Source organism: Bacillus sp. ISL-51 (genome assembly GCF_018613535.1).
Lineage (GTDB): Bacteria > Bacillota > Bacilli > Bacillales > Bacillaceae > Bacillus.
In genome coordinates this window covers 1-56,467 of sequence record NZ_JAGGQB010000008.1, presented here as the reverse complement: position 1 = coordinate 56,467, position 56,467 = coordinate 1, and the positions used below count along the sequence as shown (strand labels likewise).

The 56,467-nt window shown below is 46.8% G+C and carries 59 protein-coding genes, 5 pseudogenes and 2 riboswitches (1 of these 66 cut by a window edge); of the genes and pseudogenes, 23 read left to right on the top strand and 41 right to left on the bottom strand.

What is annotated here, in order from left to right; genetic code table 11:
- The 10 genes from metN to J7E26_RS12485 all read right to left on the bottom strand — a co-directional run.
- Positions 1–777, bottom strand: the 5' portion of a protein-coding gene (gene metN, locus J7E26_RS12530; RefSeq protein ID WP_214803246.1) for a methionine ABC transporter ATP-binding protein. The gene continues 249 nt to the left of window position 1, outside the view; 777 of the gene's 1,026 nt are visible here — the first part of the coding sequence; its start codon is at positions 775–777; the stop codon falls past the left edge of the window.
- A 105-nt stretch (positions 778–882) separates the two neighbouring features.
- Positions 883–989: riboswitch (SAM riboswitch) on the bottom strand.
- 115 nt (positions 990–1,104) lie between these two features.
- Positions 1,105–1,455 carry an SCP2 sterol-binding domain-containing protein gene (locus J7E26_RS12525; protein WP_214803244.1) on the bottom strand — a complete coding sequence of 117 codons (351 nt, stop codon included), beginning with the start codon at positions 1,453–1,455 and terminating at the stop codon, positions 1,105–1,107.
- Between the two features lie 95 nt (positions 1,456–1,550).
- A complete protein-coding gene (locus J7E26_RS12520) occupies positions 1,551–1,871 on the bottom strand; it encodes a thioredoxin family protein (protein ID WP_214803241.1) in 321 nt (106 codons plus the stop codon).
- A 12-nt stretch (positions 1,872–1,883) separates the two neighbouring features.
- A complete protein-coding gene (locus J7E26_RS12515) occupies positions 1,884–2,243 on the bottom strand; it encodes a toprim domain-containing protein (RefSeq protein ID WP_214803238.1) in 360 nt (119 codons plus the stop codon).
- A gap of 68 nt (positions 2,244–2,311) precedes the next feature.
- Entirely contained in the window at positions 2,312–2,548 is a 237-nt protein-coding gene (locus J7E26_RS12510; protein ID WP_214803233.1) for a YusG family protein, read from the bottom strand.
- Between the two features lie 54 nt (positions 2,549–2,602).
- The gene (gcvH, locus tag J7E26_RS12505) at positions 2,603–2,986 is read right to left on the bottom strand and encodes a glycine cleavage system protein GcvH (protein WP_214803230.1); all 384 of its coding nucleotides are present in this window, start codon (positions 2,984–2,986) and stop codon (positions 2,603–2,605) included.
- Between the two features lie 61 nt (positions 2,987–3,047).
- The gene (locus J7E26_RS12500) at positions 3,048–3,404 is read right to left on the bottom strand and encodes an arsenate reductase family protein (protein WP_214803227.1); all 357 of its coding nucleotides are present in this window, start codon (positions 3,402–3,404) and stop codon (positions 3,048–3,050) included.
- Between the two features lie 113 nt (positions 3,405–3,517).
- Positions 3,518–5,302: an acyl-CoA dehydrogenase family protein gene (locus tag J7E26_RS12495; protein WP_214803224.1), complete on the bottom strand. Its 1,785-nt coding sequence runs from the start codon at positions 5,300–5,302 to the stop codon at positions 3,518–3,520.
- Positions 5,303–5,317: 15 nt separating this feature from the next.
- Positions 5,318–6,493 (bottom strand): acetyl-CoA C-acetyltransferase, encoded by a 1,176-nt coding sequence (locus J7E26_RS12490; protein WP_214803220.1) that lies wholly within the window; start codon positions 6,491–6,493, stop codon positions 5,318–5,320.
- Positions 6,494–6,503: 10 nt separating this feature from the next.
- Positions 6,504–8,873 carry a 3-hydroxyacyl-CoA dehydrogenase/enoyl-CoA hydratase family protein gene (locus tag J7E26_RS12485; protein WP_214803216.1) on the bottom strand — a complete coding sequence of 790 codons (2,370 nt, stop codon included), beginning with the start codon at positions 8,871–8,873 and terminating at the stop codon, positions 6,504–6,506.
- 190 nt (positions 8,874–9,063) lie between these two features.
- On the opposite strand from J7E26_RS12485, the gene J7E26_RS12480 reads away from it, so the two are divergent.
- Positions 9,064–9,204, top strand: a complete 141-nt coding sequence (locus J7E26_RS12480) for a YuzL family protein (RefSeq protein ID WP_082791745.1) — start codon at positions 9,064–9,066, stop codon at positions 9,202–9,204.
- Between the two features lie 29 nt (positions 9,205–9,233).
- Here J7E26_RS12480 and J7E26_RS12475 read toward each other — a convergent pair whose 3' ends face one another.
- Positions 9,234–10,142, bottom strand: a complete 909-nt coding sequence (locus J7E26_RS12475) for a proline dehydrogenase family protein (RefSeq protein WP_214803213.1) — start codon at positions 10,140–10,142, stop codon at positions 9,234–9,236.
- 86 nt (positions 10,143–10,228) lie between these two features.
- Between J7E26_RS12475 and J7E26_RS12470 the strand changes: the two genes are divergently transcribed.
- From J7E26_RS12470 to J7E26_RS12450, 5 genes and pseudogenes are all read left to right on the top strand, one after another.
- The gene (locus J7E26_RS12470; RefSeq protein ID WP_214803210.1) at positions 10,229–10,483 is read left to right on the top strand and encodes a hypothetical protein; all 255 of its coding nucleotides are present in this window, start codon (positions 10,229–10,231) and stop codon (positions 10,481–10,483) included.
- An 11-nt stretch (positions 10,484–10,494) separates the two neighbouring features.
- Complete coding sequence (locus tag J7E26_RS12465) at positions 10,495–10,827, top strand: spore coat protein (RefSeq protein ID WP_214803208.1); 333 nt, start codon at positions 10,495–10,497, stop codon at positions 10,825–10,827.
- 139 nt (positions 10,828–10,966) lie between these two features.
- Positions 10,967–11,446, top strand: coding sequence for a MarR family winged helix-turn-helix transcriptional regulator (locus J7E26_RS12460; protein ID WP_214803205.1), 480 nt, complete (start codon positions 10,967–10,969; stop codon positions 11,444–11,446).
- On the top strand, positions 11,443–13,038 hold the full coding sequence (locus tag J7E26_RS12455; RefSeq protein ID WP_214803204.1) for an MDR family MFS transporter: 1,596 nt from the start codon (positions 11,443–11,445) through the stop codon (positions 13,036–13,038). Before J7E26_RS12460 ends, J7E26_RS12455 begins: the two co-directional genes overlap by 4 nt.
- Before the next feature lie 72 nt (positions 13,039–13,110).
- Positions 13,111–13,479: pseudogene (locus J7E26_RS12450) on the top strand (LysR substrate-binding domain-containing protein); the annotation flags it as partial.
- Positions 13,480–13,494: 15 nt separating this feature from the next.
- Here J7E26_RS12450 and J7E26_RS12445 read toward each other — a convergent pair.
- The 4 genes from J7E26_RS12445 to J7E26_RS12430 all read right to left on the bottom strand — a co-directional run bounded on the left by J7E26_RS12445 (position 13,495) and on the right by J7E26_RS12430 (position 17,083).
- Positions 13,495–13,740 carry a YusU family protein gene (locus tag J7E26_RS12445; RefSeq protein ID WP_214803203.1) on the bottom strand — a complete coding sequence of 82 codons (246 nt, stop codon included), beginning with the start codon at positions 13,738–13,740 and terminating at the stop codon, positions 13,495–13,497.
- Between the two features lie 24 nt (positions 13,741–13,764).
- The gene (locus tag J7E26_RS12440; protein WP_214803202.1) at positions 13,765–14,589 is read right to left on the bottom strand and encodes an ABC transporter ATP-binding protein; all 825 of its coding nucleotides are present in this window, start codon (positions 14,587–14,589) and stop codon (positions 13,765–13,767) included.
- A gap of 154 nt (positions 14,590–14,743) precedes the next feature.
- Positions 14,744–15,181 carry a YusW family protein gene (locus tag J7E26_RS12435; protein ID WP_214803201.1) on the bottom strand — a complete coding sequence of 146 codons (438 nt, stop codon included), beginning with the start codon at positions 15,179–15,181 and terminating at the stop codon, positions 14,744–14,746.
- 117 nt (positions 15,182–15,298) lie between these two features.
- Positions 15,299–17,083 carry a M3 family oligoendopeptidase gene (locus J7E26_RS12430; RefSeq protein WP_214803200.1) on the bottom strand — a complete coding sequence of 595 codons (1,785 nt, stop codon included), beginning with the start codon at positions 17,081–17,083 and terminating at the stop codon, positions 15,299–15,301.
- A gap of 127 nt (positions 17,084–17,210) precedes the next feature.
- Here J7E26_RS12430 and J7E26_RS12425 point away from each other — a divergent pair, with 127 nt between their 5' ends.
- Entirely contained in the window at positions 17,211–18,053 is an 843-nt protein-coding gene (locus tag J7E26_RS12425) for an oxidoreductase (protein ID WP_214803197.1), read from the top strand.
- A gap of 89 nt (positions 18,054–18,142) precedes the next feature.
- Positions 18,143–18,607: a Dps family protein gene (locus J7E26_RS12420; protein ID WP_214803195.1), complete on the top strand. Its 465-nt coding sequence runs from the start codon at positions 18,143–18,145 to the stop codon at positions 18,605–18,607.
- A 49-nt stretch (positions 18,608–18,656) separates the two neighbouring features.
- Here J7E26_RS12420 and J7E26_RS12415 read toward each other — a convergent pair whose 3' ends face one another.
- Positions 18,657–20,018, bottom strand: coding sequence for a S1C family serine protease (locus tag J7E26_RS12415; RefSeq protein ID WP_214803192.1), 1,362 nt, complete (start codon positions 20,016–20,018; stop codon positions 18,657–18,659).
- 276 nt (positions 20,019–20,294) lie between these two features.
- On the opposite strand from J7E26_RS12415, the gene cssR reads away from it, so the two are divergent.
- Both cssR and cssS read left to right on the top strand, forming a co-directional pair.
- Positions 20,295–20,972 carry a two-component system response regulator CssR gene (gene cssR, locus J7E26_RS12410; RefSeq protein ID WP_214803189.1) on the top strand — a complete coding sequence of 226 codons (678 nt, stop codon included), beginning with the start codon at positions 20,295–20,297 and terminating at the stop codon, positions 20,970–20,972.
- A complete protein-coding gene (cssS, locus tag J7E26_RS12405) occupies positions 20,969–22,324 on the top strand; it encodes a two-component system sensor histidine kinase CssS (protein ID WP_214803185.1) in 1,356 nt (451 codons plus the stop codon). Before cssR ends, cssS begins: the two co-directional genes overlap by 4 nt.
- Before the next feature lie 27 nt (positions 22,325–22,351).
- Here cssS and spxO read toward each other — a convergent pair whose 3' ends face one another.
- Entirely contained in the window at positions 22,352–22,516 is a 165-nt protein-coding gene (gene spxO / locus J7E26_RS12400) for an anti-adapter protein SpxO (protein WP_156476243.1), read from the bottom strand.
- 179 nt (positions 22,517–22,695) lie between these two features.
- Between spxO and J7E26_RS12395 the strand changes: the two genes are divergently transcribed.
- On the top strand, positions 22,696–23,571 hold the full coding sequence (locus tag J7E26_RS12395; protein WP_214803183.1) for a TetR/AcrR family transcriptional regulator: 876 nt from the start codon (positions 22,696–22,698) through the stop codon (positions 23,569–23,571).
- A 37-nt stretch (positions 23,572–23,608) separates the two neighbouring features.
- Here J7E26_RS12395 and fumC read toward each other — a convergent pair whose 3' ends face one another.
- Both fumC and J7E26_RS12385 read right to left on the bottom strand, forming a co-directional pair.
- The gene (gene fumC / locus J7E26_RS12390; RefSeq protein WP_214803180.1) at positions 23,609–24,997 is read right to left on the bottom strand and encodes a class II fumarate hydratase; all 1,389 of its coding nucleotides are present in this window, start codon (positions 24,995–24,997) and stop codon (positions 23,609–23,611) included.
- Positions 24,998–25,066: 69 nt separating this feature from the next.
- Positions 25,067–25,252 (bottom strand): YvzF family protein, encoded by a 186-nt coding sequence (locus J7E26_RS12385; protein WP_214803177.1) that lies wholly within the window; start codon positions 25,250–25,252, stop codon positions 25,067–25,069.
- Between the two features lie 115 nt (positions 25,253–25,367).
- Here J7E26_RS12385 and gerAA point away from each other — a divergent pair, with 115 nt between their 5' ends.
- The 3 genes from gerAA to J7E26_RS12370 are packed head-to-tail and all read left to right on the top strand — an operon-like array spanning position 25,368 to position 28,994.
- Positions 25,368–26,810, top strand: a complete 1,443-nt coding sequence (gene gerAA, locus J7E26_RS12380) for a spore germination receptor protein GerAA (protein WP_214803174.1) — start codon at positions 25,368–25,370, stop codon at positions 26,808–26,810.
- Positions 26,785–27,882: an endospore germination permease gene (locus J7E26_RS12375; RefSeq protein WP_214803171.1), complete on the top strand. Its 1,098-nt coding sequence runs from the start codon at positions 26,785–26,787 to the stop codon at positions 27,880–27,882. Before gerAA ends, J7E26_RS12375 begins: the two co-directional genes overlap by 26 nt.
- Positions 27,879–28,994 (top strand): Ger(x)C family spore germination protein, encoded by a 1,116-nt coding sequence (locus tag J7E26_RS12370; RefSeq protein ID WP_214803168.1) that lies wholly within the window; start codon positions 27,879–27,881, stop codon positions 28,992–28,994. Before J7E26_RS12375 ends, J7E26_RS12370 begins: the two co-directional genes overlap by 4 nt.
- 42 nt (positions 28,995–29,036) lie before the next feature.
- Here J7E26_RS12370 and liaR read toward each other — a convergent pair whose 3' ends face one another.
- The 11 genes from liaR to J7E26_RS12315 all read right to left on the bottom strand — a co-directional run bounded on the left by liaR (position 29,037) and on the right by J7E26_RS12315 (position 38,882).
- Positions 29,037–29,669: a two-component system response regulator LiaR gene (gene liaR / locus J7E26_RS12365; RefSeq protein ID WP_214803165.1), complete on the bottom strand. Its 633-nt coding sequence runs from the start codon at positions 29,667–29,669 to the stop codon at positions 29,037–29,039.
- Positions 29,647–30,729, bottom strand: a complete 1,083-nt coding sequence (liaS, locus tag J7E26_RS12360; protein WP_214803162.1) for a two-component system sensor histidine kinase LiaS — start codon at positions 30,727–30,729, stop codon at positions 29,647–29,649. The genes liaR and liaS overlap by 23 nt, the downstream gene beginning before the upstream one ends.
- Complete coding sequence (gene liaF / locus J7E26_RS12355) at positions 30,726–31,457, bottom strand: cell wall-active antibiotics response protein LiaF (protein ID WP_214803159.1); 732 nt, start codon at positions 31,455–31,457, stop codon at positions 30,726–30,728. Before liaF ends, liaS begins: the two co-directional genes overlap by 4 nt.
- Before the next feature lie 38 nt (positions 31,458–31,495).
- The gene (gene liaG / locus J7E26_RS12350; protein WP_214803157.1) at positions 31,496–32,365 is read right to left on the bottom strand and encodes a LiaG family protein; all 870 of its coding nucleotides are present in this window, start codon (positions 32,363–32,365) and stop codon (positions 31,496–31,498) included.
- A 104-nt stretch (positions 32,366–32,469) separates the two neighbouring features.
- On the bottom strand, positions 32,470–33,147 hold the full coding sequence (gene liaH, locus J7E26_RS12345) for a stress responsive protein LiaH (RefSeq protein ID WP_214803154.1): 678 nt from the start codon (positions 33,145–33,147) through the stop codon (positions 32,470–32,472).
- Positions 33,148–33,161: 14 nt separating this feature from the next.
- Positions 33,162–33,542 (bottom strand): protein liaI, encoded by a 381-nt coding sequence (locus J7E26_RS12340; RefSeq protein WP_214803150.1) that lies wholly within the window; start codon positions 33,540–33,542, stop codon positions 33,162–33,164.
- A 156-nt stretch (positions 33,543–33,698) separates the two neighbouring features.
- A complete protein-coding gene (locus J7E26_RS12335; protein WP_214803148.1) occupies positions 33,699–34,967 on the bottom strand; it encodes an MFS transporter in 1,269 nt (422 codons plus the stop codon).
- Positions 34,968–35,129: 162 nt separating this feature from the next.
- Positions 35,130–35,699, bottom strand: coding sequence for a cob(I)yrinic acid a,c-diamide adenosyltransferase (locus J7E26_RS12330; protein WP_214803146.1), 570 nt, complete (start codon positions 35,697–35,699; stop codon positions 35,130–35,132).
- A 3-nt stretch (positions 35,700–35,702) separates the two neighbouring features.
- A complete protein-coding gene (locus J7E26_RS12325; RefSeq protein ID WP_214803144.1) occupies positions 35,703–36,932 on the bottom strand; it encodes an ABC transporter ATP-binding protein in 1,230 nt (409 codons plus the stop codon).
- Positions 36,929–37,975: a FecCD family ABC transporter permease gene (locus J7E26_RS12320; RefSeq protein WP_214803141.1), complete on the bottom strand. Its 1,047-nt coding sequence runs from the start codon at positions 37,973–37,975 to the stop codon at positions 36,929–36,931. The genes J7E26_RS12325 and J7E26_RS12320 overlap by 4 nt, the downstream gene beginning before the upstream one ends.
- Entirely contained in the window at positions 37,938–38,882 is a 945-nt protein-coding gene (locus J7E26_RS12315; RefSeq protein WP_214803139.1) for an ABC transporter substrate-binding protein, read from the bottom strand. Before J7E26_RS12315 ends, J7E26_RS12320 begins: the two co-directional genes overlap by 38 nt.
- Before the next feature lie 188 nt (positions 38,883–39,070).
- Here J7E26_RS12315 and J7E26_RS12310 point away from each other — a divergent pair.
- Positions 39,071–39,861: pseudogene (locus J7E26_RS12310) on the top strand (SDR family NAD(P)-dependent oxidoreductase).
- A gap of 59 nt (positions 39,862–39,920) precedes the next feature.
- On the opposite strand, the gene J7E26_RS12305 reads toward J7E26_RS12310, so the two are convergent.
- From J7E26_RS12305 to J7E26_RS12285, 5 genes are all read right to left on the bottom strand, one after another.
- The gene (locus J7E26_RS12305) at positions 39,921–40,799 is read right to left on the bottom strand and encodes an SMP-30/gluconolactonase/LRE family protein (RefSeq protein ID WP_214803134.1); all 879 of its coding nucleotides are present in this window, start codon (positions 40,797–40,799) and stop codon (positions 39,921–39,923) included.
- Between the two features lie 63 nt (positions 40,800–40,862).
- Positions 40,863–42,605: a HAMP domain-containing sensor histidine kinase gene (locus tag J7E26_RS12300; protein WP_214803132.1), complete on the bottom strand. Its 1,743-nt coding sequence runs from the start codon at positions 42,603–42,605 to the stop codon at positions 40,863–40,865.
- The gene (locus J7E26_RS12295) at positions 42,602–43,321 is read right to left on the bottom strand and encodes a response regulator transcription factor (protein ID WP_214803129.1); all 720 of its coding nucleotides are present in this window, start codon (positions 43,319–43,321) and stop codon (positions 42,602–42,604) included. The genes J7E26_RS12300 and J7E26_RS12295 overlap by 4 nt, the downstream gene beginning before the upstream one ends.
- A 171-nt stretch (positions 43,322–43,492) precedes the next feature.
- Positions 43,493–43,729, bottom strand: a complete 237-nt coding sequence (gene rsoA / locus J7E26_RS12290; protein WP_214803126.1) for a sigma-O factor regulator RsoA — start codon at positions 43,727–43,729, stop codon at positions 43,493–43,495.
- Entirely contained in the window at positions 43,726–44,262 is a 537-nt protein-coding gene (locus J7E26_RS12285) for a sigma-70 family RNA polymerase sigma factor (protein WP_214803671.1), read from the bottom strand. The genes rsoA and J7E26_RS12285 overlap by 4 nt, the downstream gene beginning before the upstream one ends.
- A 243-nt stretch (positions 44,263–44,505) precedes the next feature.
- On the opposite strand from J7E26_RS12285, the gene J7E26_RS12280 reads away from it, so the two are divergent.
- From J7E26_RS12280 to J7E26_RS12270, 3 genes are all read left to right on the top strand, one after another.
- Positions 44,506–44,661, top strand: coding sequence for a YvrJ family protein (locus J7E26_RS12280; RefSeq protein WP_064485277.1), 156 nt, complete (start codon positions 44,506–44,508; stop codon positions 44,659–44,661).
- 119 nt (positions 44,662–44,780) lie between these two features.
- Complete coding sequence (locus tag J7E26_RS12275; RefSeq protein WP_214803124.1) at positions 44,781–45,941, top strand: oxalate decarboxylase family bicupin; 1,161 nt, start codon at positions 44,781–44,783, stop codon at positions 45,939–45,941.
- A 66-nt stretch (positions 45,942–46,007) separates the two neighbouring features.
- Entirely contained in the window at positions 46,008–46,430 is a 423-nt protein-coding gene (locus J7E26_RS12270) for a regulatory YrvL family protein (RefSeq protein ID WP_251034668.1), read from the top strand.
- 33 nt (positions 46,431–46,463) lie between these two features.
- Here the strand turns inward: J7E26_RS12270 and J7E26_RS12265 are convergent, their stop codons facing one another.
- The 3 genes from J7E26_RS12265 to J7E26_RS12255 are packed head-to-tail and all read right to left on the bottom strand — an operon-like array spanning position 46,464 to position 49,327.
- Positions 46,464–47,267, bottom strand: coding sequence for an ABC transporter ATP-binding protein (locus J7E26_RS12265; protein ID WP_214803122.1), 804 nt, complete (start codon positions 47,265–47,267; stop codon positions 46,464–46,466).
- A gap of 18 nt (positions 47,268–47,285) precedes the next feature.
- Positions 47,286–48,290: a FecCD family ABC transporter permease gene (locus J7E26_RS12260; protein WP_214803121.1), complete on the bottom strand. Its 1,005-nt coding sequence runs from the start codon at positions 48,288–48,290 to the stop codon at positions 47,286–47,288.
- Positions 48,290–49,327: a FecCD family ABC transporter permease gene (locus J7E26_RS12255; protein ID WP_214803666.1), complete on the bottom strand. Its 1,038-nt coding sequence runs from the start codon at positions 49,325–49,327 to the stop codon at positions 48,290–48,292. Before J7E26_RS12255 ends, J7E26_RS12260 begins: the two co-directional genes overlap by 1 nt.
- A gap of 240 nt (positions 49,328–49,567) precedes the next feature.
- Here J7E26_RS12255 and J7E26_RS12250 point away from each other — a divergent pair, with 240 nt between their 5' ends.
- Positions 49,568–50,503 carry an iron-hydroxamate ABC transporter substrate-binding protein gene (locus J7E26_RS12250; protein ID WP_214803120.1) on the top strand — a complete coding sequence of 312 codons (936 nt, stop codon included), beginning with the start codon at positions 49,568–49,570 and terminating at the stop codon, positions 50,501–50,503.
- Positions 50,504–50,707: 204 nt separating this feature from the next.
- On the opposite strand, the pseudogene J7E26_RS12245 reads toward J7E26_RS12250, so the two are convergent.
- Positions 50,708–51,120, bottom strand: a pseudogene (locus tag J7E26_RS12245) (class I SAM-dependent methyltransferase); the annotation flags it as partial.
- Here J7E26_RS12245 and J7E26_RS12240 point away from each other — a divergent pair.
- Positions 51,118–51,553 (top strand): annotated as a pseudogene (locus tag J7E26_RS12240) (class I SAM-dependent methyltransferase); the annotation flags it as partial. The pseudogenes J7E26_RS12245 and J7E26_RS12240 overlap by 3 nt on opposite strands.
- Before the next feature lie 45 nt (positions 51,554–51,598).
- Here the strand turns inward: J7E26_RS12240 and J7E26_RS12235 are convergent.
- Together J7E26_RS12235 and sspJ are read right to left on the bottom strand one after the other, a co-directional pair.
- Positions 51,599–53,011, bottom strand: a complete 1,413-nt coding sequence (locus tag J7E26_RS12235; protein WP_214803118.1) for an amino acid permease — start codon at positions 53,009–53,011, stop codon at positions 51,599–51,601.
- 108 nt (positions 53,012–53,119) lie between these two features.
- A riboswitch (Lysine riboswitch) is annotated at positions 53,120–53,300 on the bottom strand.
- Between the two features lie 118 nt (positions 53,301–53,418).
- Positions 53,419–53,559 carry a small acid-soluble spore protein SspJ gene (gene sspJ / locus J7E26_RS12230; RefSeq protein ID WP_061522295.1) on the bottom strand — a complete coding sequence of 47 codons (141 nt, stop codon included), beginning with the start codon at positions 53,557–53,559 and terminating at the stop codon, positions 53,419–53,421.
- 183 nt (positions 53,560–53,742) lie between these two features.
- Here sspJ and J7E26_RS12225 point away from each other — a divergent pair, with 183 nt between their 5' ends.
- The 3 genes and pseudogenes from J7E26_RS12225 to J7E26_RS12215 form a co-directional block, all read left to right on the top strand.
- Positions 53,743–54,225, top strand: a complete 483-nt coding sequence (locus tag J7E26_RS12225) for a metal-dependent hydrolase (protein WP_214803117.1) — start codon at positions 53,743–53,745, stop codon at positions 54,223–54,225.
- A gap of 52 nt (positions 54,226–54,277) precedes the next feature.
- Entirely contained in the window at positions 54,278–56,134 is a 1,857-nt protein-coding gene (locus J7E26_RS12220) for an LTA synthase family protein (protein WP_214803115.1), read from the top strand.
- A gap of 111 nt (positions 56,135–56,245) precedes the next feature.
- Positions 56,246–56,467, top strand: a pseudogene (locus J7E26_RS12215) (helix-turn-helix domain-containing protein); the annotation flags it as partial.

Below are 56,467 nucleotides of genomic sequence, written 5' to 3'. Positions count from 1 at the left end.
CTGAAGCAGATGCTGAATGGTTTCTTTCGTTTCCTCAGGCTCGGTTACCTGCTGAACGAAACGCTTTGTCATCTGTTCGCGCGGATTTCTGAAGACTTGAAGCACTTCGCCTTCTTCGACGACTTTTCCGTTTTCCATGACGGCGACTCTGTTGCAGATTTTGCGGATGACGTGCATTTCATGGGTAATAAGCACAATCGTCAAACCGAGTCTTTCATTTATATCGGATAAAAGATCTAAAATTGAATCTGTCGTCTGCGGGTCAAGCGCTGACGTCGCTTCGTCACAAAGAAGGACCTTCGGATTATTGGCGAGCGCTCTCGCGATTCCGACACGCTGCTTTTGACCGCCGCTCAGCTGGGAAGGATACGATTTCTCCTTTCCTTCTAATCCGACCAGTTTAATCAGTTCATCAGCACGGCGGATCCGTTCTCTTTTTTTCACGCCGGCAATTTCCAGCGGAAACATAATATTATCCCGAACGGTGCGCGACCAAAGCAGATTAAAGTGCTGGAAAATCATGCTGATTTCCTGGCGCGCTTTTCTTAAACCGCGGCTGTTTACTTTATTTAATTCCGTCCCCGCGACTTCCACGGTTCCTGAAGTCGGTTTTTCAAGACCGTTCAGAAGACGGATTAAGGAACTTTTACCAGCTCCGCTATATCCTATAATTCCAAAAATTTCGCCCTTTTTGATGTCGAGGTCGACATCTTGGACAGCATTGACATCCCCATGTTTCGCTTTGTAAATTTTTGAAACATTTTGAAGATGGATCAAAGCAATCACCTGCCTTACACTATTCTAAGAAATCTTCCGGAATTCTCCGCAAAAGAAAAGCCTTTCTGCACAATTGAGCAGAAAGGCTTATTGAAAAAGGCCTTTCTCTCATCTTCCAAAGCAGATTGCTTCGAGTGAATTGGCACCATTTCAACATAGTTGATGGTTGCCGGGCTTCATAGGGCACTTCCCTCCACCTCTCTTGATAAGAGAAAACATATCGTCTTTTCGTCCGGAAATTCTTAATGTAGGATAGCATGGCGAATGATAAAAAGTCAATAAAATAAATATAATGGTAGTTATTTTCACATAGTAGATTGGCAGGTTTTAAGGCCTTTTGCTGATTGTTTGAAAAAATCCGTTTGTCAGCCACAGAATGGCTTCCAGTTTCAACAGGGCTCTGAATGATCCTTTTACTTTCAACCTTCCGCTTTGAATGAGCTTTTGCAGGGAAATGTCGCCGTGCAGCAAATGAATGATTTCTGTTTGGTTTCCGTAAAAGGTCAAGTGAGACTCTTCTGCTGAAGCAGCGGTTTTTCTCATTTCTCCCTGCCCGTTAATTGAGACCGTTAAAGCTTCTGTTTCACCTTGGAACGTAATCAGCAGCGTTGAGGTATGTAATAGGGGTTTCAAAAACAGATGCTGTCCGTCATTCTCTAAAACTTCTATTTTCTCCACTCGTATAACCTCCCGTTTATTGGCCATACATACAAAGTTCTCTTTTAACGGGGAGAACCCTTTATAAAACGGACGACATTTTCCTATAAAAAATGTCACATAGGAGACGTTTGAGATGTTTTTTGTTTAATCAGCTCGTATAAATAGGAAACGGAGCGGAATGCATATCCTTTCTCAACAAGCTTTCCGTCTTTTAACAGCAAAAAGCACGGGACACTCTCAATCTGATAGGCTTTGGCGAAGACGGGGGAATAATTCACGTTGTTTTTATAGAAGGCGACGCCGGGCAGCATTTCCTCCGCGACAGAAAGCATTTTGGAAGCCAGCTGGCACGTGCCGCAAAATGGGGTGTATAAGTACAGGAGATACACATCATCTTTAATTGATTCAAGTTCATTTTCTTGGAGTTCTTTCATTTGATTACCACCTCAGGTCTTTCTTTTCAAAAATACGGGGTCCACATTCAGGCCGGCGCGGAGGAGCACCGCTGCAAGATGGCGGTTTGGAGACGCTTCAACCTCCTTGTACGTTCTGTCAATGTAGATATGGCGGGCTTCGGGAAGCTCCCGTTTCAGCTGCTTTCTTAATTTTTCTCCCGAATCGTCTGCGTCAACTAAGATATAAACATCTTTGTCAAACAAACGGTCCGCTAAATCCTCCAATTCCGTTTGGCCGATCGTTCCGTTTGTACAGACAATGTCCAGGGGTTCACTGAGCACTTCCCTGACTTTGACTTTATCTGATTTTCCTTCTACGATTAAGACTTTCTCTTCATCGCCGATATTCATTGCGCATCACCTGCCGGTTTTTTTAGCCTCGGATTGAAAAAGAAGGCAGTGAAATTCACCGCCAACTGTTAACACCAGCCGCTTTCATAGTCGCAATCTACGTATTTCGGATCCTTCTCGGATACAACATCGGCTGTTTTATAAAATTTTTGATTTTCAAATGAAAAGCCCGGTTTGAGCTCATATTGGTTCATGCCTGTCATTTGGCCGATGGCTTCATTTTCATGAAACAAAGAAAACTGGCCGTTTTGTAAGCGGCCCGTTACGTGCTCTGTTACATCAACCTTTTGTTTATCAAAAGCCATTTTGGACACCTCCCGTTACAGATAGAGTGTCCAAATGGTTCTTTTGCTATCCGATTAGTCTTCCTGCGTCATTTCTTCGTATTGTTCGGCAGTCATGAGGTTTTCGATTTCTTTTGCATCAGCCGGTTCAACGACGATCATCCACGCTTTTTCGTATGGAGATTCGTTCACGAATTCCGGGCTGTCATCAAGGCCTTCGTTCACTTCCGTCACCGTTCCGTTGATCGGTGCATACAGCTCAGATACCGTTTTTACGGATTCAACGCTGCCGAACGGCTCGTCCGCTTTAATTTCAGCGCCGACTTCAGGAAGCTCGACAAATACGATATCGCCAAGTTCAGATTGCGCGAAATGCGTAATTCCGATGCGGACTTTTTCGCCTTCAACTTTTACCCATTCGTGTTCTTCTGAATAACGTAAATCTTTCGGTGTGCTCATCTAAATCCCTCCATTTTTTAAGCTTATAATAAGAAGATACCATAATTCTTCGATACTGACATTAAATCCAATATTTTTCGAATTGGTCTTCTTTAAAGCCGACTGTGACTTTTGTGCCGTCTGACGTAATCGGACGCTTAAGCAGCATTCCGTCGGAAGCCAGAAGTTCAAGCTGTTCATCCTCTGACATGTGGTACAGCTTTTCCTTTAAGTTCAGCTCACGGTATTTCATTCCGCTCGTGTTGAAAAACTTTTTCAGCTCAAGGCCGCTTTTTTCATAAAGGTCTTTGATTTCTTCTTTCGCCGGCGTTTGTTCCGTAATATGTATTTCGTTGATTTCCTTGCCGTGGTCTTCCAGCCATTTTTTCGCATTACGGCACGTTCCGCATTTAGGGTACCAGTAAAAATTTATCGACATCTTCTTCACCCCTTGTAAATGATCGTCGTTATTTTAACACAATCACTGGTAAAAACCTAAAACGTTGCTTCATGAAAAAGCGCTCCGAATTCGGAGCGCTTACAGGAGCTGCATTATACTGTATATTTTTCTTCTCTGAAAATCACGGCAGCCGCGTCACGTTTTTTCTGAATGAGATTTTTCGGTGTCAGGCGCGTCAGTTTGCGCAGCACGGAAAGCATCATTCGGAGAGAGTCCCCTTCTTCCATGGCGATTAACGACTCTTTTGCGTGCGCTTCAATGTCCTGAAGGGCTTCCTGCGCAAAGATTTCCGTATATAATAGCTTTTGCGCGGCTTTTTCAGCGCCGTCTGCCGCAATCGCTTTTTCCGTTCTGAGGACGGCAGATTCCAACGCGTACAGCGCGCTGACGATGTCAGCGATGTTCACCATGATTTCCTGCTCGCGTTCAATTTCCTTTCCGTATTTCTGCGCCGCAAGGCCTGCTGTTAAAAGGGCGATTTTCTTCGCCTGTCTGACGATGTATTTTTCCTGCTCTAGAGGCTCTGAACCCGGTTCTTCAGGCATCAGCATCATTAATTCCTCTTGAAGCGCCTTCGCTTTATCAAAGAGCGGAAGATCCCCTTTTACGGCTTTTTTCAGGAAAGTGCTCGTCACGATCAAACGGTTGATTTCATTTGTTCCTTCAAAGATTCTGTTGATTCTCGAATCGCGGTAGGCGCGCTCCACTTCATATTCCTGCATGAAACCGTAACCGCCGTGGATTTGGACGCCTTCGTCGGCAATGTAATCAAGCGTTTCTGATCCGCACATTTTGTTCAGTGAGCATTCGATCGCATACTCGGCAATTGATTTTGCGACTTCACGGCCGTCTTTTTGCGCTTCTTCGGTCAGCCTGCTCATATTATCTTCAAAAAGGCCGACCGTTCTGTATACAGAGCTTTCCATCGCGTATAGCTTTGCTGACATTGTCGCAAGTTTTTCCTGGGTAAGGGTGAAGCTTGAGATCGGCGTTTTAAATTGGCGGCGCTGGTTTGCATAAGCCGCGGACAGCTCAATGACCCGTTTTGAAGCGCCAATCGTACCGACTGCGAGCTTGTAACGCCCAATATTCAGGATATTAAACGCAATCACATGGCCCTTTCCGATTTCGCCAAGCAGGTTTTCTTTCGGCACTTCTGCTTGATCTAAAATAAGCGTTCTTGTGGATGAGCCTTTAATTCCCATCTTTTTCTCTTCCGGGCCGGTTGACACACCCGGATAATTTTTTTCTACAATAAACGCGGAAAATTTGTCCCCGTCCACCTTTGCATAGACGACAAATACATCGGCAAACGCTGAGTTTGTAATCCATTGTTTTTCTCCGTTTAAAATGTAATGCGTGCCCGCTTCATTTAATACGGCGGTTGTTTTTGCGCCGAGCGCATCTGATCCGGATCCCGGCTCAGTCAAAGCGTATGCCGCGATTCTTTGGCCTGAAGCTAAATCCGGCAAATATGTTTTTTTCTGCTCTTCTGTTCCGAAAAACACGATCGGCAATGAACCGATGCCGACATGGGCGCCGTAAGAAAGCGAGAAGCTGCCCGCACGGGAAAATTTTTCTGTAATGAAGGCAGAACTGATTTTATCAAGGCCGATGCCGCCGTATTCTTCAGGTACATCTGCGCCGAGAAGGCCTAGATCGCCGGCTTTTTTCAAGAGTCTGACAGAGTGCTCAAACTGGTGGTTTTCGATTTCATCAATGTGCGGAAGAACATCGTTTACGACATAGTCTTCTGTCGTTTTTCCGATCATTTTATGTTCGTCTGTAAAATCCTCCGGTGTGAACACCTGATCATATGCCGTATCTTCAATAAGAAAGCTGCCGCCTTTTTTGACTTTGACCGTTTCCTGTTTCATGTTTGTTTCCCCCTTTTAAAGTAGCTCAAATACGCCGGCAGCTCCCATGCCGCCTCCGATACACATCGTGACCACGCCGAATTGCTCGTTTCTCCGTTTCATTTCATGTATGAGTGAAAGGGTCAGCTTCGTTCCCGTGCAGCCGAGCGGATGACCGAGCGCGATCGCTCCGCCGTTGACGTTGACTTTTTCTTCGTCAATTCCGAGTGACCTGATCACTTGAATGGCTTGTGAAGCAAAGGCTTCATTCAATTCAAAGAGCCCGATATCCTGTAATTCCAGCCCGGCAAGTTTGAGCGCACGCGGGATGGCTTCAATCGGCCCAATTCCCATTACCTCAGGCGGAACGCCGCCAACGGCAAAGGAACGGAATTTCACAAGCGGCGCCAATCCGAGCGATGAGGCTTTCTCACGATCCATGAGCATGACAGCCGCCGCTCCGTCACTCGTTTGTGATGAGTTTCCGGCTGTCACGGTTCCGGTTTTTGAAAAAGCCGGACGGAGCTTCGCTAAAATATCAGCTGACGTCCCCGGACGCACCCCTTCATCTTGAGAGAAAACGAAGTGCTTTTCCCTCGGTTTATGATCAGCGCCGATTTCTGTCAGCGACACATCGACGGGCACAATTTCATCTTTGAATTTCCCTTCTTCCAGCGCTTTCGCCGCATTTTGGTGGCTGCGGACGGCAAATGCGTCCTGATCCTCGCGGGAAACGCCGTATGTTTCGGCAACCTGCTCCGCTGTATGGCCCATGCTCATATAATATTCAGGTGCATGTTCAGCCAAAGCGATATTCGGGCGCGTCACATGCCCCATCATCGGAACTTGCGACATAGATTCCGCTCCGCCCGCGATGACAGTGTCACCTGCGCCGATCATGATTTTTTCCGCTCCGTACGCGATGGATTGAAGTCCGGAAGAGCAGTAGCGGTTTACCGTAATGGCCGGCACCGTATGGGGAAGCCCCGCCAGCGCGCCGATATTCCGCGCCATATTTAAGCCCTGCTCGGCTTCAGGTGTTGCACATCCGATAATTAAGTCATCGATATTTCCTTCATAGCCGCCTGCCCGTTTCAATGTTTCTTTGACACAAAGCGCTCCTAAATCATCAGGACGAACGTTTGCCAGCGACCCTTTTTTCGCTTTACCGACCGGGGTTCTCGCACCGGCCACAATGACTGCTTCTCTCATAAACACCCTCCTAGTTCCGTAAAGGTTTGCCTTTGACCAGCATATGCTGCATTCTGGCTTGAGATTTCGCCTCGCCTGCGAGACTTAAAAAGGCTTCTCTTTCAATTTCGAGTAAGTATTCTTCAGAAACCTCTGTACCGAACGGAACTCTTCCGCCGGCAATGACATGGGCAAGCTTTTTCGCAATCTTCATATCGTGATCTGATAAATACCCTGAACGCCTCATCTGATCAGCTCCAAGCAGCAGGGCCGCACAACCTGTTTCCCCGGTGACTTTCACTTTTTTCCGTGCAGGCGGACGATAGCCGCTGTCATATAAGGACGCCGCAAGCTGCTTCGCGTCATGTAACAGATGATCTTGGTTCATGCTGACCTGGTCAGCCGGAGACAGAATCTGCATATCACGGGCTTCGTGCGCAGAACCTGATACCTTGGCTAAAGCAATTGTCTCGAACGTTTTAATAGCCGCATCCATCAATTCCGCTCCGTTATTCACGTAATTCATGTACAAACCTTTGTTTCCGCCGCCGCCCGGAATCAGGCCGACGCCTGTTTCGACAAGGCCCATGTATGATTCACTTGCGGCTTGAATGCGCGCCGCCGGAAGACAGACTTCGGTTCCGCCGCCGAGCGTCATTCCGAACGGTGCCGCCACGACCGGTTTGGCGCTGTATTTTATTTTCATCATCGTTTGCTGAAAACGGCGGATGACAAAATCGACTTCCATGAAGTTATCATCCTGGGCTTCCATTAAGATCATCGCCAGGTTCGCGCCCGCGCAGAAATGTCTGCCTTGGTTTCCGATGACGAGCCCTTTATAATTCCGCTCCGTCTCCTCAAGCGCTTTGTCAATCATTTGGATAATGTCTAACCCGATCGCGTTGCTTTTCGTGTGGAATTCTAAAAGCGCGACATCATCGCCGAGATCAATCAGGCTCGCGCCGCCGTTTTTGCTGATGACTCCGTTTGTTTCTTTTATTGTTTGCAGACTGATTCGTTTCGGATTTTCTTTGATCGCCCTGTATTGGCCGTTTGCATAATAAAATTGAGTTCCGTTTTCCTTCATATAGAAAGTGTCATTGCCCTTATCAAGCATTTCTTTCACCCAGCCGGGAAGCGCTGCGCCTTCTTGTTCAAGCCGTTTGACGGATTCTTTGACGCCGATGGCATCCCACATTTCAAACGGCCCGAGCTCCCATCCGAAGCCCCATTTCATGGCTTCATCAATTGCTTTTATATCATCAGCGATTTCGCCAAGCAGCTGAGCCGAATACAAAAGCGTTTTCGAGGTGATGTTCCAAAGCAGGTGTCCGGCGCGGTCATCAGAGTATATAAGCGCTTTCATTTTGCCTTTAGCACCCTTTGCCTGTTTGGCTGCTTCTAAAGCGGGTGTTTTCATTTTCGTGCGTTCACCATATGTCATGGTAAGCGGATCGAGCTCATATATTGTCTTACCTTCTTTTTTATAAAAGCCTTGGCCCGATTTGCTGCCCAGCCAGTTGTTGTTCAGCATTTCATTCATAAATTCAGGCAGCTTAAACATGTCTTTTTCAGCGCCGTCAGCTTTATCGTACACATTTTTTGCGACATGGGCGAATGTATCAAGCCCCACGACATCGAGGGTTCTGAAGGTTGCGCTTTTCGGTCTGCCGATCAGCGGCCCTGTCACGGTATCCACTTCGCCAATGTGATAGCCGCCGGAAAGCATTTCTCTTACGGTAACTAACAGGCCGTAAGTTCCGATGCGGTTGGCGATAAAGTTAGGCGTGTCTTTCGCTGTAACGACGCCTTTACCGAGCGTGTTTTCAGCAAAGGATGTCATGAATTTCAGAACGTTTGGATCGGTTTCCTGAATCGGTATGATTTCCAAAAGCTTGAGATAGCGGGCGGGATTGAAGAAATGGGTTCCTAAGAAATGAGCTTTGAAATCGGCTGATCTTCCTTCTGCCATTTTCGTGACAGAAATACCGGACGTATTGCTCGAAACGATGCTGCCCGGTTTGCGATATTCATCGACAAGTGAGAAAATCTGTTTTTTCACGTCGAGATTTTCAACGACTACTTCAATAATCCAATCGGCATCCTTTAAATCAGCCGCGTTATCTTCTAAGTTGCCCGGCGTAATATAGTCAAGATTGGCAGCAGAAGTCAGCGGTGCAGGCTTTTGCTTCAGCAGCTTTTTCATGGCCGTTCGGCTCAGTCTGCTTCGGACCTCCGGGCTTTCTAATGTCAGCCCTTTTTTCACCTCGTCCTTTGTCAGCTCGTTTGGCACAATATCAAGCAGCAGGACGGGAATTCCGATGTTAGCCAAGTGCGCGGCAATTCCGGACCCCATTACTCCTGATCCAAGAACGGCTGCTTTCTTTATAAACTTGTGCATGAGTCATCCCCCTTGAACTTTGAATGAATAGTCATTCATTTTTTCGGCAAAAAAAATGAAACCCTTTTCTTCTTTCATCTTAAAAGATTTCGGGGATGACTTCAATAGCAAATATGGAATTTTTTAAAATTTTTTGGCTTTCGCATGATCCGCACCGAAGACGGGAAACTTAAAGCCGGAGGTGAAGGGAATGGTGCGGGTAAAAAAAGATCCGTCTTCTGCGGCAGTGAGCGCGGCCAGCGTTAAAGGAAATGCGGGACCGACACAAAAGCACGGCGGCGGCAAGCGTACGAGCCAAAACCAGCAATATAAAAAAGAAAACATGGAATAACAGGAAGCGGCTGCTTTTTGGGGCAGCCGTTATTTTTTGAAGATTCCTTTCAACACAAACGCTGCGTTGGCCGGACGCTCAGCAATCCTTCTCATAAAGTAGCTGTACCAATCTGTTCCGTACGGGACGTACACCCGCATCCGGTATCCTTCCGCAGCAAGCTCCTTCTGCCGCTCCGTCCTGATTCCGTACAGCATTTGAAATTCAAATTGTTCACGGGGGATGCCGTGTTCGGATATGAGTTTTTTCGTATAAGAAATGATGTTATCGTCATGGGTCGCCACCGCTGTTTCATGGCCGCTCAGCAGCTGGAGCTTGATCAATTGCTGATAATGGAGGTCGGTCCCTTTTTTATCAGGAAATGCAACAGCCGCCGATTCTTTATAAGCGCCTTTTACAAGCCTTAGCCGCGGCTTATATGGCTGAAGGCTTCCGATATCCTCAGCGGCGCGGTACAAATACGCCTGGATCACGGTTCCGAGCATCGGATAATCCGGTTTGCACCGTTTATACAGCTCAAGCGTGGGTCCGCATCTGGCGTAATCCTCCATGTCAATCGTTACGGGAACGTTCCGCTCTTTCGCTTCCGCCAGGATCTCCCTTATATGATTCTCAGCGAGTTTTTCTGAAATATCCAATCCGATGGAAGTTAATTTCACAGACAGCTCACAATCTAATTGATTGTCGGCAATAGCTCTGATTGCGTTTTTACATTCTTCCGCCGTCCGGCCAGCATCCTTCTTTGAACCGGCATATTCACCTAAGTAATCAATGGAGGCTGACAATCCCGATTGATTCAGCCGCTTCACCGTTTTCACCGCTTCGCCGATCGTCTCGCCTGCGACGAATCTTCCCGCGCCGAAGCGAATACCGTAAGCCTGCGCAAGTTTGGTAAGCATTTTATTTTTGGACAAAAACAAACTTATGCTCCGCAGCAAGGGTGAGCACCCCCTTTTAATTTATCCGTATGAAATCACAGGCATAGAGAAACATAAAAAGAACAGACATCAAAGGAGGCGTTTATATGAATAATCAAGAGCAGCACGCAAACATGCCGCCTGCCGTTATCTCAACAAAGGATCATTTGTATCTGGAGGACATGCTGAACTGGAATCTGCTTGCTATGAAAAAAGCACACTTTATGGCAGGCCAATGCCAGGATCAGGCATTAAAACAAGAGCTTGAACAGATCGGCCAGATGCATGAAAAACATTATCAAAGAATATTGGGCCATTTGAATCCTGCTCAAGGCGGACAGACAACAGGCTATATGCAATAGGAGGAAAAAACATGAATCAGCAAAATCAAAAAATCAGCAATCCGCAAACCCCGGTGCCGAATACGGCGCAAATGAACGACAGAGACTTGGTGAATGAGCTGCTGACGACAGAAAAATATATGACGTCATCATATTGCACAGCCTTACATGAATTCAGCGACGAGTCTCTTTATCAAGATATTCAATCTGTTTTCGATGAGTCACAAAAAGCGCAAAGAAGATTATACGATGTGATGTTTCAAAACGGCTGGTATTCCGTCGAAGCAGCGGATACCCAAAAGCTGCAGCAATCGTACCAAAAATTTCAGCAGACCATTCAGCAGCAATCTCCTTATCAGCAATAAGAAGTGTAAAGGATTGATGTTTTCGCCAAGCATCAAATCCTTTTTTTTATTTTTTTACAAAAGGATTGACTTATCGTTAATCCTTATTTATATTTAACTAATGTTAATTATTTCCCCGAGGAACAGATTAGGAGGATTTATGAAAAACGCGGATCAATATGTGTCTGATATTCAAGCATCCCTTCAGACCCTGCTGCAAAAAATACAGCCGGAAATGGTGGAGAGCATGGCAAAACAAGAGGTGACACCCGCCCAACTATTTGTTTTAGCCAGTTTAAAAAAACACGGCAGCTGTAAGGTTTCTGAGATTGCGGAGCGCATGGAGGTAAAGCCGAGCGCGGTGACCTTAATGGCCGACCGCCTTGAGCAAAAAAACCTTATTGTCCGCACGCATAATAAGCAGGACAGACGTGTGATTGATGTCAGCCTCACAAAAAAAGGCGAAAAAAAATTCGAAGACGTTGTCGCGGGAAGAAAAGCAATATTAGCGCGCAGCCTTTCCGTTCTTTCTGAAGAAGAGCTGATACAGGCGTCGAAGATCATTCAAAAAGTTGCGGATGCCGCCGACAATCACCTGACGTCGGGAAACATCCATGAAAAGAGGAGTTGCCGAAAATGAGCACTGAACATTCGAATTCAAAACGCACTCTATTAATAACAGGCTTAATCATTGCCATGTTTTTCTCAGCCCTTGACGGTACAATCGTGGGAACAGCGATTCCTAAAATCGTGGGCGATCTTGGGGGATTAAGCATGATGACGTGGCTTACCACGGCATATCTGCTGACTTCTACGACGGTCGTTCCGATTGCGGGAAAACTTGCAGACTTATTGGGACGACGTGTTGTATATGTCTCGGGTTTGATTATTTTTATGGGCGCTTCTGCACTGTGCGGAATGGCCAACAATATGACTGAATTGATTATTTTCCGCGGTTTGCAGGGAATTGGCGGCGGAGTCATGATGCCGATGGCTATGATTGTCATCGGGGATTTGTTCACAGGTAAACAGCGCGCCAAGTTCCAAGGTCTGTTCGGAGCGATTTACGGCCTTGCATCCGTTATCGGCCCGCAAATCGGCGGCTGGATTGTCGACTCTTTAAATTGGAAATGGGTCTTTTATATTAACCTTCCAGTCGGAATCTTAGCCGTGATCTTTATTGCAAGAGGGCTTCAAGGCAAGAAACAGACAGGACCGATCAATTTTGATATTGCCGGCATTTTCACAATGATTGTCGGGATTGTCAGTCTCCTTCTTGCGCTAAGCTTCGGCGGCAAGGATTACGCATGGGGCTCTTGGCAGATTATCAGTCTTTTTGTGCTTGCCCTTATCGGCATTGTCGGGTTTGTCATTGCTGAATGTAAAGCAAAAGAGCCGATTCTTCCGATGTATTTATTTAAAAATAGAACATTCACCATGCTGAATTTGATCGGCTTTTTCATGAGTATCGGTATGTTTGGCGCCGTAACGTTTGTTCCTTTCTTCATGCAGGGCATTATCGGAGTCAGCGCCACTGCTTCCGGCACCATTATGACGCCGATGATGGTTTCTATGATTATCACAAGTATTATCGGTGGCCAGCTCGTCTACAAGATTGGCATTAAACCGCAAATCATGATCGGTATGCTGATTATGGCCGCCGGATTCTATTTATTAACCACATTGCAGCTGGATACAAGCAAACTTGCGGCAACGTGCTATATGGCCGTGATCGGACTGGGCATGGGACTTGTCATGCCGCTTCTCACACTTGCGCTGCAAGAAACGTTTTCAAAAGAAGAGCTCGGTGTCGTTACATCCTCAAGTCAATTTTTCCGAATGATCGGGGGAACATTCGGAATTACGGTGCTCGGTGCGGTCATGAATGCAAGATCCGGCACCCTTTTAACCGACCGGCTCGTGCCGTACTTAGACTCTCTCCCGAAACAGGCAAGTTCCTTTGCCGCTCAGTTTAAAGACATGATTGCGAGCAATCCTGAAGGACTGCTTCAATCCCTGTTCAGCCAGGAATCGATTAAACAAATTCCGGCCGCTTTCTCTTCTCATATCGTGCCGGTTCTGAAAACATCATTAATGGATTCGCTTCACAGTGTGTTTTATACTGGCCTGGCCTTCATCGCAGCCGGACTTGTTTTGACCCTGTTCGTGAAATCCATTAAACTGACAAACAAAAAATCTGGAAAACAAGAAGAAAAGGCGAAAGCCGTGTAATTTGCAGATCAGGTTGTCGGTCTTTTAGAAGAAGCCAAAAAGGCGCTTGCCTCATTCAAGCAAGCCGAGCGGGCCGCTGTCACAGATATAGAAAATGCAGTGAAAAAGCCGATCCTTGTGTACAGCACGGGCTGCACGTATCGTGACACACTGGAGCGATGGCTTCATTCCGCCGGAACGGCGCACCCGGCTATTATGGAACTCGGCACGCTTGAAGCGATCATCGACGGAGTGACGGCGGGACTCGGCATCACACTGCTTCCTAAAAGCGTCATTGAAAAGCATGCTGCACAGGGCTCCGTCCATATCTGGGCCATTCCGAAATCATTCAGCCTGATGAAAACAGAATTTGTCACGCGGAAGGATTCGTATATGAGCAGCGCATTGCGCGCCTTTATTGATTCTTTTTCAGCAAAAAAAGCTTCCGGCACCTCTATCTGATGCCGGAAGCTTTTTTTATTGTTTATTTCTGTGCTTTTCATTCAGCTGTTTAATATGCTGTATCGTGTCTTTCATACCCTGCTTAGCGTCCGGATAGGATTCATTCCAATGTTTTACGAGCGGAGGCATGCTTTTTGCGATATGTGTGTACAAAATCCACTGCTTGACTTCTTCCTTTAATTCATGATCGGTTTCGCCAAGCAATAGCTCCGTATATTTCTCAAGCAAACCGTCGAGCTGCTGCTGAAGCTTCTCTTCCATACCGTTCCCTTCTCTTTTCAATGATTATGACGTACGGGCGGAAAGGGCCGCTTCCTGAACGATACATCTGCCCCGTCCGTGCGGGATGCAAAGCGGCGTGCCGAACAGCGGGTCCTGCGTGACCTGGCAGTTCATTGCAAATACCTGCTGCACAAGGTCGCAAGTGATGACTTCCTCAGGGCGGCCTTCCGCATAAATCTGTTTATCCTTAATCGCCACAAGATAATGGGCGTAGCGGCACGCCAAATTCAAGTCGTGCAGCACCATGACGATGGTCCGCTTTTCTTTCTCATTTAATTCAAACAGCAAATCAAGAATTTCAATTTGGTGTGTCATGTCGAGATAGGTTGTCGGCTCGTCAAGCAAAATGATATCTGTATCCTGAGCGAGCGTCATCGCAATCCACGCGCGCTGGCGCTGGCCGCCTGACAAGGAATCTACCGGGCGGTCGGCCATTTCCTCAAGCTTCGTCGCTTTGAGCGCTTTCGCCACTGCGTCTTCGTCCTCTGCCGACCATTGCTTCAGCCAGCTTTGATAAGGATATCTTCCCTGCTTTACGAGCTGATGCACCGTAAGGCCTTCGGGAGCCGACGGGCTCTGCGGCAAAATAGCAAGCTCTCTTGCCACTTCCTTTGTCGGAAGTTTGGCAATTGCTCTTCCTTCTAAAAGAACAGAGCCGCCCCTCGGTTTCATCAGCCGTGCCAATGAACGTAAAAGTGTCGACTTTCCGCAGCCGTTGCTGCCAATTAATACGGTAATTTCGCCTTTTGGAATTGTCACATCCAACTCATCAATAATAACGGTTTCCCCGTACCCTAAGCTCAACGTTTCTGTAGAAATTGCACTCATTCCGCTAACCGCTCCTTTTCGTGTTTCCCAACACTATGTATATAAACAAACTGCCTAAATATTCAACAACCATATAATGATTATATTGTAACAGAAATTAATGACTTTGAGTATCATTATCAATTAGTTTTAGGCAAAAAAGGCATTGCTGCGGTTATTTCTTGATTTCTGTTATTTCCCCGTCGCTTTTCTTCAGTTTCAAATAAAAATGGTCATAATGGCTGTCTAAATTGAACGCAGAGAGCACCTGCCGAACGACTTCCCTCTCCGGCATCCGGCTGTTTAAAGCCAATTCTCCGAGAATCATCTTCATTTCATCAAGCGCTTCTTCACCTTCCCGATGGACGCCTGACAGCTTATCCAATATGTCCGCCTTTTCGTCCCGGCCCTTTTTTTCATACATGCCTTCATAGCGGTTATGCTCGCCGTCCCCGTAGTTCACCCGAAGGGAAAAGCTGTCGTAAGGAACCGGCTTTGCGGATGAAACGGGTGCGATGTCTTCTATTGCTTCCCGCTCTTGTTCATTCAATCGGCATCCGGCAATCAGCATCAGCGTGATACATATGGCGCCCGCCGTCCTGATCCATTTCATGCGATTCACTCCCATTCATTTCCGATCATTTTTAGGTATGTCCAAGGGCGGGTTTTGTCATTCACTCAACATAAAAACAGCCGGAGCGGTGAACACTCCGGCTGCTTCGTATGAAGATTAAGATTCAGCCAGCTTCAAAAAATCTTTCGCGTCTTGTACGGCAAGGCCGACCGCATCTTCCCAAAACGCGCGCTTCGTTAAATCCGCGCCCAAATGCTTCATTGCCAAATCTTCCACCGTCATTGAAGCGGTATCGCACAACAGCGCGATATATTTTTCTTCAAAATCGGTTTTTTCCCGCAGCGCTCTTGCATATATGCCAAGCGAGAATAAATAACCGAAAGTATACGGAAAATTGTAGAACGGAACTCCGGAAATATGAAAATGAAGCTTTGACGCCCAAAAATGAGGATGGTATTCTCCTAATGAATCGCAGAATGCTTCTTTCTGCGCCGCTTCCATCAGCTCATTTAATCTGTCTGCCGGGACGACTCCCTGCTTCCGCTCTTCATAAAAACGTGTTTCAAATAAAAACCTCGCATGAATATTCATAAACATGGCTACACTTCGTTGTATTTTATCCTCCAGTAAAAACAGCTTCTCATCCTTCGTCTCAGCTTGTTTCAAAGCGGCATCGGCTACGATCATTTCTGCAAAGGTTGAAGCTGTTTCGGCTACGTTCATCGCATAGGCTCTGTTTAACTGCCGCACTTGAAGCATCGCCTCCTGGTGAAACGCGTGTCCGAGTTCATGCGCAAGCGTCGACACATTTGAAGCGCTGCCGGAAAACGTCATAAAAATGCGTGATTCCCCGCTGTCAGGAAAGCTCGTGCAAAAGCCTCCGACCCGTTTGCCGCTGCGGTTTTCCGCCTCGATCCAGCGATCGCGAAACGCTTTTTCCGTAAATGAGGAAAGCTTTTTGCCGAACGTCGAGAATTGGCTGACGATCAGATTGGCCGCTTCATCATACGTATATTCCTTAGGCGCCTCACCGACCGGAGCGCCCACGTCATACCAATTCAGCCGCTCCAGCCCCAAAAGAGACGCTTTTCGATTTAAGTACTCAACAAACGGCTGTTTATGATCAGTGATGACCTGCCACATCGTATCCAATGTCTCTTGTTTCATTCGGTTGATGGCAAGCGGTTCTTTTAAGGCGCTTTCCCAGCCCCGCGTTCTATATGTTTCGGTACGGAAGCCGGCCAGATGGTTCAATGTGCTGCTGAACAATCCCTCTTCCCGCTCCCATGCTTCATTTAATCCCTCAAACACTTTTTGTCTGACGGAACGATCCGGGTTCGCCATCATGTTTTCCGCTTGTCCGACAGATAGCTCCCCATCTTGAAAAGGAATCTTCATTCTGCCGACAGACGCATTGTACAAGTCGCTCCAGGCGTGATAGCCGTCGACGGCCAGGCCTTCAATCAGCTTCTCTTCTGCTGCACTGAGTTTCTCTGCGACCCGGTCTCTTCTTTCATTTAATATGTATGTGAGATCCTGCAGGCCGGGCTGTTGCAGAAGTCCTTCCCATACGGATTGATCAATTTGAGCAAGTGTATGGTCCAGCGTGACAAGAGAGGATTTAAAATCGCTGCTCAGCTGATTGATTTGCGCCTTCCATTCGTTCGCCTTTTGATCTTTAATATTTTGGGCCTGAAGACAGCTGACGAATGCTCCGGCCTGCCTGATCATGATGGCTGACCGTTCAAACATATCAATCAGGGGAGTCAGCTCCTTTGCATCGTCTTCATGCTGCGGCGCTTTAAACGCCTCTGCCGCTTGTTGAAAAGCGCTGAGATGATGTTTCAGCCTGCTGATGTACGCTTGAAATGCTTCCGACTGGCTACCGCCTTTAAAAATTGAGTTTAAATCCCACGTTTCGTTCAAACTCTCTAAAGCCATCTTGTAAAACCCCTTTCATCCGAGTTTATTTTATTATAGAACAATTCTGACAGATTTCCGAACGATTTCCCCTTCTTTCTGGAAGATGTTATACACTATGTATATGAAAAAACGGGAGGATCACGATATGACCAAAAAAATTGCCATTGTAACGGGCGCAACGAGCGGATTTGGGCTGCTGACGGCCATTAAGCTTGCCGGGCCTTATCACGTCATCGCAACAGCAAGACAGCCGGAAAAGGCTGAGGCGCTGAAGCAAACGGCCGCCCAATCGGATGTCGGCGGGGATCTTACCATTGTTCCGTTAGATGTGACGGACGAACAATCCGTTTCTGATTTCGGGAAAACGATCAGCGGTTTCGGAGCTGTCGATCTGCTTGTAAACAATGCCGGTACGGCGTACGGAGGATTTATTGAAAACGTGCCGATGGAACATTACAGACGGCAGTTTGAGACGAATGTATTCGGCCTGATCAACGTCACGAAAACCGTTCTGCCGTATATGAGAAAACATGGCGGAGCGAAAATCATTAATATCAGCAGTATCAGCGGCTTGACAGGATTTCCTTCCCTCTCTCCGTACTCGTCTTCCAAATTTGCGGTCGAAGGGTTTACAGAGTGCCTGCGCCTGGAACTTTTGCCTTTCGGAATTGATGCCGCCTTAGTTGAACCGGGATCATATAAGACTTCTATTTGGGAGACGTCTCTCGCACGGCAAATTACGCCTCCCGGCAAAGAATCGCCATATGACCGTTATTATGAGCCCATTAAGGCTTACGTCGAAAACAGCGCTTCAAAAAGCGGGGATCCGAGTGAGGTGGCGGAGCTGATTTCTCAATTAGCACAGCTAAAACGGCTGAAAAAATTACGTTATCCGATCGGCAAAGGCGTCAAACTGACTCTGGCCTTCCGCTCACTCTTTTCTTGGTCCGCATGGGAATCCGTTATTAAGAAAAAGCTGCTCCATTGATCTTTATTTATAATAATTATAATTTAGTATTGATTTTTATTTGATATGTGATATAATTAAATTAACAGATCACAGGGAGGACGATAAATATGAACACACAACATGCGAAAAAAAATGAATCTTTAGTTGAGAACTCAATGAACACCCAATTATCAAACTGGTTTATTCTGTACTCTAAGCTGCACCGCTTCCATTGGTATGTAAAAGGGCCTCACTTCTTTACACTTCATGAAAAATTTGAAGAGCTGTATGATCAAGCGGCGGAAACAGCCGATACGATTGCCGAACGGCTGCTGGCCATCGGCGGACAGCCGGCCGCGACATTAAACAGCTATCTTACACTAGCCTCCATCTCTGATGAAGGCAGTGAAAAAACAGCTTCTGAAATGGTGCAAACGCTGATTAACGATTACAAACAAATCAGCAGCGAATCGAAATTTGTCATCGGTATCGCCGAGGAACAAAACGACCCTTCAACAGCCGATCTTTTTGTCGGTTTAGCGGAAGAAGCGGACAAACACGTGTGGATGCTGTCAGCATACTTAGGCGAATGAACGAAAAAAGCTGAACCCCTTATTTGAGGGTTCAGCTTTTTTTATGCGCTCAGCTTGCGCTTTCAGTTTGTTTTGTTAACGTGACATCCAGCGTCTTTTTGCTTCCGCCTCTGAGAACTTGGATAGACGTCTTGTCACCGATTTTCAATTCGTTATAAAGGATCTGTCTGATATCTGCGCTGCTTTCAATATCTTTTCCATTTAATTTTACGATGACATCATTTGACTTGACGCCGGCTTTGGCCGCCGGTGAACCGGATTGCACTTCTTTTACATAAACGCCTTTGCCCAGTTGGTCCCCAAACAGTCCGAGCGTATTTTGCTGATACGTTTCCGGCACTTGCGACATATCAATCATCTGCACCCCTAAAAACGGGCGTTCGACTTTTCCTTTTGCCAGGAGCTGGTCAACAATCGGTTCTACATCGTTGCTCGGGATGGCGAATCCGAGTGATTCCACACCGTTTTCACTGACTTTCATGCTGTTGATTCCGATGACTTGGCCGCTGGAGTTGATTAACGGACCGCCGCTGTTCCCCGGATTGATTGCCGCGTCTGTCTGAATGACGTTCATTTCCACCGTTCCTTGTGACGTATCGGCGTCAACCGTTCTGTTAAGCCCGCTGATGACGCCTTGAGTGACGGTGCCGGAGAACTGCTGGCCGAGCGGATTGCCGATGGCAATGACTTTATCAGCTGTGCGGAGCTTAGAGGAATCCCCGAAGCTGGCCGCCTTTTTGACATTTGATGAGCTGATTTCCAACACGGCTAAATCACTGATGGCATCCTTTCCGACGAGCTTCGCCGTTTCGGTTTTACCGTTATACAGCGTCACTGCCAATTTGTTGGCTCCTTCTACGACATGGTTGTTTGTAATGATATACGCTTTTTGGCCATCCTTTTTAAAGATGACGCCGGACCCCGTACCGCTCTCCGTTTCAGAGCTTGAGCTGCTGTCAAACCCGAACTGGCTGCTTTGATTTGCTTGATAGTTGGACACTCCGACGATGGCAGGCTCCAAATCCTCTACCATATCTGCCACGCTTGAGGTGTTTTTTAAAGGCGTTGACGTAAAGTTTGAGGACTGAACCTGCTTTGTATCTGAAACGGCTTCCGTCTTATGCTGCTCACTCGGCAGATTCGGCACAATGCCAAGCACCAAACCTCCCCCGATAATTCCGCCTAAGATCGGGCTCAGCCATGCAGCTCTCCGGTTCTTTTCTTTTTTCACAGCAGCCGTCTTTTCGATTTCCGCTGTTGCGGCTGTCTCATTTCTTGCTTCCCCGGAGTCAGGCGCTTTTAGCAGCTGCTGCTCCTGATGGCCTATCTGCTTCGGTTCTTGTTTATTTTGTTCCGTATGTGAAAGATCTGACTGATCCCTGCTGATACCGTCATCTCGCTGATCGTTCATATTCACGCACACTCCTTTAGCATGTTTTCATTCTATCAATTACATATTCATCGCATGTACAAGTTCTATTGTCCCAATAATAAGGAGAAAAGCAAAGCACCAAAACAATATGTGTTTGAACATGTTATCTTCCTCGCTTTTTTTCTTCCTTTCTTCCCTTATATACATCATAAACAAACATTGTGGGATAAAAATGAAAAGAATATGTGAAATTATGAAAATGCGCCTTGAATGTGTTAAAACTAGTATAATGACGTTGAAAGGATGTGAGTTGCCTTGTCATACACCATTTATCTAGTTGAAGATGAGGATAATCTGAATGAATTGCTTACAAAATATTTAGAGAATGAAGGCTGGAACATTACATCTTTTACAAAAGGCGAGGATGCCAGAAAGCTGATGCAGCCGTCTCCCCACCTGTGGATTCTTGACATCATGCTTCCGGATACAGACGGCTATACCCTCATAAAAGAAATAAAAGAAAAAGACCCCGATGTGCCCGTCATTTTTATTTCCGCACGGGACGCGGATATTGACAGAGTTCTTGGATTAGAGCTTGGAAGCAATGATTATATCGCAAAGCCGTTTCTGCCCAGAGAACTGATTATACGGGTTCAGAAGCTGCTGGAGCTTGTCTATAAAGAACAGCCGGCCGCAAAAAAAACCGGGACCGCCGTATCCTCCTACAATGTAGCTGAAGAAGCCAGAGAGGTATATGACGAAAACGGGAACCTGATCAATCTCACGTCTAAGGAATTTGATCTTCTGCTTTTATTCATTCATCATAAAGGACATCCCTTTTCCAGAGAGGACATTTTGTTAAAAATATGGGGCCATGACTATTTCGGTACTGACCGCGTGGTCGATGATCTTGTCCGCAGGCTGCGGAAAAAAATGCCCGAGCTAAAGGTTGAAACCATTTACGGATTCGGCTACAGGATGATGACGTCATGAAAAATAAACCGCTCGCTTTTCAAATATGGGTTGTGATTTCGGGCATTCTCTTAGCCATCTCTATCCTATTGCTCGTGCTGTTTTCAAATACGCTGCGTGATTTTTTCACTGATGAAACGTACACGACAATTGAAAATGAACAGCATGTCCTGACGGAGTACCGTCTGCCCGGATCTATTGAGCGGGGATATTACAGCGAGGAAGCGACAGCCCCGACTACATTCCGTTCGGTGCAGCACGTCCTTTTGCCGGAACGGGAAGAATCGGCCAGTGACAGAGATTTGAGCTACCTATCTAACTCGTTTATCCATAAGGTGTACAAGCTCGCCGGGCGCCAGCACAGCATCACGAAACGATACAGCGCAGAAGTCAGCGGGGAGAAAGTGTTTTTTGTCATTAAAAAAGGCCTCACCATTAACGGACAAAATGCCATGATGCTGTCTTACGCACTTGATTCCTATCGGGATGATCTGGCATATACACTGTTCAGGCAGCTTCTGTTTATTATTGCAGGCGTTATTTTATTAAGCTGGATTCCGGCGATTTGGCTCGCCAAATATTTATCGCGGCCGCTCGTTTCCTTGGAAAAGCATGTAAAGCGGATATCTGAACAGGATTGGGATGATCCGGTCATTGTCGATCGAAAAGACGAAATCGGAAAATTAGGCCATACCATTGAGGATATGCGGAGCAAACTGGTTCAAAAGGATGAGACAGAAAGAACCCTTTTACAAAATATTTCTCATGATTTAAAAACGCCTGTTATGGTCATAAGAGGCTATACCCAATCGATTAAAGACGGGATTTTTCCTAAAGGAGATCTTGAAAACACAATTGACGTGATTGAAGGCGAAGCTGAAAAGCTTGAGAAAAAAATCAAGGATTTATTATATTTGACGAAGCTTGATTATTTACTGAAGCAGCCGATTCATCATGAAACATTCGACATTGTGAAGGTGACGGAAGAAGTGATTGAGCGGCTCAAATGGGCGCGGAAAGAATTGTCGTGGACCGTTGACACGGGGGATGTGATGATGATGTCCGGTGATCCGGAGCAATGGAGCAAGCTCCTTGAAAACATTCTGGAAAATCAAATTCGCTACGCCGAAACGGCGATTCACGTTCAGATCAGCCAAAATCAGCAGCAGATTGTGATGACGGTTAAAAATGACGGTCCTCCTATTGAGGATGAGATGCTATCCAGCTTATACGAGCCTTTTAATAAAGGGAAGAAAGGCGAGTTTGGCATTGGACTCAGCATCGTAAAACGGATTTTAACCCTGCACAAAGCATCTATTACAATTGAAAATGATCAATCGGGTGTTACCTACCGAATTATCGTTCCAAAGTAGACTGTGATTTTTTATTGCAGTCTTTTTTTATGTGAAGGAATAGCCGTTAAAATCTCTGTAGTTCGTTTTCAGCGGTTTTTGGCATTGATGAACCCATTTCTTTTCAGATATCGTCTGCTTTGGATATTTTACCTTTTCGACTTTAATCCCTCTGTTTCGCAAGCGGCTGATCATTTCGTCTAATTCTCTCATTTTTGAGATTCACCCTTTCGCCAGAACTTTGACCATTCGGTCATCTCACTTTATAATATAAATAAAATAAGACAAAAAAACAAGTTACAATCAGGTTAAATTTATGGAAAATCCATATGACCATATAGTCATACATGAGCAGCAAACGCCAGTCTCCTGGCTCCGAAAGGGTGGAACCATTGAAGGAAAAAGAAAAGCTGATTATTGAAACAGCAATAAAATTGTTTGCCCGTAAAGGGTATAAATCAACATCAGTTCAAGAAATTGCTGATGAATGCAAAATCTCCAAAGGCGCTTTTTACATTTATTTTCCTTCCAAAGAAGCTTTGCTTCTATCAATGCTGAATTACTACTATGATAAAACGTTTACCCGAATCACTACGATTCAAACAGAAGGTGACAGCCCGAGGGCAGCTTATCAAAAACAGCTTGCTGTGTTTTATGAATCAATTCTCGCACATCAGGATTTTATTGCGGTTCAGATGAAAGACGGCTCTCTTCCTTATACAGAGGAAGTGGCGCAGTGCGGAAAAAGAATCCGGCGGTCGATACTGCAATTTCATATTGACAGTCTCCTCAATATTTACGGAGAAAAGGTTGAGCCGTATACAGCCGAGCTTTGTTTTTTAATAGAAGGAATCAATCAGATATATCTTGAATATATCCTCTTGACGGGCCGGACCGTACAGCCTGCCGCATTGGCGGATACTGTGATTCATAGGGTTGATGACATTGTGAACGGGATGGCGGACAGACGGGATGAACCTTTTATTTCTCTTGATGAGGCAAGCTCACTGTTCGGGCCTCTTCATAACGGACAGCCCGATCCTTTAAGTAAATCGATTTTGCAGACCCTCCGTGCCTCTATCAGCACGATGGACAAATCGCAAGCATCTGAATTCACCGAGAGCTTAGAGATTCTGGAAGCGGAAATGAAGAAAAAGTCGCCGAAATTGGCAATTATAAAAGGGATGATTCTGAATTTGAAGGAATCAGAACTGCTGGCTGAAAACGCAGAGCAGCTCAGCTATTTATTAAAACAGCAGTTTATTTAGAAGAACGGCCGCAGTATTTGCAGCCGTTCTTTCTTTTTTATGCTTTCGGGTGCACCATATCTTCAGGTTTCACCATTTCATTAAATTGCTCTTCTGTCAGCAGGTTCAGCTGTAATGCCGCTTCTTTCAGCGTCAAGCCTTCTTTGTGGGCAAGCTTAGCGATTTTTGCGGCGTTTTCATAGCCGATGTGCGGGTTGAGCGCCGTAACGAGCATTAATGAGTTAGACAGATTTTCTTGAATCGTCTCTTTATTCGGCTCAATACCGACGGCACATTTGTCATGGAAAGAATTCATTCCGTCGCTGAGAAGCTGCACCGTTTGCAGGAAGTTATAGATAATAACCGGTTTGAAAACGTTCAGCTCGAAGTTTCCTTGGCTTGCCGCAAAACCGATTGTTGCGTCATTCCCCATGACTTGGGCGGCGATCATCGTCAGCGCCTCGCTTTGAGTCGGGTTGACTTTACCAGGCATGATAGAGCTTCCAGGCTCATTTTCAGGGATGACAATTTCGCCGATGCCGCAGCGCGGGCCGCTCGCCAGCCATCTGACGTCATTTGCGATCTTCATCAGGTCGGCAGAAAGTGCTTTTAACGCGCCATGAACGTGAGTGATTTCATCATGGCTTGTCAGCGCATGGAATTTGTTCGGCGAGCTTTTGAACGTCTGCCCCGTTACTTTTGTGATTTCCTCAGCCACGAGTTCACCGAATTGCGGATGGGCGTTGATTCCCGTTCCGACCGCCGTGCCGCCGATGGCAAGAGCGCGGATTTTTTCAGTGGCTTCCAGGATCATTTCTTTCGAACGGTCAAGCATATAGACCCAGCCGCTGATTTCTTGGCCAAGCGTCAGCGGAGTCGCGTCCTGCAAATGCGTGCGTCCGATTTTGACAATATCTTGATAAGCTTTCGCTTTTTCATCAAGCGTTGCGCGGAGCTGATCAAGTGCCGGAACGAGCTGTTCATATACGGCAAGAACCGCCGCGACGTGCATTGCCGTCGGGAAAGTGTCGTTGGAGCTTTGGCTGCGGTTGACGTCATCATTCGGATGGATCGTAAGGTCAGAATTTTTTTCTTTCAATAAAGCGGTTGCGCGGTTGGCCACCACTTCATTCATATTCATGTTGCTTTGTGTGCCGCTTCCCGTCTGCCAAACGACAAGCGGAAAGTTATCGTCATATTTGCCTTTTAACACGTCATCACAAACAGCAGCAATCGCCTGTGCTTTTTCAGAATCTAAATTGCCGAGGCGCTCGTTAGCGATCGCCGTGCTTCTTTTTAATATTGCAAACGCCTTCACAACACGCTGAGGCATTTTTTCAAAACCGATTTTGAAGTTCTCTTTGCTGCGCTGTGTCTGAGCGCCCCAAAACTTATCTGCCGGAACTTTTATTTCTCCCATGGTGTCTTTTTCAATTCTGTATTCCATTTTATGTATCCCTCCATAACAGTTGCTTCACCCTGAGTATTATTCGCCAGTAACAGATGAAACCCTTTTTTATTTTTCGACCTTTGCCGACTTTAATTTCAGCTCAAGATAGACGCGCGAATCCTTAGAATATTTATACTTCGGATTTGTTTTTCGGTACTCCTTTGACGTATAGGCTACCTCATAATGCGCTTCAAATGATTTGATCAGCTGTTCAATTTCTTCAGCATTGCCTGCCAGTCTGACTTGTGCCACATTTCTCCTCCGCTTTCATAAAAAACTTGTACCATGAAATACTTTAACATAGTATATCATTTTTTTAACAGGAAAAGATAACCTCTAACAAGGATTAGAAGGCGGGGTGATTGCGGTGGCACAATCGGAATTTAAGGAATATATTCACATTAATCTGGCTATGGTTCTTCCTCACGTTGAACAAAACGATGATCTTATTCAAAATAAAAAAATGCTGTCGAACGGTCTTGTTTTTTATTATATGTATCTCAGCGAACTAAACGATGAAGACAAAATAAAAGAAGCGGTCAAAACGCTGGTTAAGGAAGAAGAGACCCTGACGCTTGAAACCGTGACAAAACGTCTCGATATGATTGACGCCCGCCCCGTCACTACGGCAAAAGAAGCGATCACCTCCATTCTAAGAGGAAATTGCGCCGTTTTTATTAACGGGCTTGACAACGTATACATTTTGACAACGGGGAAAAAGGAAAAGAGAAGCATAACGGAGCCGACATCTGAAAAGCTTGTAAGAGGGCCTAAAGTCGCCTTCACGGAGGACACTGATACGAACGTCGCCCTGATCAGACAAAGAACAAACCACCCGAAGCTGAAAACGAAAAAAATTCTGATCGGAGAAAGCAAGTTAAAATACGCTACTGTCATGTACATAGAAGATAAGGCGGATTCGTCTGTCATCAGCGATGTTGAAAAACGCCTCAGCGAAGTGCAGCTGGACGACATCCAGGATTCCGGGACGCTTGAGGAGCTCATTGAGGATAATAAGTATTCGCCGTTCCCGCAAATCCAAAACACCGAACGGCCTGATAAAGTGTCCTCCGCCCTGTTTAACGGCCGCGTCGCCATACTTGTGGACAACTCTCCCTTTGTTCTGGTTGTGCCGGCTTCTCTCGGCATTTTGATGCAGTCTCCCGACGATTATTATGAACGGTGGATTTCAGCCTCGCTCATCCGCGCGCTGCGATTCACTTCCATTTTTATCACGATGTTTTTTTCGTCTATTTATATCGCGCTCGTTTCATTCCATCAAGGGCTTTTACCGACTGCGCTTGCGGTCACCATCTCGGCGAACAGAGAAAATGTTCCCTTTCCGCCTATCATTGAAGCGATGGTGATGGAAATTACGATTGAATTGCTGAGAGAGGCGGGGCTGCGGCTGCCTAATCCGCTTGGCCAGACAATCGGATTGGTTGGCGGGGTCGTTATCGGACAGGCTGCCGTTGAGGCCAATCTGGTCAGCTCTATCATGGTCATCGTTGTCAGCATTATCGCGCTCGCTTCATTTACGGTGCCTCAGTACGGGATGGGTCTGTCATTCCGTGTGCTCCGATTCATATCGATGTTTACTGCGGCAGCGTTCGGACTGTACGGCATGATTTTATTTATGCTGGCGATTTACACCCATTTATCAAGACAAAGAAGCTTCGGATCTCCGTATTTCTCGCCGAATGGGTTTTTCAGCTTTAAAAATGCCGATGATTCTATACTCCGTCTCCCAATTAAAAATCAACCAAAAGAGGCGAAAAAACCAAATGAGCCACAAAAAAACGCAAAGTAAGATTAGCAGCTACCAAGGAGCGGCGTTGATTTCTAACACAATGCTGGGCGCGGGCCTCTTGACCATGCCGCGGGCGCTGACATTAAAGTCAAACTCGCCGGACGGCTGGATCGCATTAGGCCTGGAAGGGATCATCTTTATCTTTTTGATCTATCTCAACACGCTCATTATGAAAAAGCATCAATACCCTTCGTTTTTTGAGTATATGAATGAAGGGCTCGGCAAATGGGCCGGAAATATAGTGAATCTCATGATCTGTTTATATTTAATCGGAGTCGCCAGTTTTGAAGCGCGTGCCATGGCGGAGATGGTGAAATTTTTCCTTTTGGAAAGAACGCCCGTGCCGGTCACTCTCTTTATTTTTATCGCCTGTTCCGTTTATTTAATCATAGGCGGCATGAGCGATATCGGCAGGCTGTTTCCTTTCTATTTGACCATTACCATTATTATTTTGCTGATTGTGTTTGCTTTCAGCTTTAAGATTTTTAATTTAGACAACCTGCGGCCGGTGCTGGGTCAGGGATTTTCTTCCATCACAAGCTCTCTCACCGTTGTCTCTGTGTCCTTTTTGGGAATTGAGGTTATGCTGTTTTTGCCCGAATATCTCAAGAATAAAAAGGACGCGTTTCGTTTGTCTGCAACGGGCTTTAGCATTCCCATTATTTTATACATGATTTCATACGTCATCGTTGTCGGCGCGTTAACCACCCAGGATGTACAAACTATGATTTGGCCGACCATTGCGCTCTTTCAATCATTTGAGCTGAAAGGGCTGTTTATTGAAAGGTTCGAGTCCTTTTTACTCGCTGTATGGATCGTGCAATTTTTCACTACCTATGTATCTTACGGATATTTCGCCACCTCGGGGCTGAAGAAAATTTTCGGATTGCCGATGAAAAAAGGAATTATTTTTGTGGCAATCGCCACGTACTTCGGCTCATTAATGCCAAAGGACGCCAACGTGCTGATGACCTTCAGCGATATTCTGGGCTATATCTTCTTCGGTTTGTTTTTACTGCCTTTACTACTATTTATCGTTGTCGCTGTAAAAAGGAAGGTGAAAGCGCAATGAAAACATACATCGTGATCATCCTCTGCACATTGCTCTTAACCGGATGCTGGGACAGCCGGAACATTGAGGACTTGAGCCTCGTCATAGGCGTCGGTCTGGATAAACCTAAGGAAGAAAACGTGCAGGTGACCCAGCAAATTCTCATTCCGACAAAAGCCAGCTCTGAGCAGTCCTCTTCGGGAGAGACGACAAAGATCACGTCGACACCCGGTGAAACGGTTCACCAAGCCTTGAGGACGGCAGCGTTAAAAAATCGCCGTTCTTTTTCACAGCATTTGCGCGTCATGTTATTTTCACAAAACCTGTTAAAAGACGATATCCCGCTTGATGCACTCATGAATCAATTTATCAAGGACAACGGAACGCGGAGAAGCTGCAACGTGATGACAGTGCCCGATCAAACGAAAGACATATTTACCGTAACTGACCAAGGGGAGCCTGCATCCAACACTATTTATGACTTAACGGAAAATAATTCGTTCACCATACGCATGATGCAGCCCGTAACATTAGGAGATATATCGGAAAAAATTGCAGCAGGTGAGACATTCGCCATTCCGCAGGTCCGCAAGGTAAAGGGCGACGGCCTGGAAATATCCGGGGCCTCTATTATAAAAAATAAATTTTGGCTGGCAAATTTAACACCGATGCAGGTTCAAGATATGAATCTGTTTACAGGTACGGTAAAGGGAGGGGTTACATTTTCAAAGCATAACGGCTATTTTCTATCGTTCGAGATATTTTCCAGCAAATATAAAGTAAAAACCAAGTATAAAAACGGGAAATTCAAATTTATCGTAACCCGATTTGTGGAGGGCCGCCTGTCCGAGGACTGGAACCCAAAGGAAGATTCCTTTAAACAGTCCTATATTGATGAAATCAAAAAGGAGGTGACACGCAGTATTCATTCAGATGTCACAAAGTTTATTGATTATTTGCAGCATGACTTGAAGGTGGACATTACAGGCTTAGGCGATGAAGTCCGGATTCATTACCCGGATAAGTGGAGAAAGATTTCTTCTGACTGGGATCACCATTTCAGTGAATCCGATATTGAATACCATGTCAAAGTGGCCATCAGAGATTTCGGAACGAAGGGAATGTCCCAATAATACGCCGCGAAGGAGAGTGTGCATCAGCGCGCTCTCCTTCGTTTATGTCACGAGATTATTGCGGTGGGCGTAAACCGCGGCCTGCGTCCGGTCACTGACGTCAAGCTTTGATAATATATTCGTAATGTGGGTTTTCACCGTTTTAATCGTAATAAAAAGCTCTTCGCCAATTTCTTTATTCGTCTTTCCTTCCGCGACAAGACAAAGGATTTCCAGCTCTCTTTTTGTCAGCGTTTCATGCGGAAGCGTGTTTTCTGAATGGCGCAGCCTTGATAACACCTTTCCGGCTACCTTCGATTCAAGCTTCGGCTCTCCCTTCGCAGCAGCTCTGATCGCTTCGGCTATTTCTGCCGCCTTGGATGTTTTCAGCAAGTAGCTGAGGGCTCCCGCCTCAATGACAGGATATACTTTGTCGTCATCAATAAAGCTTGTCAGCACAATGATTTTCGGATCGGCCAGTCTGGCGCAGATAAGCTTCGTCGCTTCAATGCCGTCCATGCCTTCCATGACAAGATCCATTAAGATCACATCGGGTGAAAGCTCTGCGGCAAGATCGACTCCCTGCTGCCCGTCTGAAGCTTCGCCGATGACTTCTATATCAGGCTGCGCTTCTAAAAACGCGGCCAGTCCCATTCTGACCATTTCATGATCGTCAATTAGTAACACTCGAATCACTGTCGTTCTCTCCTTCTGGTTTCCGATAAATCGGGACTTTCACGTCGACATGCGTTCCTTTTCCCTTCACAGAAATAATTTCCGCTATACCGCCGATTTCACTGGCTCTTTCTTTAATAGAGTGTAAGCCGTAAGAGGAAGCCTTTACTTGATCCATCGTAAAACCCGCCCCGTTATCAATCACCTTAAGCTGCAGCTGCTGATGCTTCGCGCCGAGCCTTACTATGACCTTTGTTGCTTTGGAATGTCTGAATACGTTGGAAAGCGCCTCCTGCACGATTCTGAACAGATGATCTTCCACGCCTTTTGACACACCCGTGTCGCGGATATCCCACTCCATATCAAGCGGCTGCTTTGCTTTGAACTCGTTTAACAGCTCAATCAGCCCTTCCTTCAGACCCTTTCCTTCTAACGTGACAGGCCTCAGGTGAAGAAGCAGCGCCCTCATTTCGTTTTGCGCCTCCCCCGCCATATGCTCGACCATTTTTATCCGCTTGACGATTTTGTCATCAGCGTCTTTCACCTGTTCCAAGACGGCGGACGTCATCATGGAGATGGCAAAGAGCTGCTGGCTGACGGCATCGTGAAGGTCACGCGCCAGCCGCTGGCGTTCTTCAGAGATGACCGATTTCTTCATTTGATCCTGCCATTCCGCCCGCTCGTTCGAAAGCTTTTGCAGTGATGTGACTTGAAGCTCAACCCGCTTGGCCATTTCGTTGAGCTGGTCTGCCGCCAAACCGATTTCGTCATCACCGAGAGGCGGCACCCGATAAGCAAAATTGCCGTTTTCAAATTTTAAAATCGCTTCAATCAGCTTATCCATTCTCGTTTTAAGGCGGTTTCCGTACATATATCCGGAGATCAGACCGGCTGCAAGGCTCGTTAAAAGCAGGATGAGAACAAACGGAATGCCGAACCATCCGGAGGAAAGCAGCAGCACCGGGTCAAGCTGGTAGTATAAAAGCATCAGCGTGATAAACGCAGCGCAAAGGAGCAGGCTGATGCCCGTTGTCATCCGCATGGCGCGCCACTGGATATTGGCGAGTATTTTTTTCCTCATAGATAGTTCACATCCACATCGCCGATAAATAAAGAAATTGATATTTTAATCCGCCGCGGCGAATCGCCGTAATCAGGGGATACCGTATACAGCTTCGTGCTCATGCCGCTTTTTTTAGAACCGAGCAGACTCATATCGCCGATAAAAGCGGAAGAGCTGACGGCGACTTCAATATCAGGCGGGACGTACACATCTACATTGCCGATGACGCCGCTGATTGTAATTGTGCTTTCTCCTTCCGGAATGATGGCTTTTGACAAGTCGATTTTCACATCGCCGATAAAACCGGATACATTTAAATCATTCAAATCAAACGGGTCCTTCATCATCCTGAGCTCGCCGATAAAAAAGCTGCGGAGATCCGGGTGTCTGCTGTCCGGCTGGGAAGAAGGCTCCGGGTCTTCTTCTTTTTCCAGATTGATTTTCTTCTCTTTGTGCTCAAACACACGTTTTCCTTTGAGAAGCCTGTAGCCCGCGTAAATGAGAAAAGCGGCGAAAGCATAGCCGAACAGGTTAAACGTGACGCTGAACAGGTTTCTTAAAAACAAAAAGGCGGCGAAGATATACAGGACGGAGCCGAACCAGCTGCGCGAATATTTTTTGAAAATATAGCCTGCAATCAGAAAAAAGAGCGGCCAAAACAGGAAATCGCCGATGCCGATAATACGTAAGAACATGCTGATGCCTAATAAGGCGATGATAAGTCCGAGAATCTGTTTTTTTGCCATTTCAGCTGCTTACGCCTCCTTTCCAGTGCCGATCTTGTCTATTGTAACGCAACATTTCCGCTTATGACTTTTATTTCGATCGCCTGAGCCCCGTTCCCTTTGACACCGGTGAGCCTTTCGCCTTCTTGATGTGTCTCGTCAAATGAATAAGACGGTTTGATATTTCCGCTTGCCGATTCGGCGTTGACCGTAAAATTCCCGTCTTTCGGCAGGCTGATTGCTGCGCTGCCGCTCGTAAGCCTGACGGACGCGGGAGCATTTGCTTCTTGCAGCGAAGCATTTACATTTCCTGAAGTAACCCGCACGTTAAGAGCACCCGCCACATGATGCAAATTGACATTTCCAGAGGATGAGCGGACATTTGCGGTTCTTGCGGAGAGATCGGATGCCGTCAGATGGCCTGATAATCCCTTCGCTTCAAACGTTTCAGCGCGCACCTGCTTTAATGTCATGCTGCCGCTTGAGGAACGGACGCCAAGGTGAGCAAGGCCTAATCCCCTGTTTCCGTCAACTTCTATATTTCCGCTTGAAGAACGGACGGTAATGTCCCGTTTATATTCATATGGAATGCGGACGATTAAAAGGGAGCGGTGAAAGACGTTCAAAAATTGAAAGCCTTTTTCCTTTGCCGTGAGGTTTAACGTTTTGCCCTGACTGCGGGCAAACAGTTTTCCGGATGGGCCTGTTACGTGTGCCGCAATGTCGTTGCGCGTCTCGGCAATGATTTTCACATCCATTTGTTCCGAAGAAACCGCCAGGCTGCTGATGTCCCGCGGCGAAACGCTTGCCGATTCTGCTTCAGTCCCATTCAGCGGAAAAAGCCGCTCTGCAAAAACATCTTTCACCAAAAACAAGCAGCAAATGAGGACGCCTGCCGTAATCAGCAATTTGCCAAACATGGGCTTCATTACGTTCCATCCTTTTTTATTCAATTTATTATAAAGGAAAAGCCGGTTAATTGATACGTGCATATAGGGAAGAGGCTTTACACGCCGATCTTCCCTTTTGCACATTATTCACTGACAGCTGTCGGCTGATCTGTTTTTTTCAAGGACAGCGAGCGCATCTTTTCAAGCTCTGCCTCTACCTCGTCCGAATATTGCGAGCGGCTGTATTCTGTATTTGCCTCTGCTGAATTTCCGTATTTTACGCGGACTTCCATTTCTTCAATGCGGTTTTCAACCCTTAGAAACTCCCTGTAGGCGCTCTCATTATCAATCTTATCGAAAGATGCGTTCATATGCTCTTTCGCTTTTGCCGCATTGGCGCGGGCGATGAGCGCCTGTTTTTTATCCTTAACATCACGAAGGCGCGTTTCAAGCGTATCAAGCTGTTCCTTCAGCTCGGCCAGCTGTGTTTTCGCCTGTTCATAGGCCTCTGCATGTTCAGCCGCTTTCCCCTCCAGGTATTTCATTTCGGTCAGAGCTTTTTTCGCAAGCTCTTCCTCACCGGCATCAAAAGCGAGCTGGGCTTGGTTTTTCCGCTTAGCCGCCGTTTCGTGAGCATCTTCTTGCTTTTTCTTAAACTGATGGACGATCGTGTGCTGTTTGACAATCGTTTGTTTTGCCTTTGCGATGTCACTCTCCATATCACGCACATATTGATTCAGCATAACCTTCGGATTTTCTAATTTATCCAACCCTTCGTTAACAGATGCGACGAACATATCTCTTATTCTTTTTAAGACCATTTTTTTATTCCTCCTTATTTTTTCTTCAAAAATTCTTCCCATTCCGAATCAAAATTAGATTGATAGCCGGGAGATGCCGTTTCCGGCTCGTATGAGCGGACGTCAGCGGATGAGCTGCCCTGCTTCATCATTTTCCAGCCAAAGTACACCATGGCTCCCGCCAGACCGATCGCAACGATAAACGGAAGAGAAGAGACGAGAATCATCGCTCCGAATACTCCGGCGATTATACCTGTTACGGCGCTGCCTTTTGAAAAGCGTTTGATTCCCCAATACAGTAAGAGGCCGCCGATAACAAGCGGGATGATAAAAGCGAAATGGCCTCCTCCGAAAAAGACGGAAAGTCCAAACACGATAAGCAGAAAACCGCCTGCAGTTTTTACATTTATATTCATGTATATCCTCCTTTCGTTTTCCTTGTCTTTACTATAAACAAAACGGATCGCCGGCAAAACGAGTCAGAGATTGATTTTCATGTCAGACCGGAGTCGTATAAGACCCCGGACCCCAAATAAAAAAACGCCGCTTTAGACGGCGTTTTTTTTATTATGTTATATTCGGATGCTCTCTTCTTTTTCTCTGATTAAATCAGAGCGTTCCGCTTTCGCCAGCTTCGTAAAGAGCAAGATGCCGATTCCCGAAAGCACTTCAACCAAACCGCCCGCCGCGATGACTTTACCGGAACCGAAAGCATTTGCGGCATATCCGCAGAGGACGGCGCCGAGCGGGATGGAGATATTAGAGATCATATGAATGACCGCGTAGACTTGCGGCTGATCATCGTGATCGACAGAGGTCTGGATAATGGTATATTCCGGCACGTTGATGGCGCTGACCGCAGAACCGAACGCAAAGGCGGCGAAGAATACAAGCGGCAAAAACGTGTTTATGCCGGTGATGAAAAACGCGGCGCCTTCAATGATCCCCGCCGATACAAATAAGAGCCCGTATTTGTTCACCTTCACCTTAGCCAAAATAAATCCCATTAAAAACGCTCCTCCGGTGCCCGTTGCCTTCAGAAGAGAGAAAACAAGCGGCGGCATGTTTAATTCTTCTGAGACATATACAGCCGAGAGCGCTTCCCACGGAGCGGCCGCAAAATTCATGAAAATACAGTAAATCGCAAGCGGAAACAAAATCTGGTGCTTTCTGACAAGGGTGAATCCCCGTTTGAGCCTGCCAAAATAGGTCCCCCGCTGTTTAACGGCGACAGCCTCTGTTTTTGCCTGCTTCACTTGATATGTAATAAAAAGAACGAGAAAACCTGATAGAAGATAGAATATAAGTGCAATAAACATGGAATAGACGGGACTGATGAAGGTTAAAAACACCCCGCTTAACGTAATCGCGGCAAGCCTCACAATCTGGCCGGATGACTGAATAACCGCATTCGCTTTCTGCAGGCTGTTTTCTCCGACAATATTGGGGATTAAGGAAATAGAGGCGGGATTATAGGCAGCTCCAGTCGCCGAATGGACAATCATCAGAAGCATGACAAACCATAAGGGCGAGAATCCGTTGAAATAACAGATCGGAATGATTAAGACGACCGCAGCGCGTGTGATATCAGAGAAGTACATCCAGAATTTCAGCGTATGCTGCTTCATAAATGGCCCGGTAATCGGCGCCAGCATCGCCTCCGGAAGAAATGTAACGGCAATTAAAAGCGCTGTGCCGATCGCGCCTTCCCCGTCAAAAATCAGAAACCAAAGAATTGAATTAAAGGCAAAGCCGTCTCCGGACAATTTGATAAGCCTGGAGATAAATAGAAAGGTGAAATTTTTATGCCAGATGCTCTCGCTCTTATTATATGTATCCATCTATCAAATCCCCCATTTTTTTACAATGTTTCTTATAATATCTCATTGTTTCATTTTTCAGTCAATAATTCATAAGATACATTTTCCTATGGGCAATAGGGGATCAATTGAGCGATAAATAAAAAAACAGCCGGCAGGGCGAATTTACCGGCTGTGAAAAACTTATTTATCGTCTCGGAATACGGCGGCGCTTCTTTCATACTCGATATCATTAACTTCTTGTCTTGCGTTTACCGCTCTCGCGGCAGCAAAGAAATAATCTGACAGGCGGTTCAAGTAACGCAGCACCGCTTCATTTATGTTTTCAGTTTTTCTCAGTTTTACCACGATCCGTTCCGCCCGCCTCGTGATGGTCCGCGCGATATGCAGCTGCGCAGCCGCCTTGTGCCCGCCAGGCAGAATAAATTTCTCAAGCGGCGGCGCCTCAGCCGTGTAACGGTCAATGCAGGTTTCTAAAAAGGAAACTGATTCATCTTTCAGTTTATATTCCTTATGTTCGGTAACCGTCGCCAAGTCGCCGCCGCAGTCAAACAGCTCATGCTGAATGTTTTGCAGCTCGGCTTCCAGATCGCCGCAGTCCGTGCAGCCGGAAAGCTCCGCGAGCGCGAGCCCGACAAAGCTGTTCAGCTCATCAATCGTCCCGTAGCTTTCGACCCGGAGACAGTCTTTGTCCGCTCTTTTGCCGATTAGGCTCGTTTGTCCTTTATCGCCTGTTTTCGTATACAGTCTCATGGACTATATCCCTCCTTCTTCCGCTGCTTTTACGCAATGTTTCACGCCGCGGCGGATGATCTGCTCCGCATGGCTGACATCCGGTTCATGTCCGGTTTGCGAAGCGGCAATGATGATATCGCCTTTTGCTTGTTTGCCGAAAAGGGCTTGCGTTCTCGCTTCACTCGCCGCCATTAAAAGCCTTGCAAACGCTTGATCAGATAAAGAGCCGCTGACCAGCACCCAAAGGCTGTGATGCGCTGTCACGGCAATGCATACCGAGTCAAACGTGCGGCAAACATAATCGTTCTCTTTGTCGCCGCATGCGCTGACAAGCCGGCGGCTCCATGAGAAACCTGTGCCGTCAGCCGCCGTTGACAATAATCTCAGCGGCCGGTCTGTATGGAGCGTCACAGTATTGCCTCTTTTGTTTATAAGAGATGAAAAGGGAACGGAAACCGGCCCTTTTTCATCCCCATCCTCCGGCACAATCGCGATAAGCGGTTTAGGCGACGTTTCCTGATGAAAAGCGCTGACGTTTGTGCCGTATATGTCTTCGATTTTCTGTTTCGCCAAGGCTTGCTCCGGCGGTTGTTTCGGATAAGCGCAGCCTTCTTTCATCATTAGCAGATAATCACAGTATTGGCTTGCGGCATTAAGATCGTGAAAAATACTGACTGCCGTAAGCCCTTTTTCTCTCGTCAGCCGCTTTACGATATCGAGCAGGTCTTTTTGATATTTGAGGTCGAGAAATGTCGTCGGCTCGTCAAGGCATAAAATATCCGGCTGCTGGGCCAAGGCTTGAGCCAAATAGACACGCTGCCGTTCTCCGCCGCTCAGATGCTGGACGGGGTGATGCGCATATTGAGCGATGCCCGCCATTTCCATCGCTTCCTGAACGATTTCTTCATCTTTTAGATTCGTCTGTCTGAATAGCCCTTTTTGAAAGGGATATCTGCCGAAGGACACCGTTTCTTTCACGGTAAATGTAAAGGCTTGTTCTGTATGCTGCGGCAAAACGGCCATGATTTTCGCAAGCTCCCTCGGCTTATATGCGCCGACGGGCCTGCCGCAGAGAAGCACATTCCCTTTTGCCGGAGCCATCATTCCTGTCAGCAATTTCATGAGCGTTGTTTTTCCGGAGCCGTTCGGGCCGAGGATGCCCAGGAATTCACCCTTTTCAGCCGTAAAATTGACATCCTTCACGATCAGCCGCTCCCCGTATCCTCCGGTCAGGCTGTTAACCTCTATCATAAGCGTTTCCCTCCATGATGCTGACGAAGCAGAATCAGTGCGAATACGGGCGCTCCCGCCAAGGCCGTCATAATGCCGATCGGCAATTCGACCGGTTCAATCACGGTCCGGGAAAACAAGTCTGCCAGGATGAGAAAACCGCCGCCCGTCAATGCAGACAGCGGCAGCAAATGGCGGTGGTCCGTTCCCCATAGAAGCCGTGTCACATGAGGAATGACAAGACCGACAAATCCGATGGTTCCCGATACGGCCACGGCTCCTCCCGTCAGCAGAGAACCTGCAATGATCATGAGCAATTTTCTTCTCTGGACACTGACGCCCAAGAGCTTCGCCTTTTCATCCCCATAGGTCATGACGTTTAATTCTCTCCCGTTGATGAGCAAAAGCGCCGTCCCGGCCAGAAAAAAAGGCAGAAACAGCGCGATATAGCCCCAGCCCCTCATCGACACGCTGCCTAACAGCCAGCGGACGATCGGCAGCAGATCATTTCCCGTTAAGGCGATCACAAGAGAAATGAGGGCGCCTAAAAATGAATTCATGATAATACCGGTCAAAATGAGCGTTGAAACAGACATGGACGCATGGACGAGCCGGCTGAAAAACAGCACCGCCGCCATGGCCGCAAGGGCTGCGGCGACACTGATAACCGGCAGTGTAAAGCGTCCGAAGAAGGGAATCTGAATACCGAAAAACAAGGTCATGACAGCTCCCGCGGAGGCGCCTGAGGAAACACCGAGCGTATACGGATCGGCGAGCGGATTTTTCAGAAGCCCCTGAAAAGCCGCCCCCGCGATCGAAAGCGCTGCTCCGACAAGAGCCGCCAGAACGACTCTCGGCAAACGGATATTCATCATAATATTAGTATACATAGGATCAACAGAAGACGTCCGGCCGATTGCAATCATAACGACATCGGATACGGGAATACGCAGGCTCCCGATAGAGATGCCGAGCATCATACAGATGGCTAAAAACAAAAGGCTTATCGTATAAGCCAGTGCGCGGTTATTTTTTAAACGTGTCAGGATAAACGCTTTCTGCAAGTTTCTCGACCCCTTCTGCAAGGCGCGGGCCTGAGCGTGTGACAAGGTCAGGATCAATAGAATATACATGATGGTCTTTCACCGCATTGACGGCACCCCAGCCGGCGCGTTTTTCCACTTCAGCGGCTTTTACGCCGTCCGTCGTAATGATCACATCAGGATTCAGTTTCACAATCGCTTCATCCGTCAGCTGCACCCATCCGCTTTGTCCGCCGGCGGCGTTTTTCGCGTGTATATCCTCAAGCATTTCGTTCATAAACGTGCCTTTGCCCGTCGTGTAGCCGTCAGGAGACACCTCGACAAATACTTTCTTTTCATCTTTTTCAGAAATGGAATCCGCCTTTTTTTCTATGGCAGAAAGGTCCGATTTCATTTTTCCGACTAAGCGGTCTGCTTGCTTCTCTTTGCCGGCCGCTTTTCCGATCATATTGATAGACTTGTACACTTCTTGGAATGATTGCGCGTCATTGACCGTCAGGACGGTGATTCCCGCATCTTTTAATTGCTTCATCGCATCAGCCGAAGCCGACATGGATGACGCGTGTGCCAGAACGAGATCAGGTTTCAGCGCGATCACCTTCTCGGCGTTAATATTCATATCTCCGACTTTCGCGATTTTTTTTGTTTCCTTTGGATATGTATCATTTGTCGTGACGCCGACGACCTTATCTCCAAGCCCCAGAGCGTATGTAATTTCGGTATTGCTCGGCATCAGCGAAACGATTTTTTTCGGTTCCTTGTGAATGGTTACTTTTTCATTTGCGGCATCCTTGATGGTAACCGGGAATGCCTCGGTTGAGACGGCCTTTTGTTTTGTCCGGCTCCCTTCTTCGCGGCCGCCGGAACAGCCGGCTATCAGGATCGCGGTGACAAGCAGCGCCGTCCAGATTGCGGTGATTTTTTTCATTCTTTATACTCCCCCTGCTTGTGATAAACGATTTGTCCCTTTGACATTCGTATCCTTTTTTCGCAGTAATTATACTATATGTCTGTCAAGCTTGTATATCAGTCCTTTTTGCATGAAAGCAGATTGTTCGTAAACACTAAAATTCATCGAGTATACTGTTACATTATCGTGCAAAAGGGAGGATCATCATGCAATTACAGCTTGAACAGAAGCTCGTTCTCATTACAGGGTCAACTTCAGGCATCGGAAAAGCCGCCGCGAAAAGCTTTTTAGCCGAAGGAGCCTCAGTGATTGTGAACGGGAGAAAAAAAGACACCGTTGAGCGGACGGTTGAAGAGCTTTCCCCATACGGTACGGTTCACGGCATTGCCGCCGATTTATCACGCCAAGAGGAGGCCGACGAGCTGATAGAACAGGTCAGCCGTATCGGAGAAACGGATATTCTCGTGAATAACCTCGGCTTTTTCGAAGTGAAGGACTTTGCCGAGGTAACAGATGGAGAATGGAGCCGGTATTTCGAGGTGAATGTTATGAGCGCCGTCCGCCTGTGCCGCCGCTATCTGCCGCAAATGCTTGAGAGAAACAGCGGGCGGATTTTGAACATTTCCAGTGAAGCGGGTGTCAAACCGCTTGCGCAAATGATTCCATATTCAATGACTAAAACAGCCTTGATCAGTTTATCCCGAGGAATGGCGGAAATGACAAAAGGCACAAAAGTCACCGTCAACTCCGTGCTGCCGGACCCACTTGGACCGAGGGCGTCGCTTCATACATGGAAGGGGCCGCAAAAGCTGCCGGTGAAGATACGGATACCTTTGTCAAAGATTATTTCAAAGTGAACGAGCCGACATCGCTCATTCAGCGTTACGCGACTCCTGAGGAAGTAGCCAATACGATTGTATTTCTCGCGTCTGAGGCGGCTTCTGCCATTAACGGCACCGCACAAAGGGTCGAAGGCGGCATTATCCGCTCCATTTAACCGCACAAAAAAGCCCGGCACAAGGGGGGGCAGTCCCCTCAGATGTGCCCGGGCTTTTTTTATACAACGCCTGCAAAAGGGACCGGCTCCCAGCCCCCCGTCTCAAGCTCGATGGAAAACAGGCCGCCCGCGTGCGGCTGTTCGAGTCTCTCGGCTTCCGTCATTTTTTCCGTCGCGGTCGTAATATACAACGTTTTCAGCTCTTTGCCTCCGAATGCACAGCAGGTGACGTACTTTGCGGGAACGTCAATTGACGCGATTTCTTTATGCTGAAATGGATCAATCTGAACGGCCCGTCCGCCTCCGAATAAAGCCACCCACAGCATCCCGTTTTGGTCAATGGTCATCCCGTCAGGAGACCCGTCCGATTCCGGAAATCGATAGACGGTTTTGGGATTTGATACGTCCCCGGTTTCAGGATCGTATGTGTAGCAGACGATTTCCTGTGTCGGAGTATCGATATAGTACATCAGGTTTCGATTCCGATCCCAGTCCAATCCGTTGGAGGTGGAGACTTGATCCTTGATTTTCACAAGGCTGCCATCCGTGTTAAACCGATACAGCGAAGCCTCCTCCTCCTTTCCTTCCATACTCGTCGTTCCCGCCCAAAGCCTTCCGGACGGGTCACATTTCGCGTCATTGAAGCGGATGCCGTCCCGCATGTCCTTCGGCCGCTTCATTTTTGTCAATGTATCTTCCTGAAGATGATAAAGATAAAACCCGTCCTTCATCGTCATGACCAATTCTTCCTTTGAATACAAAGCAAGCGCCGTCACAAACGATTTAAATTTAACGGAACGGTTTATACCGTCAGCCGGGGTGAACATATGGAGCTGGCTGCCCAAAATATCCACCCAGTACAGGCATTCTTTCTCCTTGTCCCATAAAGGGCCTTCTCCGATAACTGCTCTCGTATCTGCTTGTAATGCTGCTTCCACGTTTAAACACCTCATTTGCTCGTCGTTCTCTTATTGTTATTCCCGACAAAGCGGCGTCCAAACTTAATCTTTTTTAAAAAGAATCGTAATTACCGTTCCCGCGTTGATTCTGCTGTTGACATGGATGGTTCCGTTATGGAGATGAACGAGCTCCTTGGCAATCGCAAGCCCGAGTCCCGTGCCTTCTGACGGACCCTTCGTATTCGTTCCGCGGTAATAGCGGTTAAACAGCTGATGGATGGTTTCTTCGTCCATCCCTCTGCCGTTATCCTTGACCTTCAGAATGAGCTGTTCGGCTGATTCCTCAAGCACGACCTGAATGGCCGTTCCTTTTTTATTATGCTTCACCGCATTCGCCAGCAGATTCTCCAGGATGCGGCGGAACCACGCTTCGTCAATCGCGAAAAGAATGTCTTCATTTTTCGTTGAAAACGTAATGTCATAGCCTTCTGAAAATGTATTCTTCGTAAAATCATTCGTAACGTTTCTGATAAAGGGAACGACGCTGATCATTCTTCTTTCGATCGGCAGAGCGGCGTTCTTCAGCCGGTACGTCAAGTTTAAATCCTCAATCAGCTTAGACATGTATTCTGATTTTTCTCTGACGATCTGCCCCATTTCTTTGACTTCTTCCGGCGTCCAGTCGTATTGTTTTGACTCCAGCATCATGCTGTAGCCGTAAATCGTGCTGAGCGGCGTTTTTAAATCATGGGACAGACCGGCGATCCATTCTTCCCTTGTCGTCTGAATTTTTTCCCTGTTTTCCTTATCCCGTTTCAGCGTGTCGGTCAGCTGATCCATTGATTCGAAAATCTCGGAGAAAAAGCGGAACGGCTGCTTTGTTTTGCCTTTTTTGTTTTTGCTGACCGGGCGGCCTTTTCGGTTGCGCGGCTCCTCAAGCCGGCCTTTCGATAAGTTGACGAGCCATCTGATCGTGTGAAAAAGCGGCCATCCGAAACGGAAGGAATACCAAATCGTCAGCATGCAAATCATGAAAACCAATACTCCGATCAGCAGAAACAGGGTTTTCAGCACATTTTTCAAAAATGATTTATTAAATTCATGATCGGGAATATAAACGGGATTCGGAACCGTCGCGACCATCCATTTTGTTTTATTAATTCTTTTAAAGGAAAATTCCCGCTTATAATTCCACGGCTTTGAACTGTATTTCAAAAGTTCGAGCTCATTTATATTTTCCCGCTCTTTTTTCGTGCTGTTGATATCTCCGAGCAGTCTGCCGTTGACCTCAAGAAGATACACCGCGCCTTTCTCCCGTTTAATAAAATCTTTTGTGCTTTTTTTGTATTGAGAAAGCGAAGAAAGGGACGGTTCATGCGACTCGATGTATGTGAGGAGCTGTTCGCTGGCAGATTTCCAGCCGAACAAAATTAAATAAGTCTCATCATTAATCGTGACGGTCCAATAGTTCAGCTTATAGTTGTCAAAATTTTTGTTCTGGTAAATGGATAAGAGCTCTTTTCTGCTGTAATGGCTCGGCACATCTCTCGGCACACGGTAAGCATAATCTGTTTTCTCCTGGTCATTAATAATTTGCAGCCAGCCTTGCTGTTTTCTGACCGACATTTTTAAAAATTCATCGACGTCCCATGACCCGTCCTCATTTTTATCAAGCCATGCTTCAAAAGAGTCAGCCGTCGCTTTTGTAAGACCGGCGTTGGCTTCGGCTTCACTGAAGCGCCAATCCAAATAGAAAAACGAAGCGATGGCCATGGCGGTAATCAGCAGGATGACAAGCAGGAGCTGCCCGAAAAAATGGAGCAGAAATTTTCCGCGCATCCTCATGATTGGGTTCCTTTTTCTCCTTGATCAGGAATGAACCGGTATCCGAGGCCGCGCACGGTCACGATATAATCTGGATTGCTTGGGTCCTTCTCAATCTTTTCTCTGAGCTTGCGGATGTGCACCATGACCGTATTGTTGTCACCGTAGGACGGGTAACCCCATACTTTTTCATAGATTTGATCCTTTGAGAGCACCACATTGGGATGCTCGCAGAAAAACTGCAGCAATTGCAGAAGCTGAGCGGAGCAGCTGACGGGCTGGCCGCCGACAATCAGCTCGGCGTTTTGCGGCGAATATGAGAAATAATCGTATGAATACGTCTTCCCCGCTTCTTCATCTTCCCGCTTATATGTTCTCTTTAAGTGCGCTCTGATGCGCGCCGCCAATTCGAGCGGGTTAAACGGTTTCGTTATATAATCATCTGCTCCCAATGCAAATCCTGACAGCTTGTCCGCGTCAGACGACCGGGCAGTCAGAAAAAAGATCGGAGCGTCGGTATAGTCTCGTATTTCCGTGCACGCTTCAAAACCGGTCATCCCTTCCATCATGACATCCAGCACGATCAGATCGACGTTTTCATGCTTGACATGCTCGATGGCTTCCTCAGCGCTTCCGGACGACTTTACGTTATGGTAGCCTTCTTTGACGAGAACGCGTTTGACCATATCAACAATCGCCTTCTCATCGTCTACAATTAAAATTGACGCATTTTCCACTTTGACGTTCCTTTCTCTCTGTTTTTTTTCATCATATCATTATATGGATGAAATTTGGTACTTTTTTAGTGCGGAGGTAATGCGGGGCACAGAAAAGAAAAACGAGACCGGACAGCTGCTCTCGTTTTTCTCGTATGTGATGGCGGAATATAGTTGAAGCCGCCGTTCGCCTCAGGAGTTTTCGTTAATAAAATGAAGAATAAATTCCCAAAATCCCGGTACTTCCTGGCATAACAGCATGTCCGCTTTCTCAAATATCTTGATCTTCAGTTCCTGTTCCAAATCCTCTCTTTCCTGGTAAGAAGTATTGCTCAGTTTTTTTTTTATCATTGGTGAAAAACGTGAAATGAGGTATTCCATTTCGTCAATATCTGTTTTCTCTTTGTTGCAATCAAATGGCCCGTTCACTGCTTCTTTTCCCCCTTTTTTTGCTTGTCCAGCTGTTTTCTGAGATTGTCCAGCCCCTTTTTGTGAATATTGGAAATGTTTTGCCGCGATTCGCCTAACGACTCGGCAATCTCCTTCATTGTCGCCCCGTGAAGGTAAATGTTCGTTAATACACTTTTTTGTTTATCTGTTAATGTTTGAAGCGCTTCGTACAAATCCCGGTTTTGGACATGCTGGCTCAAATCTCCCTGCTGCCGCAAAAACTCTTCATACGCATCTTTCCCCATTTCATAAGGAAGCGGCTCACCCCCTTCCGGCTGATCAACCGTCAGCGGATACCGCTTTTGGTTTTTCCGGATGCGCTTGTCAAAGTCGATGGAGAAAATCCGGATCATAGAGTTCATATATTTAATGATCCGGATTTCCTTATAAAACTGCTTAAAGTTTTCGTCCAGTGATTTTGCATCCTTCTCATTTGAGTGTTCCATCACATTTTTGAACTGCTCGTAATGCTGCGGGTCGCTCAAAAAATGTTTGACAATAGGGTGTTTCATAATTTCCTTGCATTTTGACCGTAAAAGAACTTGATAGTCCATAAAACCGCCTCCTAATTACATTAAATGAAAGAAAACAAAAAAAAGTAAACTACTCCTTTCCGACTAAGGTATCTTATCCCTTATGGCCCAGTTTTTTTTTCGGAGCAAAAAAAGAACCGCTCCCGGCTTTCAGGTTTACGATATCCGTTCTTTCTTTCACTTATATATACGACTGCTGATCAAGTCAGGAGGTGGTTGGAAATGGATCAGGTTTTTATAGAAGAAGTTGTGAGACAAATCGGCAATCTCGGTTTCCCTGCACTTATTGCCATGTACCTTCTCACCCGGTTTGAGAAAAAGTTTGACCACCTGATCGAGCTGATGACGGAACTGAAAGACCAGAAGATGAAAAATTAATTTTCGAACGAAGTTGACTTTTCATCGGAACGCATCACTTAACTAAACAGAAGGGAAAACGAAAGGCCTTTCACATTCTCTTTCTGGCAAAAAACATAGTTTGAGAGGAGACGATTTACATGTCAAAAGAAAACAACTGCAATATCCCGCAGCCGATCAGAGGAGACAAAGGGGCTACAGTCACCATTCCCCGCAACCTTGAAAGGGACCGCCAAAACCCTGATATGCTGGTGCCGCCGGAAACAGATCACGGTACAGTCGACAACATGAAATTCTCTTTCTCAGATGTTCACAACCGGTTAGAAAAAGGCGGTTACGCCCGTGAGGTAACCGTTCGCGAGCTGCCGATCTCAAAAAACCTGGCTTCTGTCAACATGCGGTTAAAACCCGGCGCGATTCGCGAGCTGCACTGGCATAAGGAAGCGGAATGGGCTTATATGATTACAGGCAAAGCTCGGATTACCATTGTTGATGAACTGGGCCGCAGCTTCATTGATGATGTGAAGGAAGGGGATTTATGGTACTTCCCGTCAGGTCTTCCCCACTCCATTCAGGGGCTTAAAGAAGGCTGTGAATTCCTGCTTGTCTTTGATGACGGGTCATTCTCTGAAAACAGTACGTTCCAACTAACAGACTGGCTTGCCCATACGCCTTTGGATGTTATCGCGAATAACTTCGGGGTAACGGAGAAGGAGCTTGCCAATCTTCCGGCGAAAGAGAAATATATCTTTGAAGAACCGGTTCCGGGCTGCCTGAAGGATGACATTACAGAAGGGCCGAACGGCGAACCGCCTTACCCATTCACCTACCGTCTCCTCGATGAAGGGCCGACTGCGGAAACAGACGGCGGAAAAGTATATATCGCCGATTCTACAAACTTCAAAGTGTCAAAAACAATTGCTTCAGCGCTTGTTGTGGTAGAACCCGGCGCAATGAGAGAATTGCACTGGCATCCGAATACGCACGAATGGCAATATTATATTTCCGGCAAAGCGCGTATGACGGTGTTTGCTTCTGACGGGCATGCGAGGACCTTTAACTATCAGGCGGGCGATGTCGGTTACGTTCCATTCGCGATGGGCCACTATGTTGAGAACCTTGGAGATGAGCCGCTTGTTTTCTTAGAAATCTTTAAGGATGATCACTATGCCGATGTGTCACTGAACCAATGGCTTGCCATGCTTCCTGAGACATTCGTTCAGCAGCACCTTGATTTAGGCAAAGACTTTACGGATATCCTTTCAAAAGAAAAACATCCTGTTGTGAAAAAGAAAAAATAAAGACACAAATTGACTTGCAGAGGTTCGTCTCTGCAAGTTTCCTCTGTGTGAAAAGGAGCTGAACAGATGATCACTCAACACAACCCGAAAGAGTTTTTTCTTCAGGTGCTTCAATATGCGGCGGCAGCGGCAGCCGTATTATTCGGTTATTTTATCGTAATGATGACAGTGTTTTCTTTAGCGGGGACGAGCTATGGGTCAATTGCGTACGTCCTGCTTTTTGCCGTGCTTTTTATTATTCTCGGATTATGCTTTGAACCGTTTGAACGGCTGATGATACATAGCTTCACTTTTTTTAAAACGGGCAGGCTGTCTTTTGTCCTTTCAGCCAGCACCGTTCAGCTGTTATTTCTCTGGATGACCGCCTATACGACAGATGAGCTGATTGGGAATGTTTGGCTGTCCACGACGGAAGAGCTGATTGTAGCCGCCGTATTTTTCGGTCTGGATAAATGTTTTTCCGGCCATAAAAACACACGGGCACACTAAAAAACGCAGGCCGGATGGCTGCGTTTTTTTGCGTTACATCGTTACGCTTTCTTGCTGGATTAAATCGTAGGTTAAGCAAACGGGTTTGTTCGTGCGCGGGTCTTTGACGATTTGCGCGTCAATATGAAAGACCTCTTCCAAAATACCGGGTGTCATGACTTCCTCCGCTGTCCCTTCCTTAATGACCCTCCCTTTTTTAAGCGCGATCATGTAATGGGAAAAACGTGCGGCATGGTTCAAATCATGAATGACCATCAAAATGGTGCGGCCCTGCTCTTTATTTAATTGATCCAGCAGCTGCAAAATTTCAAGCTGATGGGCAAGATCTAGATATGTGGTCGGTTCATCGAGAAGAAGCAGCTCTGTTTCTTGAGCAAGCGCCATGGCGATCCACACACGCTGCCGCTGCCCTCCTGATAGCGCCTCGATCGGACGGTCGTGAAAAGCGGCCATTCCCGTCTCCTCAAGGGCCCACTTGATCATATCGCGGTCTTTTTCACTCAGACGCCCCATTCCGGACTGATGCGGAAACCTGCCGTAGGAGACAAGTTCGTATACGGTCAGCCCGCTCGGCGCTTCAGGCGTCTGCGGAAGGATCGCCATTTCCTTCGCTATATCCTTCGCAGACATTTGCATGATCGCCTGTCCGTTAAGATAGACGGCGCCGGATTTCGGACGCATGATTCTGGACATCGTTTTGAGAACCGTCGATTTTCCGCAGCCGTTAGGACCGATTAATGTTGTGATTTTTCCTTTTGGTATGGCGATTTGCAAATCTTTCGCAATCAAACGGTCGCCATAGCCGACAGTGAGCTGTTCTGCCAATAATGAATTCATCGCGGCAGTCTCCCTCCTTTATTTCGTTTTCATCAGCAAGTAAATAAAATACGGCGCCCCGAGCACGGAAATCACCAAGCCGACCGGAACCTCCGACGGAGCGAGGACATTTCTCGCCAGCGTATCAGCCAGCAGAAATAAAAACGCGCCGATTAAAGCCGAAACGGGGATAAGCGTTTGATGGCGCGGGCCTGTCAGCCTTCTTGCCAAATGCGGCGCAATCAAGCCTAGAAACGCGATCCCGCCAGCAGCAGCGACACATGAGGCAGCCAGCGCAACGGCAGCAATCAGCAAAATGCGCCGTTCCTTTTCAACCGCTGTTCCAAGCCCCGTTGCCAGTTGATCCCCAAGCTGGAGCACATTTAAATACCGGGCTTTATACAGGCTGAACGGCAGGAGAAACAAAAGCCACGGCAAAATGGACAGCACCATCTTCCAATTGGCGTTCCAAATCGAGCCGGAAATCCACACCAGCGCCTGCATGAAGTCTCGCGGCTCCATTTTCAGCTGAAAAATCAGCAATAGAGCGTTAAACCCCGCATTTACGCCAATCCCGACCAAAATGAGCCGAACAGGCGAGACTCCTTTTTTCCAGGCCAGCACATATATAAGAAGCGCAGCGATAAAGGCTCCTGCCAACGCACTTACCGGCAGCAGCCACGTGCTGAACATGCTCAAATCAGCAGCAGTCCCCTTGAAAAAGAAAATAAAAAGGACAACGGACAGAGAAGCCCCGGCATTAATGCCGAGAATGCCCGGCTCTGCCAAATCATTTTGGGAAACGCTTTGCAAAATCGCGCCTGATACCGCAATTCCGGCGCCGACCAATAAGGACAGCACCATGCGCGGCAATCTGAATTCAAATAAAACAAGCTGGTCACGAGCGTCTCCCTGTCCGAAAAAGACACGAAGCGTTTCTAAAGGAGCAATGCGGATGACGCCCATGTTTAAGCTGATAAAAAAGACCATTAATATAAGAAGAAACGTAACGGCCATGACGGCCAGCGGTTTTTTCGTCTTCATTACAGCCCTCTCCTTTCCCTGCGCGCCAAATAAAAGAAAAAGGGAACGCCGATAAGGGCGGTCAAAGCGCCGACCGGTGTTTCAAACGGCGCATTCACGAGTCTTGCGGCAATATCACTGAATACAAGCAGTACAGCGCCGAAAACCGCTGAACAAGGGATAATCCACCTGTAATCAACCCCGACCAAAAAACGGGTGATATGCGGAATGACCAGGCCGATAAAGGAAATGGCTCCGGCGACTGAGACAGAAACGCCCGTTAACAGGACAACGACAAGCATTCCGATCACTTTCACAAGCGCTGTATATTGCCCAAGCCCCTTAGCCAGCTCTTCCCCTAAACTAAGCACCGTCACTGAGCGCGCAATAAGAAATGCGAGCACCAATCCGATGGCCCCGACAACCAAAAGCAGCTGAACGCCCTGCCATTTCACGGATGCGACTCCGCCTGCATACCAAAACTTCACATCTTGGGCAACATCGAAACGGATCGCAATCGCACTTGACAGCCCCGTTAAAAAGTAACTGACGGCCGTACCGGCCAGCGCTAGCTTCACCGGTGTCAGCCCGCCTTTGGAAAACATACCGATGCCAAAAACCGCAAGAGCCCCGATCCCCGCTCCGGCGAAGGACCATAATACAAGCCCGGCAGCGGACAATGCCGGAACAAAAGCAAACGCCAAAGCGATCGCAAACCCTGACCCTGATGTCACTCCCATAATGGAAGGCTCCGCCAGCGGGTTCCGCGTCAGTCCCTGCATAATAGCCCCGGACACAGCTAAAAAAGCCCCGACGAGCGCGGCGGCAGCGGTTCTCGGCAGCCTGAGATCACGTATGATCTGGTGGGATGTATTTTGCGGCTGAAAGTGAAAAAGAGCATCCCACACCGTTCGAAGATGAATATCAGCAGCACCGACAGAAACGGAAAGAGCTCCGCCGATCAGTAAGACGGCGATACCTGAGCAAAGCAAAATGACCGCTCTGAAGGAACGCGCCGTCCACTGAATTTCGGTCCCTGAAGCTCCTTGAGCCGTCATTGTCTGTTTCTTTTTCAATAGACCCAACACTCGTTCTTCCTTTCTCAACGACTATAGTGATAATGATTATCAATAACTTTTCTCAGTATAGCATCTTTATCTTCCCTTGTAATAGACTAAAATCATATAAAAAAGAAAGATTTCATAAAAAATAGCGTGCTTCTCTGAAACGGCAATGATATAATCACACTGATAATGATTCTCTTTATCACCCATAATCTATGAAAGAAGGAATGTCAGATGTTCCATACATACAAGAAGATCGGCACCGCCCTCATTGCCGTGCTGCTCATCACCGCTTTGGCCGCTTGCGGTAATTCATCAGACACGAAAGGTTCTTCTAAAAAAGAAGAAACCGTCACATATAAAGCCGAAAACGGCAATATCAAAATACCGAAGCACCCGAAACGGGTTGTCGTCATGGCTGACGGCTACTACGGCGACTTTAAACAGCTCGGCATCAACGTTGTCGGCGCACCGGAAAACGTATTTAAAAACCCTTACTACAAAGGAAAAACAAAAGGTGTTACAAATATCGGCGACGGCACCTCCGTTGAAAAAATCATTGACTTAAAGCCGGATTTAATCGTCGTCTGGACGACACAGGGCGCAGATATAGAAAAGCTTGAAAAAATCGCCCCGACGGTCGCCATCAAATATGACAAACTGAACAATATTGACCAGTTCAAAGAGTTTGCGAAAATGACAGGCACAGAAGATAAAGCCGGCAAATGGCTAGCCGAGTGGGATAAAAAAACCGCAGCCGCTAAAACAAAGGTTCAAAAAGCGGTCGGCTCGAAAACCATCTCCATTATGCAGACAAACGGTAAAGATATTTACGTATTCGGCAAAGACTTCGGCCGGGGCGGAAGCATCATTTACGACAAACTGGGACTCAAGGCTACAAAGCTGACGAAAGAAAAAGCCATTAATCAGGGACCTGGCTATGCCAGCATTTCACTTGAAAAACTGCCTGACTTCGCCGGAGACTACATCTTTATGGGACCGTGGCAGGCAGGCGGCGACACAGGCGTGCTCGACAGTCCGATTTGGACAAACCTCGATGCCGTAAAACAAAAGCATGTGTACCATATTGACCCGATCGGCTTCTATTTCTCTGATCCGATCTCGCTTGAAGGCCAGCTTGACTACATGACGAAAAGTTTAACAAAGTAACCGGGGAGCCGCTAAAACAGCGGCTCTTTTCTGCAATATCTTAACAAAAAAAAAATTTATGCCAAAATTTGCATTTTTGGTTCAACGTGTATAATAAGATTCTCCCGGGCGGGGGAATCTTATTTTTTATATGGGGGAAGCAAAATGAGTCGAGTGTAACATCCTTACTATCAGCTTTCGGGCGGGCCTATCCGTATTGACTGTGGGAACAAAGTGAAGATGGCTCGGAATTTGAAGATTAGCACCTTCCAGCCTTTTTATTTTACTTTCCTGTGAAGCCGGGTAATCAATTTCAAAAATGCCTAAGCTGTTTTCCAATTCCGGATGCCGGAAACAAAACGTATCTAACCCGGCTCCGAGTATGACATACTGCTCTGCTCCCAGCATCACTTCGTTAAGCAATACTTTTTCGCAATACGAGGCACGTGCTAAGGGTGTTGGAGAAAGCTGGACTTGGGTAATCCATTTCAGCATTTCTTCCGGATCATCCAGAAACCGTTGAGCAAAATCTTTGCTGAAAAATGGTATACCTTGCATCATATGGCTTTGATGTCTGAAAACTCTTTTTGGGAAATTAGATCCTGTGCGATAAAGTCGTCAAAAATTTTGGGACTATCCCGATGGACTTCACCAGTCCGTTTTCTTTTCAACAGCTAAACGATCATGGCTTTGGCTGCAAAAAAACCTTTTTCAGCCTTTTGGGCGTTTCTTATTATGTTACGAAAGAGGACATTGCCCGCTTATTCAAACACTTATTTGCCCAAGTCCCCTCAGGAAGTTCTATCGTTTTTGATTATGCGGATGAAAAACTCTTTGAAGAAAAAGGGATGTCTGACAGAGTTGAGCATATGGTACAAATGGCGGCAGCGGGCGGAGAGCCAATGAAGTCGTGTTACGTATGATGAAATCGAGAAAATGTTAGAAGCAGCAGGTTTACTCATTTATGAACATTTATCACCAGCTGCGATCCATGACCTTTTCTTTCGCAATCGCACGGATTATTTGTCCGCATTTGAAACGATTCATTATATTCACGCTGTAAAAAAATAAGCTTACACAAAAAAGACACCTCACATCTGTGAAGTGTCTTTTTTTTCATACCGTCTGTTTGCCCTTGATAAATTTCTTTGACACAAACGGATATATGATCAATCCGACGAAAAACAGTCCGATGCCGAGAATAAAAGTCGTTAAATCGGCAGTTCCGGTCACAATCACGTATATAGAGTATACGCAGGCGAGGATAGCGATAATGCCGTCCCTCACTCTTGAGCCCTTCAGCTGATCATACGTCTCACCTTTCCATATGAGCTTCAGGCTGTAGATGGCCGATACAAGATATGGAATCAAATACGCGAGCGTCGCCGCCGTCGTCAAAAATGTAAACGCGTCACTAATCGTCCGGGAAATGACCGAAAAGATAAAGATTTGAGACATCACGTTCGTCACGATAAGCGCAACAACCGGACTGCCCTGTTTATTTGTTTTTGCAAAAACAGCGGGAAAGTCGCCTGATTTCGCCGCTTGATACGGAACCTCGGAGCCAAGCAGAATCCATCCGAGCATCGTGCCGAACAAACAAAGGATGGCCAAAATCGCCATAATGATGCTCCCCGCGCTGCCGACAATCGCGTACAGCACGTCAACAAACGGTTTTTCAGAGCCGACAAGCTTATCATGCGGAAGCACGCCCATCGTAATCAATGTGACGATGATATAGATGCTCAGCGCGATTAACAAGCCGGTAATGGTCGCGCGTTTGACGTCACGCTGTGAGCTCGCGCGGCCTGATAAAATAACGGCCGATTCAATTCCCACGAATGCCCATAATGTTGAAATCGCCGCATTGTGAATTTGGCCGCCGATTCCGTCCACTGTATGAGAAGCGCTTTGAACGGGAAAATAAAAATGATCAAAAAACGAGGTTTGAAACACAAACAAACCTGCAATGATAAAAAAGATAAATCCTAACACTTTTGAAAACGTCGTTATGAAATTCAACTTACTCGCGCCGTTAATGCTGGAAACGAGAATCGTATGAGTACCCCACAATAAAACCGTACATACGGCAAACGTCAAAAGCTGTCCGAGCGTGACTGTTTGGCTGCCGAGCGAAAACATAACGCGCTTATCCGTTAAGATTGGGAAAAACGATGTTAAATACCCGGCAAGGCTTGTGATGATTGCCACGTTGCTGATCCAGCTCGCTACCCAGTACCCCCAGACCATTGTAAATCCGGCGGCGTTGCCTTTTTTCGGATCATTAAACAGCGACCTTGCATAGCTTTGCGGACCCGCCGTCAGCTCAGGCTTGCGTATCGATAAGTGCCCGAACACAAGCGCAATCATTAAAACGCCGGCTCCCGTTAAGAGCCATGCGGATGCAGCGCCGAGCGGACTCGCGATGGCTGCAAGCGAGCTCGGCAGCGAAAAAATGCCCGAACCCACCATATTTCCTACGACAAATGCCGTTAATAACCAAAAACCCCATTTTTTCGTCTGTTCCATTCCAGTACCTCCAGATTATTCATTCGTAAGGACCAGACCCTGAGACCACATTTACGCACAAAAAAAGCCTGAACAAAAGTCCATGCTTAAAGAAACACACACCCTTGATCTCCGGATAGCCCTCCGCGAAAAAGCACGCGGCAGTCCTGCACTTATTCAGATACAGTCCCAGCATAAAGAAGGATCGGCTTTCTTTACACTTCGGCGCTGATGCCTTTAACACATGTTTTGCGGCCCCTGTCGGCCTGGCATGTGCGACTCATCATCAAGCGCAACCTCTACCTCACCGAGAAAGAGTGAGGATTTTTATCATTCAATTCTAATCAGAGGTTATCAGAGATAAAAAGATCTGTCAAAGGGAATTAGATGGAAAACGGATAGAGCGTTTGCCCTATCCGATTGATGTGTCAGCGGTTGTTTTTTTTCTTTTGAACAGCTTCTTGAAGCGGATCGTCTTTAAGAGCGGCACCGGCGTCGTCAAGCGCGCCTTGCATGATGTTTTTGTCTTTATCGTTGTTTTTTCCTTTTTCTTTGTTAAAGAAAGCCATCAGTATCACCTCTTTATGAAAAATGGGTACACCTATAATGTGGCTTTTTCCGCAGCATAATATGCGAAAATTCGCGGCTCCTTCCTTTTGGCGGAACAGGTAAAGTTTGTTGCTCAAACATGCATTCTCTTGATATATTTGTAATTCAGGGGATTTTGGCAAAAATAAAAAGGAGAAGCGAAAATGACAGGAAAAACACACATCATGGGAGGCATCGCTTCTTGTTCGGCAATCGCTTATTATTACGGATTTGATCCGGTCCTTATGACGGCATCAGGAGCCATAGGGGCGTTAATTCCCGATATATGCCACACGAAAAGCAAAATCGGCAGAACGCTGCCTTTACTGTCCAAAGTCGTGAGCACGGTATTCGGCCACAGAACCTTTACACACAGCCTGCTGTTTATGCTCCTTATGTTTTTGATCACGGCAGCATACATTCCGAATGAAAGCGTCTCGGCAGGGCTGATGATCGGGATGGCGAGCCACCTGGTGCTGGACGCATGGACGGTTAACGGAATTAAACTGCTGTTTCCGTCAGCGATCCGCTTCCGGCTTCCTTTATACATGAGGACGGGAAGTTTTTCGGAACAGCTTGTGCTGGCCGGCTTAACGATTGTATCCTGCTATTATTTTTACGAACTGTTTCACGGCCGCATCTCATAAACGAAAGCGTTCGGGATCATGACCGGCGCTGCGAGGGTGAGGAGTCATACATATGAAAGAAACCTTCATAAGAAAACAATGGTTTTTATGCCTGTCGATTCTGTTTATGTGGATAAAAACCTATCTCGTCTATAAACTCGGCTTTGAATTGCAGATTAATTCCTTGCTGGAGGAATGCCTGCTTCTCATCAATCCGCTGAGCTTTATTCTGCCGCTGTTTGGGATCGGGCTTTTGCTGACAGAAAACAAACAGCGGATGTTTTTGCTCGCCGCCAATGTCATTTTGACGGGGATTTTAATCGCAAACACGGTTTTTTACGGGTTTTACATTGATTTCATTACCATTCCGGTTTTGTTTCAGGCCAGCAATATGGGCGATATGGGGAGCAGTGTCCAAGAGCTGTTTCACCCGCTTTATATCGCTTTGTTTATAGATATTGCACTTCTTTTTTATCTTGGGAAAAGGAACGCGTCCGTCAGAGAAAAAGCGGGCATCCGCACCGTCAAGACGTACGCCTGGGTTTCGGCCGGTCTGATTCTGTGCAATCTTGCGCTCTCGGAAGCCGAGCAGCCGAAGCTGTTCACACATCCCTTTGACCGCGAAGCGCTTGTGAAAGGAATCGGACTGTTCCACTTTCATTTGTATGATACCGTTTCGCAAACCCTTTATGCCGGCGCAAAAGCGTTTGCTGACGAAGACAGTCTGGCAGCAGTTGCGAATTACACCCAAGCGGATTACAGCAAACCGTCTGAAACGAAGTTCGGGCTGGCAAAAGGGCGCAATGTGATCTTTGTCACTCTCGAATCAACGCAGAGTTTCGTCATGAATAAGCGGGTAAACGGACAGGAGATTACCCCGTTTATGAATAAACTGCGAAAAAAAAGTTTTGATTTCACCCATTTTTATCAGCAGACCGAGCAAGGAAAAACATCTGACTCAGAATTTATCACCGCCAATTCGTTATATCCGTCTTCAAGCGGCGCCGTTTTTTTTACAAAAAGCGGCCATCAGTTCAATACGACGTACCATACGTTAAAAGACCATGATTACTATTCCGCCGTGTTTCACGCCAACAATAAGGCCTTTTGGAACCGGGATGAGATGTATCAGACATTTGGAATTGACCGTTTTTTTGACGTGAATGAATTTAAGGTAACACCGGAAACGTCCACAGGCTGGGGGTTAAAGGACAAAGAGTTTTTGGAGCAGTCCGCGGCAAAATTAAAAAAACTGCCTCAGCCCTTTTACAGCAATTTACTTACTTTGACCAACCACTTCCCGTTTGAAATCGGGGAACGCGATAAACTCATTGATGAATCAGACTCAAGCAGCAGCTTATTAAACCGCTATGTGACGACCGTCCGCTACGAGGATGAAGCCCTGAAGCATTTTTTCAAAAAGCTGAAAGAAGAAGGACTGTATGACAACGCGATGATCGTCCTGATGGGAGATCATTACGGCATCTCGGAAGCGCATAATAAAGGGCTCGCCGAGTTTTTAGGAAAAGAGGAGATCACTCCGTACGACACGGTTCAGCTTCAGCGCGTGCCGTTTATCATTCATATACCGGGAGTGACTGACCGCGCGCCCGAAACGATTTCTTCGGCGGGAGGTCAGGTTGATGTGAAGCCGACCTTATTGCACCTTCTCGGTATTGAAACGAAAGGCAGCATTCAGTTCGGCAATGATCTGTTTTCTAAAGAAAGAGCGCCGTTCGCCGTTTTGAGAAACGGCAGCTTTATCACGAAGGATCATGTTTATACGAAAAACACGTGTTACCGCCGCAAAACAGGCGAACCCCTCCCTGAAGACCGTGCGTGCAGGCATGATAAAGAGAAAGCGGAACAGGAGCTCATGCTTTCAGATAAAGTATTGAACGGCGACTTGCTTCGGTTTTACAAACAATAAAAAAATCCCTCCGTTTCCGGGACTGACCCCCTAGAATGAGACAAATAAAAAACACCTTTAAGTTAAAAAGCGGGTATGGAATACCTGTAAACAACTTGGAGGTGTTTTTCTATGGGCAAAAGAGTAAGCTATCCAACTGATGTAAAAATGAAAGCCATCAAAATGCGGCTGGCCGGGGTGCCGGTGAAGGAAGTCTTAAAAGAATTAAACATCCGAAACAAAACGCAGCTTAAAACATGGATGAAATGGTACAAAGCAGGCGAACTCCACCGTTTTGAACAGCCGGTGGGCAAGCAGTATTCCTTCGGAAAAGGGCCTGAATATGAAAATGAA

Bases quoted from the DNA above. Each gene is read 5' to 3' on its own strand.
- J7E26_RS12330 (WP_214803146.1), bottom strand. From the start codon at position 35,699: ATGAGACTGTATACGAAAACAGGCGATAAAGGACAAACGAGCCTAATC.
- gcvH (WP_214803230.1), bottom strand. From the start codon at position 2,986: ATGAGCACACCGAAAGATTTACGTTATTCAGAAGAACACGAATGGGTA.
- cssS (WP_214803185.1), top strand. From the start codon at position 20,969: ATGAAAAATAAACCGCTCGCTTTTCAAATATGGGTTGTGATTTCGGGC.
- liaS (WP_214803162.1), bottom strand. From the start codon at position 30,729: ATGAGGAAAAAAATACTCGCCAATATCCAGTGGCGCGCCATGCGGATG.
- J7E26_RS12280 (WP_064485277.1), top strand. From the start codon at position 44,506: ATGGATCAGGTTTTTATAGAAGAAGTTGTGAGACAAATCGGCAATCTC.
- J7E26_RS12460 (WP_214803205.1), top strand. From the start codon at position 10,967: ATGAAAAACGCGGATCAATATGTGTCTGATATTCAAGCATCCCTTCAG.
- J7E26_RS12435 (WP_214803201.1), bottom strand. From the start codon at position 15,181: ATGAAATGGATCAGGACGGCGGGCGCCATATGTATCACGCTGATGCTG.
- liaG (WP_214803157.1), bottom strand. From the start codon at position 32,365: ATGAAGCCCATGTTTGGCAAATTGCTGATTACGGCAGGCGTCCTCATT.
- J7E26_RS12250 (WP_214803120.1), top strand. From the start codon at position 49,568: ATGTTCCATACATACAAGAAGATCGGCACCGCCCTCATTGCCGTGCTG.
- J7E26_RS12275 (WP_214803124.1), top strand. From the start codon at position 44,781: ATGTCAAAAGAAAACAACTGCAATATCCCGCAGCCGATCAGAGGAGAC.
- J7E26_RS12440 (WP_214803202.1), bottom strand. From the start codon at position 14,589: ATGAGTGCAATTTCTACAGAAACGTTGAGCTTAGGGTACGGGGAAACC.
- J7E26_RS12285 (WP_214803671.1), bottom strand. From the start codon at position 44,262: ATGAAACACCCTATTGTCAAACATTTTTTGAGCGACCCGCAGCATTAC.
- liaH (WP_214803154.1), bottom strand. From the start codon at position 33,147: ATGGTCTTAAAAAGAATAAGAGATATGTTCGTCGCATCTGTTAACGAA.
- J7E26_RS12470 (WP_214803210.1), top strand. From the start codon at position 10,229: ATGAATAATCAAGAGCAGCACGCAAACATGCCGCCTGCCGTTATCTCA.
- J7E26_RS12495 (WP_214803224.1), bottom strand. From the start codon at position 5,302: ATGAAACAGGAAACGGTCAAAGTCAAAAAAGGCGGCAGCTTTCTTATT.
- J7E26_RS12270 (WP_251034668.1), top strand. From the start codon at position 46,008: ATGATCACTCAACACAACCCGAAAGAGTTTTTTCTTCAGGTGCTTCAA.
- J7E26_RS12300 (WP_214803132.1), bottom strand. From the start codon at position 42,605: ATGAGGATGCGCGGAAAATTTCTGCTCCATTTTTTCGGGCAGCTCCTG.
- sspJ (WP_061522295.1), bottom strand. From the start codon at position 53,559: ATGGCTTTCTTTAACAAAGAAAAAGGAAAAAACAACGATAAAGACAAA.
- J7E26_RS12485 (WP_214803216.1), bottom strand. From the start codon at position 8,873: ATGCACAAGTTTATAAAGAAAGCAGCCGTTCTTGGATCAGGAGTAATG.
- liaF (WP_214803159.1), bottom strand. From the start codon at position 31,457: ATGGCAAAAAAACAGATTCTCGGACTTATCATCGCCTTATTAGGCATC.
- spxO (WP_156476243.1), bottom strand. From the start codon at position 22,516: ATGAGAGAATTAGACGAAATGATCAGCCGCTTGCGAAACAGAGGGATT.
- fumC (WP_214803180.1), bottom strand. From the start codon at position 24,997: ATGGAATACAGAATTGAAAAAGACACCATGGGAGAAATAAAAGTTCCG.
- J7E26_RS12455 (WP_214803204.1), top strand. From the start codon at position 11,443: ATGAGCACTGAACATTCGAATTCAAAACGCACTCTATTAATAACAGGC.
- J7E26_RS12480 (WP_082791745.1), top strand. From the start codon at position 9,064: ATGGTGCGGGTAAAAAAAGATCCGTCTTCTGCGGCAGTGAGCGCGGCC.
- J7E26_RS12500 (WP_214803227.1), bottom strand. From the start codon at position 3,404: ATGTCGATAAATTTTTACTGGTACCCTAAATGCGGAACGTGCCGTAAT.
- J7E26_RS12325 (WP_214803144.1), bottom strand. From the start codon at position 36,932: ATGATAGAGGTTAACAGCCTGACCGGAGGATACGGGGAGCGGCTGATC.
- J7E26_RS12255 (WP_214803666.1), bottom strand. From the start codon at position 49,327: ATGACGGCTCAAGGAGCTTCAGGGACCGAAATTCAGTGGACGGCGCGT.
- J7E26_RS12225 (WP_214803117.1), top strand. From the start codon at position 53,743: ATGACAGGAAAAACACACATCATGGGAGGCATCGCTTCTTGTTCGGCA.
- J7E26_RS12340 (WP_214803150.1), bottom strand. From the start codon at position 33,542: ATGAATATAAATGTAAAAACTGCAGGCGGTTTTCTGCTTATCGTGTTT.
- J7E26_RS12335 (WP_214803148.1), bottom strand. From the start codon at position 34,967: ATGGATACATATAATAAGAGCGAGAGCATCTGGCATAAAAATTTCACC.
- J7E26_RS12430 (WP_214803200.1), bottom strand. From the start codon at position 17,083: ATGGCTTTAGAGAGTTTGAACGAAACGTGGGATTTAAACTCAATTTTT.
- J7E26_RS12490 (WP_214803220.1), bottom strand. From the start codon at position 6,493: ATGAGAGAAGCAGTCATTGTGGCCGGTGCGAGAACCCCGGTCGGTAAA.
- J7E26_RS12415 (WP_214803192.1), bottom strand. From the start codon at position 20,018: ATGAACGATCAGCGAGATGACGGTATCAGCAGGGATCAGTCAGATCTT.
- J7E26_RS12465 (WP_214803208.1), top strand. From the start codon at position 10,495: ATGAATCAGCAAAATCAAAAAATCAGCAATCCGCAAACCCCGGTGCCG.
- J7E26_RS12515 (WP_214803238.1), bottom strand. From the start codon at position 2,243: ATGAATATCGGCGATGAAGAGAAAGTCTTAATCGTAGAAGGAAAATCA.
- J7E26_RS12520 (WP_214803241.1), bottom strand. From the start codon at position 1,871: ATGAAAGAACTCCAAGAAAATGAACTTGAATCAATTAAAGATGATGTG.
- J7E26_RS12375 (WP_214803171.1), top strand. From the start codon at position 26,785: ATGAGCCACAAAAAAACGCAAAGTAAGATTAGCAGCTACCAAGGAGCG.
- J7E26_RS12370 (WP_214803168.1), top strand. From the start codon at position 27,879: ATGAAAACATACATCGTGATCATCCTCTGCACATTGCTCTTAACCGGA.
- J7E26_RS12425 (WP_214803197.1), top strand. From the start codon at position 17,211: ATGACCAAAAAAATTGCCATTGTAACGGGCGCAACGAGCGGATTTGGG.
- J7E26_RS12420 (WP_214803195.1), top strand. From the start codon at position 18,143: ATGAACACACAACATGCGAAAAAAAATGAATCTTTAGTTGAGAACTCA.
- J7E26_RS12235 (WP_214803118.1), bottom strand. From the start codon at position 53,011: ATGGAACAGACGAAAAAATGGGGTTTTTGGTTATTAACGGCATTTGTC.
- J7E26_RS12260 (WP_214803121.1), bottom strand. From the start codon at position 48,290: ATGAAGACGAAAAAACCGCTGGCCGTCATGGCCGTTACGTTTCTTCTT.
- J7E26_RS12220 (WP_214803115.1), top strand. From the start codon at position 54,278: ATGAAAGAAACCTTCATAAGAAAACAATGGTTTTTATGCCTGTCGATT.
- J7E26_RS12510 (WP_214803233.1), bottom strand. From the start codon at position 2,548: ATGGCTTTTGATAAACAAAAGGTTGATGTAACAGAGCACGTAACGGGC.
- J7E26_RS12445 (WP_214803203.1), bottom strand. From the start codon at position 13,740: ATGGAAGAGAAGCTTCAGCAGCAGCTCGACGGTTTGCTTGAGAAATAT.
- J7E26_RS12315 (WP_214803139.1), bottom strand. From the start codon at position 38,882: ATGAAAAAAATCACCGCAATCTGGACGGCGCTGCTTGTCACCGCGATC.
- J7E26_RS12265 (WP_214803122.1), bottom strand. From the start codon at position 47,267: ATGAATTCATTATTGGCAGAACAGCTCACTGTCGGCTATGGCGACCGT.